This window comes from Williamsia sp. 1138 (assembly GCF_002095435.2).
In the GTDB taxonomy this organism is placed as follows: domain Bacteria; phylum Actinomycetota; class Actinomycetes; order Mycobacteriales; family Mycobacteriaceae; genus Williamsia.
Genome location: NZ_MJEJ02000030.1, coordinates 57,031 through 106,019, shown reverse-complemented (window position 1 = coordinate 106,019; position 48,989 = coordinate 57,031). Strand labels below are relative to the sequence as shown.

Annotated in this window: 46 protein-coding genes, 1 pseudogene and 2 riboswitches (1 of these 49 running past the window's edge); of the genes and pseudogenes, 21 read left to right on the top strand and 26 right to left on the bottom strand. The window is 64.9% G+C overall.

Going from position 1 to position 48,989, the window contains the following annotated elements; translation table 11 throughout:
* Positions 1-14: 14 nt before the first annotated feature.
* Positions 15-1,070, bottom strand: a complete 1,056-nt coding sequence (locus tag BH683_RS05470; protein ID WP_084834247.1) for an IS110 family transposase — start codon at positions 1,068-1,070, stop codon at positions 15-17.
* A gap of 222 nt (positions 1,071-1,292) precedes the next feature.
* Here BH683_RS05470 and BH683_RS05465 point away from each other — a divergent pair.
* The 4 genes and pseudogenes from BH683_RS05465 to BH683_RS05450 form a co-directional block, all read left to right on the top strand.
* Positions 1,293-1,847 (top strand): annotated as a pseudogene (locus BH683_RS05465) (carbon-nitrogen hydrolase family protein); the annotation flags it as partial.
* Entirely contained in the window at positions 1,840-2,163 is a 324-nt protein-coding gene (locus tag BH683_RS05460) for an MSMEG_0570 family nitrogen starvation response protein (protein WP_084835254.1), read from the top strand. The pseudogene BH683_RS05465 and the gene BH683_RS05460, both read left to right, overlap by 8 nt.
* Before the next feature lie 31 nt (positions 2,164-2,194).
* Complete coding sequence (locus BH683_RS05455; RefSeq protein WP_084835253.1) at positions 2,195-3,031, top strand: carbon-nitrogen hydrolase family protein; 837 nt, start codon at positions 2,195-2,197, stop codon at positions 3,029-3,031.
* Positions 3,028-4,119: an MSMEG_0565 family glycosyltransferase gene (locus BH683_RS05450; protein ID WP_084835252.1), complete on the top strand. Its 1,092-nt coding sequence runs from the start codon at positions 3,028-3,030 to the stop codon at positions 4,117-4,119. The genes BH683_RS05455 and BH683_RS05450 overlap by 4 nt, the downstream gene beginning before the upstream one ends.
* 19 nt (positions 4,120-4,138) lie before the next feature.
* Here the strand turns inward: BH683_RS05450 and BH683_RS05445 are convergent, their stop codons facing one another.
* The gene (locus BH683_RS05445; protein WP_084835251.1) at positions 4,139-4,459 is read right to left on the bottom strand and encodes a hypothetical protein; all 321 of its coding nucleotides are present in this window, start codon (positions 4,457-4,459) and stop codon (positions 4,139-4,141) included.
* Between the two features lie 55 nt (positions 4,460-4,514).
* On the bottom strand, positions 4,515-4,961 hold the full coding sequence (locus tag BH683_RS05440) for a GNAT family N-acetyltransferase (RefSeq protein WP_084835250.1): 447 nt from the start codon (positions 4,959-4,961) through the stop codon (positions 4,515-4,517).
* A gap of 190 nt (positions 4,962-5,151) precedes the next feature.
* Between BH683_RS05440 and BH683_RS05435 the strand changes: the two genes are divergently transcribed.
* Entirely contained in the window at positions 5,152-6,756 is a 1,605-nt protein-coding gene (locus BH683_RS05435) for an ATP-binding cassette domain-containing protein (RefSeq protein WP_084835249.1), read from the top strand.
* On the opposite strand, the gene BH683_RS05430 is transcribed toward BH683_RS05435, so the two are convergent.
* A complete protein-coding gene (locus BH683_RS05430; RefSeq protein WP_084835248.1) occupies positions 6,731-7,984 on the bottom strand; it encodes a benzoate/H(+) symporter BenE family transporter in 1,254 nt (417 codons plus the stop codon). The two genes, BH683_RS05435 and BH683_RS05430, sit on opposite strands and share 26 nt — an antisense overlap.
* Positions 7,985-8,046: 62 nt before the next feature.
* Between BH683_RS05430 and BH683_RS05425 the strand changes: the two genes are divergently transcribed.
* On the top strand, positions 8,047-8,742 hold the full coding sequence (locus BH683_RS05425; RefSeq protein ID WP_084835247.1) for a GntR family transcriptional regulator: 696 nt from the start codon (positions 8,047-8,049) through the stop codon (positions 8,740-8,742).
* A gap of 25 nt (positions 8,743-8,767) precedes the next feature.
* Positions 8,768-9,550 carry a DNA-formamidopyrimidine glycosylase family protein gene (locus BH683_RS05420; RefSeq protein ID WP_084835246.1) on the top strand — a complete coding sequence of 261 codons (783 nt, stop codon included), beginning with the start codon at positions 8,768-8,770 and terminating at the stop codon, positions 9,548-9,550.
* Here the strand turns inward: BH683_RS05420 and BH683_RS05415 are convergent.
* On the bottom strand, positions 9,513-10,787 hold the full coding sequence (locus BH683_RS05415; RefSeq protein WP_084835245.1) for an MFS transporter: 1,275 nt from the start codon (positions 10,785-10,787) through the stop codon (positions 9,513-9,515). The genes BH683_RS05420 and BH683_RS05415 overlap by 38 nt on opposite strands.
* 96 nt (positions 10,788-10,883) lie before the next feature.
* On the opposite strand from BH683_RS05415, the gene BH683_RS05410 reads away from it, so the two are divergent.
* The 6 genes from BH683_RS05410 to BH683_RS05385 all read left to right on the top strand — a co-directional run bounded on the left by BH683_RS05410 (position 10,884) and on the right by BH683_RS05385 (position 16,582).
* Positions 10,884-11,456, top strand: coding sequence for a TetR/AcrR family transcriptional regulator (locus tag BH683_RS05410; protein WP_246833203.1), 573 nt, complete (start codon positions 10,884-10,886; stop codon positions 11,454-11,456).
* A 182-nt stretch (positions 11,457-11,638) separates the two neighbouring features.
* Positions 11,639-13,588, top strand: coding sequence for an acyl-CoA thioesterase/bile acid-CoA:amino acid N-acyltransferase family protein (locus BH683_RS05405; RefSeq protein ID WP_084835267.1), 1,950 nt, complete (start codon positions 11,639-11,641; stop codon positions 13,586-13,588).
* 212 nt (positions 13,589-13,800) lie between these two features.
* Positions 13,801-15,426, top strand: a complete 1,626-nt coding sequence (gene groL, locus BH683_RS05400) for a chaperonin GroEL (protein WP_084835243.1) — start codon at positions 13,801-13,803, stop codon at positions 15,424-15,426.
* Positions 15,427-15,650: 224 nt separating this feature from the next.
* Positions 15,651-16,007 (top strand): hypothetical protein, encoded by a 357-nt coding sequence (locus BH683_RS05395; protein ID WP_143695977.1) that lies wholly within the window; start codon positions 15,651-15,653, stop codon positions 16,005-16,007.
* Positions 16,008-16,073: 66 nt separating this feature from the next.
* Positions 16,074-16,325, top strand: a complete 252-nt coding sequence (locus BH683_RS05390; protein ID WP_084835241.1) for a type II toxin-antitoxin system prevent-host-death family antitoxin — start codon at positions 16,074-16,076, stop codon at positions 16,323-16,325.
* Positions 16,322-16,582, top strand: a complete 261-nt coding sequence (locus BH683_RS05385; protein ID WP_084835240.1) for a Txe/YoeB family addiction module toxin — start codon at positions 16,322-16,324, stop codon at positions 16,580-16,582. The genes BH683_RS05390 and BH683_RS05385 overlap by 4 nt, the downstream gene beginning before the upstream one ends.
* 507 nt (positions 16,583-17,089) lie before the next feature.
* Here BH683_RS05385 and BH683_RS05375 read toward each other — a convergent pair.
* Positions 17,090-18,004: a ribokinase gene (locus tag BH683_RS05375; protein ID WP_168186974.1), complete on the bottom strand. Its 915-nt coding sequence runs from the start codon at positions 18,002-18,004 to the stop codon at positions 17,090-17,092.
* 202 nt (positions 18,005-18,206) lie between these two features.
* On the opposite strand from BH683_RS05375, the gene BH683_RS05370 reads away from it, so the two are divergent.
* Genes BH683_RS05370 through BH683_RS05365 form a run of 3 tightly spaced genes read left to right on the top strand, consistent with a single transcriptional unit; the run spans position 18,207 to position 20,008 of the window.
* The gene (locus tag BH683_RS05370) at positions 18,207-18,866 is read left to right on the top strand and encodes a DsbA family oxidoreductase (RefSeq protein ID WP_084835237.1); all 660 of its coding nucleotides are present in this window, start codon (positions 18,207-18,209) and stop codon (positions 18,864-18,866) included.
* The gene (locus BH683_RS29135; RefSeq protein ID WP_281492290.1) at positions 18,859-18,987 is read left to right on the top strand and encodes a hypothetical protein; all 129 of its coding nucleotides are present in this window, start codon (positions 18,859-18,861) and stop codon (positions 18,985-18,987) included. The genes BH683_RS05370 and BH683_RS29135 overlap by 8 nt, the downstream gene beginning before the upstream one ends.
* 49 nt (positions 18,988-19,036) lie before the next feature.
* Positions 19,037-20,008 (top strand): MSMEG_6728 family protein, encoded by a 972-nt coding sequence (locus BH683_RS05365; RefSeq protein WP_210405163.1) that lies wholly within the window; start codon positions 19,037-19,039, stop codon positions 20,006-20,008.
* Here BH683_RS05365 and BH683_RS05360 read toward each other — a convergent pair.
* The 9 genes from BH683_RS05360 to BH683_RS05320 form a co-directional block, all read right to left on the bottom strand.
* Positions 20,005-20,535, bottom strand: a complete 531-nt coding sequence (locus tag BH683_RS05360; RefSeq protein ID WP_084835236.1) for a YbhB/YbcL family Raf kinase inhibitor-like protein — start codon at positions 20,533-20,535, stop codon at positions 20,005-20,007. The two genes, BH683_RS05365 and BH683_RS05360, sit on opposite strands and share 4 nt — an antisense overlap.
* 7 nt (positions 20,536-20,542) lie before the next feature.
* A complete protein-coding gene (groL, locus tag BH683_RS05355) occupies positions 20,543-22,192 on the bottom strand; it encodes a chaperonin GroEL (RefSeq protein WP_084835235.1) in 1,650 nt (549 codons plus the stop codon).
* Between the two features lie 54 nt (positions 22,193-22,246).
* Positions 22,247-23,272 (bottom strand): NAD(P)-dependent alcohol dehydrogenase, encoded by a 1,026-nt coding sequence (locus BH683_RS05350; RefSeq protein ID WP_084835234.1) that lies wholly within the window; start codon positions 23,270-23,272, stop codon positions 22,247-22,249.
* Positions 23,269-24,090: an iron-sulfur cluster assembly protein gene (locus BH683_RS05345; protein WP_210405162.1), complete on the bottom strand. Its 822-nt coding sequence runs from the start codon at positions 24,088-24,090 to the stop codon at positions 23,269-23,271. Before BH683_RS05345 ends, BH683_RS05350 begins: the two co-directional genes overlap by 4 nt.
* A 2-nt stretch (positions 24,091-24,092) precedes the next feature.
* Complete coding sequence (locus BH683_RS05340) at positions 24,093-25,139, bottom strand: amidohydrolase family protein (protein ID WP_084835232.1); 1,047 nt, start codon at positions 25,137-25,139, stop codon at positions 24,093-24,095.
* Between the two features lie 125 nt (positions 25,140-25,264).
* Positions 25,265-25,615, bottom strand: a complete 351-nt coding sequence (mimD, locus tag BH683_RS05335) for a propane 2-monooxygenase effector subunit MimD (protein ID WP_084835231.1) — start codon at positions 25,613-25,615, stop codon at positions 25,265-25,267.
* Entirely contained in the window at positions 25,612-26,748 is a 1,137-nt protein-coding gene (locus BH683_RS05330; RefSeq protein ID WP_084835230.1) for an aromatic/alkene monooxygenase hydroxylase subunit beta, read from the bottom strand. Before BH683_RS05330 ends, mimD begins: the two co-directional genes overlap by 4 nt.
* 28 nt (positions 26,749-26,776) lie before the next feature.
* Entirely contained in the window at positions 26,777-27,844 is a 1,068-nt protein-coding gene (locus BH683_RS05325) for a 2Fe-2S iron-sulfur cluster-binding protein (protein ID WP_084835229.1), read from the bottom strand.
* A 141-nt stretch (positions 27,845-27,985) separates the two neighbouring features.
* On the bottom strand, positions 27,986-29,647 hold the full coding sequence (locus tag BH683_RS05320; RefSeq protein ID WP_084835228.1) for a methane monooxygenase: 1,662 nt from the start codon (positions 29,645-29,647) through the stop codon (positions 27,986-27,988).
* 187 nt (positions 29,648-29,834) lie between these two features.
* Here BH683_RS05320 and BH683_RS05315 point away from each other — a divergent pair, with 187 nt between their 5' ends.
* Entirely contained in the window at positions 29,835-31,601 is a 1,767-nt protein-coding gene (locus BH683_RS05315; RefSeq protein WP_246833202.1) for a GAF domain-containing protein, read from the top strand.
* A gap of 65 nt (positions 31,602-31,666) precedes the next feature.
* On the opposite strand, the gene BH683_RS05310 is transcribed toward BH683_RS05315, so the two are convergent.
* From BH683_RS05310 to BH683_RS05275, 8 genes are read right to left on the bottom strand one after another with little or no spacing between them, the layout of a single operon-like run.
* On the bottom strand, positions 31,667-32,434 hold the full coding sequence (locus tag BH683_RS05310; RefSeq protein WP_084835265.1) for a GNAT family N-acetyltransferase: 768 nt from the start codon (positions 32,432-32,434) through the stop codon (positions 31,667-31,669).
* Positions 32,431-33,603, bottom strand: coding sequence for an LLM class flavin-dependent oxidoreductase (locus BH683_RS05305; protein ID WP_084835227.1), 1,173 nt, complete (start codon positions 33,601-33,603; stop codon positions 32,431-32,433). Before BH683_RS05305 ends, BH683_RS05310 begins: the two co-directional genes overlap by 4 nt.
* Before the next feature lie 10 nt (positions 33,604-33,613).
* Complete coding sequence (locus BH683_RS05300) at positions 33,614-34,504, bottom strand: glutathione S-transferase C-terminal domain-containing protein (RefSeq protein WP_084835226.1); 891 nt, start codon at positions 34,502-34,504, stop codon at positions 33,614-33,616.
* 2 nt (positions 34,505-34,506) lie between these two features.
* On the bottom strand, positions 34,507-35,637 hold the full coding sequence (solA, locus tag BH683_RS05295) for an N-methyl-L-tryptophan oxidase (RefSeq protein ID WP_084835225.1): 1,131 nt from the start codon (positions 35,635-35,637) through the stop codon (positions 34,507-34,509).
* A complete protein-coding gene (locus tag BH683_RS05290) occupies positions 35,634-37,328 on the bottom strand; it encodes an ABC transporter ATP-binding protein (protein WP_084835224.1) in 1,695 nt (564 codons plus the stop codon). The genes solA and BH683_RS05290 overlap by 4 nt, the downstream gene beginning before the upstream one ends.
* Positions 37,328-38,212 carry an ABC transporter permease gene (locus tag BH683_RS05285; protein ID WP_084835223.1) on the bottom strand — a complete coding sequence of 295 codons (885 nt, stop codon included), beginning with the start codon at positions 38,210-38,212 and terminating at the stop codon, positions 37,328-37,330. The genes BH683_RS05290 and BH683_RS05285 overlap by 1 nt, the downstream gene beginning before the upstream one ends.
* A complete protein-coding gene (locus tag BH683_RS05280; RefSeq protein ID WP_084835222.1) occupies positions 38,209-39,222 on the bottom strand; it encodes an ABC transporter permease in 1,014 nt (337 codons plus the stop codon). The genes BH683_RS05285 and BH683_RS05280 overlap by 4 nt, the downstream gene beginning before the upstream one ends.
* Positions 39,219-40,883, bottom strand: coding sequence for an ABC transporter substrate-binding protein (locus BH683_RS05275; protein WP_084835221.1), 1,665 nt, complete (start codon positions 40,881-40,883; stop codon positions 39,219-39,221). Before BH683_RS05275 ends, BH683_RS05280 begins: the two co-directional genes overlap by 4 nt.
* A 153-nt stretch (positions 40,884-41,036) precedes the next feature.
* Positions 41,037-41,155, bottom strand: a riboswitch (SAM riboswitch).
* A 211-nt stretch (positions 41,156-41,366) separates the two neighbouring features.
* Positions 41,367-41,480, top strand: a riboswitch (SAM riboswitch).
* 78 nt (positions 41,481-41,558) lie between these two features.
* Between BH683_RS05275 and BH683_RS05270 the strand changes: the two genes are divergently transcribed.
* Entirely contained in the window at positions 41,559-42,770 is a 1,212-nt protein-coding gene (locus tag BH683_RS05270; RefSeq protein ID WP_084835220.1) for an aminotransferase class V-fold PLP-dependent enzyme, read from the top strand.
* Between the two features lie 52 nt (positions 42,771-42,822).
* Here the strand turns inward: BH683_RS05270 and htpG are convergent, their stop codons facing one another.
* Positions 42,823-44,790 carry a molecular chaperone HtpG gene (gene htpG / locus BH683_RS05265; protein ID WP_084835219.1) on the bottom strand — a complete coding sequence of 656 codons (1,968 nt, stop codon included), beginning with the start codon at positions 44,788-44,790 and terminating at the stop codon, positions 42,823-42,825.
* A gap of 131 nt (positions 44,791-44,921) precedes the next feature.
* On the opposite strand from htpG, the gene BH683_RS05260 reads away from it, so the two are divergent.
* Complete coding sequence (locus BH683_RS05260; protein WP_084835218.1) at positions 44,922-45,593, top strand: DUF4166 domain-containing protein; 672 nt, start codon at positions 44,922-44,924, stop codon at positions 45,591-45,593.
* 28 nt (positions 45,594-45,621) lie between these two features.
* Here the strand turns inward: BH683_RS05260 and BH683_RS05255 are convergent, their stop codons facing one another.
* Together BH683_RS05255 and BH683_RS05250 are read right to left on the bottom strand one after the other, a co-directional pair.
* Positions 45,622-46,971, bottom strand: a complete 1,350-nt coding sequence (locus BH683_RS05255) for an NtaA/DmoA family FMN-dependent monooxygenase (RefSeq protein ID WP_084835217.1) — start codon at positions 46,969-46,971, stop codon at positions 45,622-45,624.
* On the bottom strand, positions 46,968-48,188 hold the full coding sequence (locus BH683_RS05250) for an LLM class flavin-dependent oxidoreductase (RefSeq protein ID WP_084835264.1): 1,221 nt from the start codon (positions 48,186-48,188) through the stop codon (positions 46,968-46,970). Before BH683_RS05250 ends, BH683_RS05255 begins: the two co-directional genes overlap by 4 nt.
* A gap of 186 nt (positions 48,189-48,374) precedes the next feature.
* Between BH683_RS05250 and BH683_RS28590 the strand changes: the two genes are divergently transcribed.
* Together BH683_RS28590 and BH683_RS05245 are read left to right on the top strand one after the other, a co-directional pair.
* A complete protein-coding gene (locus BH683_RS28590) occupies positions 48,375-48,521 on the top strand; it encodes a hypothetical protein (RefSeq protein WP_168186972.1) in 147 nt (48 codons plus the stop codon).
* Positions 48,518-48,989, top strand: partial view of a GNAT family N-acetyltransferase gene (locus tag BH683_RS05245; RefSeq protein ID WP_084835216.1) — the 5' portion only. 32 nt of this gene lie beyond the right edge of the window; only the first 472 of its 504 coding nucleotides appear in the window; its start codon is at positions 48,518-48,520; the stop codon falls past the right edge of the window. Before BH683_RS28590 ends, BH683_RS05245 begins: the two co-directional genes overlap by 4 nt.

The window sequence follows — 48,989 nt, the reverse complement described above, 5'->3', positions numbered from 1 at the left end:
AAGTTGCTCCTATGTCAAGCGGCGGCTTGTTCGGTCGGTGCGGGGTGCGTGTGGGCGTCGGTGGTGAGTCGTTGGTAGACGGTGCGGATGAGTCGTCGTCGCAGGCACCGTAGGGCTGAAGTTTTGGTGTCGTTGGCGGCGAGGCGGTTGCGGTAGTAGGTGTAGCCGTCGGAGTCTTCGAGGCGGATTTGGGTCAGGGCGATGCGGTGCAGTGCGGTATTGAGCTGTCGGTTGCCGTGTCGGGGTAGTCGCACGCGGCCGGCGCTGTTGCCGGACCAGACGGGGATGGGTGCTGTGCCGGCGTAGCTGGCGTAGGCGTCGGCGGAGCGGAAGCGGGAGATGCCGGCGGTTTCGCCGACGATTTTGCCGGCGGTCAGTTCGGCACAGCCGGGCAACTCGAGCAAGGTCGGCACCAGTTGGCGTACTCGCTTGCCGATCTCGGTGGCGAGCTTGTTGATCCGGGCTGTCAGCGAGATGATGTCGTCGAGTTCCGCGCGGGCGATGTCGGCGAGGAGGCTGGTGTGGTTCGCGAGATGGGTGGCGAGTATTTTTTGGTGCTTGTTCATGCTCAGCGACCGGGGTTTGGGAGCGTAGGCGGGATTGATCTCATGGACCCGCCACAGCAGTCGGTTGATTGACGCAGTGCGTTGGGCGACAGCGACTTCCCGGTAGTCGACGAGGAGCCGTAACTCGCGGGATTGGGGGTCGGCGCCAGCGGCGGGCAGGTCCGGTTCGCGTAGTACCGCTCGCGCCACGGCCAGGGCGTCGATGGGATCTGACTTGCCGCGGGTGCGAGCGCTGGAGCGGGCTTGGGCCATCAACTTGGTGGGTACGCGCACCGCGGTCTGGCCGGCGCCGAGCAGGTCGCGCTCGAGGCGGGTCGACATCTGCCGGCAGTCCTCGATACCCCACACCAGATCGCCACCGAACTCGGTGAGTGCCCAGTTGATCGCTGTGTGGTGCCCTTCGGTGGTGGCCGCAGAGGTGAGGTGGCCTAGCTTCTTGCCGACGGAATCGACGGCGACGAATGTGTGAGTGGACTTGTGTACATCGACTCCAACAACAACCATGGTGGTTGCCTCCTGATTCAGAAACAGGGACAGGGACGGTTGGGCCGGCCGGTGGGCAATCCTCAGTTGGGGGCGGTGCCACGCTCCTATCAAGCCACATCGGTCGGTCCATCACACCTGGTGTTGGCACAACTTTTGGAGACCAGACCTCACCCTTTGATGGTGATGCCGGTAGGCCCATCAAGAGCCAAACACCAGGTGATCAGGACCCAACCACCGCCAGAGCGGCAACACAAGAGTCACACTGAGGTCCATCAGCCACTCGGGGAGAATCTCTGCTACACAGCGGGTTCCGGATTCTCGACCTTCGACACACCGGTCGGGCGGATGGGTATGCAGATCTGCTACGACAAGGCCTTTCCCGAAGCCGCCCGCGAACTGGCGCTGGGCGGTGCAGAGATCATCGCCTCGATCTCGGCATGGCCGACCTCGCGCACCAACACCACACCCGACATGGAAGACGATCGCTGGAAGCAGCGGTTCGACATCTACGATCGCGCACGTGCGTTGGAGAACCAGCTGATCTGGGTGTCGTCGAACCAGGCCGGAACATTTGGTTCTCTCCGATTCGTCTGCAGTGCGAAAATCGTGGGTCCAGGCGGGGAGCTTCTGGCAGGCACCGGAATCGAGCCCGGCCTTGCGACCGCAACCATCGATGTCTCCGCCGCACTGGGTGGCGCGCGGGGCAGCGGTATGTACAACCTGCGCGATCGACGGCCGTCGGTGTACGGCAGTGTCACCGCACCCAACACTTTCGAGGAGCTCACCTGTGCCTGAAATGACCTTTACCGTCCAGTGGCCCGATGGTGCTCGGCAGCAATGCTATTCACCGTCTCTGGTCGTGCACGAGCATCTGGAGGTGGGTGCGGAGTACCCGGTTGCAGAGTTCGTGGCCCGGACGACAACCGCGCTGGGCATCGCCAGTGACCGGGTGCGCGCCAAGTTCGGATTTGCGTGCACCTCGGCTGCGGCTCAGCTGGCGGACATCGAGAACGTCGCCGAGCGAATCCCGGAGGGCACGGTGGTGGTGCTGGCCATGACCGGGGCCGAGTTGATCGCTCCGCAGGACACGGGGATCGCGCGTGGCAGATAATGTCGTCCGCTCTTCACTAGTCTGATCAATCATGGCACCCATACGAGTTGCCGCGCTGGCAGCCCATTTCGGCAGGGATGTCGAACGCGCGGTCAACAAGATCGTCGGCATCATCGAGTCTGCGTCTCGCGACGGCATCGACCTGTTGGTGCTTCCCGATGCGTCGCTGGGCGGTTACATCGGGGATCTGCGCGCGCCCGACATCGAACACCTGCCACCGGCCGTCGAGACCGACGGGCCCGAGCTCGCGCGGATCGTCGCCGCGGCCGGACCCATGACGGTCTGCGTCGGTTACACAGAGGCCGCTGCAGGCGAGCGTTACAACACCGCGGTCTGTCTCACCGGCGACGGGATTCTGGGCACCCACCGCAAGGTCCATCAACCTGCGGGTGAATCACTCGCCTACGCTGCCGGCGACGCATTTGCTGCCTTCGACACCCCGGTCGGTCGTATGGGCATGCTGATCGACTACGACAAGACGTTTCCGGAATCGGCCCGCACCCTGGCCCTCGACGGCGCCAGGATCATCGCCGCGCTGTCGGCCTGGCCCGCCAGCGTCACCGATCGGGCGTCACGTCTACCCAACGACCGGCAGTCGCGACTGTTCGACCTCTATGACGCCGCGCGGGCCGCAGAGAACCAGGTGGTCCTCGTCTCGTCGAACCAGACCGGTGTCATGGACAAGCTTCGCTTCCTCGGCCAGGCCAAGGTGGTCGGCCCCGGTGGTGAGGTGCTCGCCAAGACCTGGGCGAAGGGCGGTATGGCGGTGTGCGACATCGACATCGACGCAGAGATCGATCGCGCTCGCCGAGTCCTCCATCATCTGGATGAACGTCGGGTCGACACCTACCGGCAGGAACGGCCATGAGGGTGTCGCTGCTGACCTACTCGACGAAGCCGCGCGGTGGGGTGGTGCACACACTCAATCTCGCCGAGGCGCTCGCCGAACTGGGCGCTGATGTCACGGTGTGGTCGCTGGCGCGCGGCGGAGATCCAGGGTTCTTCCGTGAGGTCGATCCGGCCGTCACCGTGAGGCTCGCACGCTTCGACGATCGCGAAGGCGACACCGTGACCGACCGGATCGTACGTTCCATCGAGGTGCTCGGCAACGAATTCGACCGTGGTGCAGCCGATATCGTCCATGCGCAGGATTGCATCAGTGCGAACGCGGTCGGTCGCTGTATCCGTACCATTCATCATCTCGATCAGTTCACGACGCCCATTCTCGCGTCCTGTCACGAGAAGGCGATCGCCCTGCCCTATGCCCGGATCTGCGTCTCGTCGGCCGTTGCCGACGAGGTCCGCGTCGGATGGGGATTCGAGCCGACCGTCATACCGAACGGGGTGCAGGCAGACAGGTTCGCCGATGCAGCCACCACGGCACCGGATGCGGTTGCCGCACGTGCACGCTGGCAACACCGGCTCGGCAGGTACGTACTCGCGGTCGGTGGCATCGAGCCGCGCAAAGGCAGCGTCGACCTGCTCGAGGCCTATGCACTGATGCGCCGTGACGATCCTGGGCTCGCGCTCGTCTTCGCCGGCGGTGAGACCCTGTTCGACTATCGCGGATATCGGGCCGATTTCGATCGGCGCGCGGCCGAACTGGGGATCGAGCCGATCGTGCTCGGGCAGGTTGACGACAACCAACTGCCCGCCCTGGTGGCCCAGGCCGCAGTCTTCGCGTTCCCGTCCACCAAAGAGGGTTTCGGCCTCGCGGCCATGGAGGCCCTCGCCGCAGGTGTCCCCGTCGTCGCACGAGATCTGCCCGTGCTGCACGAGGTGTTCGGCGACTCCGTCCGCTACGCCCGTACCCCGGAGGATCTGGCCACCGAACTGACCGCCGCGATGGCCACGGATCCGGTGCGGGTGGCCCTCGGGCGAACAGTCTCGGGCGGCCTGACCTGGAGAGCGGCTGCTCGAGCCCACCTGGACTTCTATCGCGAGGTCGGTGCCTGAACGGAGCCCCGGGGCTCGGTCAGTGGAAAGAGAACCGGCGCCGGCGCCTGGCCTTCGTCGGTGCTGCCCCGGTCATCTCCCGGATGTAATCGACCATGTCGACCAGTGCGCGACGATCTTCGTCGTCATCGCCGCCGTCTCTGTCGCCGACAACGATGGACATCGGGGTCCCCGTCCGGATGTCCAGCTCGTCCCAACACAGCGACAACAGGTGCGCGTACAGCCGACGGTGATCGACGACCAGGACGATCTTGGTGTTGTATTCGGCTGTCTTCCATGAGATCTGATCGGCGGTGTCTTGGGTGAGGGCGCCGCCGGCCGCAAAATCCTGCAGGTACATCCGGTCACCTCCGGTGGTTCGCCTCTGGTCGTCATCGTAACCCGCGCGACACGGGTCACAGCTGTTTGGAGAAGAACACCCGGTCGAAGCCGTCGATTGTCGACCGATGCGTTTCGACGAACCCACGCCGCGGATAGAAGGCCAGGTTCTCCGTCATCGCCGCGTTCGTGTAGAGCCGCAGTTCGGCCACCCCGAGTGCCCGGCCGTGTTCGGCGGCGAAGTCGAGCAGGAGCGCCCCGATCCCGAGCCCACGGGCGAGCGTGGGCACCGCGAGATTGTCGAGCAACAGGTGGTCAGGGCCCGGTGTCAGCACGATCGTTCCGACCAGCTGGCCTTCGTCCTCGGCGACCCACACCGCGCCGGTGTCGATGAGCGCCGGATAGTCGGTGTGCATCGGCGCGGGCTCGGTGCCGATCCGGTCGATGTACGGGGCGAAGGCTTCGTCGATCAGGACAGAAACCGCGTGTGCGTCGTCGGGACGTGCGGATCGGATGCTCACCATCGGTTCAGTGTGCCCAAAAAACAGTTGCCCCGGCGTCGGGGAGAGGGCACAATCGCTCGTGCCAGTGTCCCCTGCAGTGAGGCTTGTCGTGAACTCCTCCGGCGTCTTCGCGTCCTGACGCGCCTGATACCACCGCGTACGTCGCGGGATGAGTTGTCGGCGCATTCCGTCACTGCATCCTGGGAGTCACATGCGCCCGTATTCCGAATCATCCATCCTGCTGCGCGACCTCGGCTTTGACTGGCCCGACGGGACCACCGCGCTGCACGGCATCACGGCGACCATCGGGACCGGTCGCACCGGTCTGATCGGCGCCAACGGCGCGGGGAAGTCCACTCTCCTGCGTGTGTTGGCAGGGGAACTCACCCCGACCTCCGGGGCGGTCACCACGATCGGCGACACGGCCTACCTGCCTCAGACCCTCTCGCTACGGGTGGATTGGACTGTTGCCGATCTGCTCGGTGTCCGGGCGCAGCTCGATGCGCTGGCGGCGATCGAATCAGGATCGACCGATGCCGTGCACTACGACGTCATCGGGGACCACTGGGATGTCGACGCGCGGGCGGCGCAGGTGCTGGCCGAGGCGGGTCTGGCGGGAATCACGCTGGACCGCAACGTCGATACGCTCTCGGGTGGTGAGGCGATGCTGGTGGCGATCTCCGGGCTACGGCTGGCCGGCGCTCCGATCTCGCTGCTCGACGAGCCGACCAACAACCTCGATCGCGGCGCGCGGGAGCGGCTCTACACAATGCTCGACCACTGGCCCGGCACTCTCGTGGTCGTATCCCACGACACCGCGTTGCTCGAACTGATGGACACGACCGCAGAACTGCGGGAGGGCGAGCTGGTGGTGTTCGGCGGTCCGCTGACCGCCTATCACGACCACGTCGAGCAGTTGCAGCGTGCGGCTCAGCGGGATCTGCGTGCCGCCGAGCAGGTGCTGAAAACCGAACGGCGACAGCGGATCGAGGCTGAGACGAAGATTGCGCGGAGTACGAAGTCCGGGAAGGCAAAAGCTGAGAATCTACCGAAGATCCTGGTCGGTAAGCGAAAGAACAACGCCGAGGTGTCTGCGGGTCGCACGCGCACCGAGGCCGACGCCAGGATTCGCGATGCGCGCCGAGCGGTCGAGGACGCTGCCGAACTGATCCGGGAGGACAAACAGATCCGGATCAGCCTCCCCGATCCCGATGTGCCGAACAGCAGGCGGCTGGCCGAAATACATTGCGGGGACGACGTCGTGGTGCTCCAAGGGCCGGAGAGAGTTGCACTCACCGGCCCCAACGGCAGTGGGAAGACGACTCTGCTGACAACGCTGTGGCGCCCGGAGCCCCCGGCGGATGGTCCGTATGCCATCGCGCAGACGGACCGAATCGGTTACCTGGCACAGCGTTTGGATGGGCTCGACGACGACGCGAGTGCGCTCGAGAACCTCCGGGCGGCTCTCCCGGCCACCGACCCGCACGAGATCCGTGCCAAATTGGCGCAATTCCTCTTGCGCGGCGCGGCTGTCGACAAGCAGGTCGGCGTCCTCTCCGGGGGCGAGCGCTTCAGGGTGGCGCTCGCCACACTCTTGCTGGCCGCGCCACCTGCACAACTACTCGTCCTCGATGAACCGACGAACAATCTGGACATGGCAAGTGTCGATCAGCTGATCGAGGCGCTGGCCGGGTACAGGGGAGGATTGTTGGTGGTCAGTCATGACGAGCAGTTCTTGCGCAGACTCGACGTCACCAGAGAACTGCACCTCGCGGACGGGCAGCTCACGATCACCGAGGCCCCTCGTCTGTCGTGACCGGGTCTCCTCGATGTGGCGTCTCGGGTCGCCGATCTTCTGGCTCCAGGGGTGTGCGCAGTACGACGTACACGATCAGACCGGCGATCAGGGCCCAGAATGCCGATCCGATCCCGGCCACGGTCACCCCCGCAGCTGCGACCACGAAGGTGAGAACCGCCGCGGTGCGCGACTTCTCGTCCCGCAGGCTCGCCGCAAGTGATCCGGCGAGGGTATCGAGCAGCGCGAGCCCGGCGACGGTCTCGACCAGGCCGGCCGGGGCGACGGCGATGAGGGCGACCACCGTGGCCGAGCTGAAGGCGAGCACCAGATAGACGGGACTCACGGTGAATGCGGCGATCCAGCGGCGTCGGGGATTCGGCTCGGCGGCAGGCGCTGCGGCCAGAGCTGCGCTGATGGCACTGAGGTTGACGGCGTGACCGCCTGCGGGGGCGACCAAGGAGGTCAGGGCCCCGGTGACCAGCATCGAAGGCCGCCACGGGATCCGGTAGCCGAAACTGGACATCACCGCCGTCCCCGGTAAGTTCTGCGACGCCATCGTGACGATGTAGAGGGGCAGCGCGATTCCCACGCAGGCATGCCACGACCACTGGGGGACAACAAGATCCAACCGTGGGATGAGAGAGTCGCCCGTTATGGTCTTGTCGGAGGTCAGCATGACCACAGCGATCACCACGGCTGCGGTTGCGAATGCGGCGGGCACCGCCCACCGCTTTGCGTAGCGGCTCAGCACGAGCCAGACCAGCACCACCGGGGCTATCGCCAGCGGTTCGTCCGCGAACGCGTGAACGGGTTCCAGGCACAGCGGTAGCACGATGCCCGCCAGCATGGCCTGTGCGATCGGGGTCGGAATCGCCTGCACCAGCGCGCCCAGACGGGGCCACAGCCCGGTGGCCAGCACCATCACGCCGACAAGAACGAACGCTCCCACCGCGGCGGGAAACCCCCCATCGGGGGTCGCCGTGCCGGCCAGGAGCGCCGCTCCGGGGGTGGACCAGGCCAGGGTGATCGGCATCCGGTAGCGGAGTGCGAGAAAGGCTATCCCGATCGTCATCGCGAGACAGAGGGCGAAGAGTCCGGAGGCGGCCTCGTCGGCCGACGCGCCGACAGCCCGCAGTCCGGTCAGCACCACCGCGAACGAACTCGTGAAACCGACCAGGGCGGCCACGACGCCGGCGGTGATCGGCTGCGAGAGCGGCACGCGCGGGGATGTCGGATCGGTGGTCACCCGGTCATCGTAAGATAGATTGGATCTTGGATCCAATAAAGCCCGGTCCTGCAGAGGGAGCAATGCCACCGAAGCGTTCGACGCACGTCCTCGACACCCTGGGGCTGCGGCCCACGGCGGTCCATCACGCGCGCACGGTCATCGAAGACACCCTGGCCGACGCGATCCTGGGGGGACACCTCGTCAGCGGCACTCCGCTACGCCAAGCCGAACTGGCGGAGGTCTTCGGGGTGAGTCGGATGCCGGTCCGCGAGGCGCTCCTCGCGCTGTCGGCGCGTGGACTCGTCGACAACGTGCCGCACAAGGGCGCTGTGGTGATCTCTGTGGACGCCGCCGATGTCGTCAACACCTACCGGATCAGGGCGATGCTCGAACCCGAGGCACTAGGGGGCTCGATACCGCTGCTCGGCCCGGGTGATCTCGACCATGCGCGAGAATGCCTGCTCGCCATGGACGGCGAACCCGCTCTGGCGGATCTGGGCCGGCTGAACTCCGAGTTCCATCTCTCGCTGTATCGGCGCCATCCGAATGCCAAGTTGCTGAAACTGATCGCGGCAGAACTCGACGACGAGGAGCGCTACCTGAGGTTCCATCTCGCAGAATTGGGTACCGGTCAATTGGCGCAGGATGAGCACCGGCAAATTCTGGAGCACGCGGTGGCGCGTGAGGTCCAGCAGGCCGTCGCGGTGTTGCGGCAACACATCTCGGCCGCGGCCGACACGATCGAGGCGTACTTTCGGCAGCGATCACCGAACTGAGAACGCGAGGAGCACCGAACCCGTCATGCCAGAAGGCGACACAGTTTTCCAGGCAGCTGCCAGACTGCACCGTGCCCTTGCCGGAAAGACAGTGACGCGATGCGATGTTCGGGTCCCGCGGTATGCCACGGTCGACCTGAGTGGGAAACAGGTCGACGAGGTGATCGCCCGTGGCAAGCACCTGTTGATCCGCGTCGGCGACGTCTCGGTGCACTCGCATCTGAAGATGGAAGGTCGCTGGGACATCTACGAGAAGGGTGAGAAGTGGCGTCGCCCAGGTTTCAAGGCCCGCATCATCCTCGAGACGGCCACCGTACAGGCGGTGGGGTTCGAGCTCGGCAAGTTGGAGATCCTGCGTCGGACCGAAGAGGACAAAGCGGTCGGGCACCTCGGTCCGGATCTGCTCGGACCGGACTGGGACGCAGAGACCGCCGTCGCCAATCTCGGCGCCGACCCGGCCCGTCCGATCGGTCTCGCGCTGCTCGACCAACGCAACCTTGCCGGGATCGGCAACGTCTTTCGCGTCGAGATGTGTTTTCTGCGCCGGACCCATCCCGCAGTGCCCGTCGCCGACGCCGGCGACCTGAGTGAGTGGGTCGCGCTGGCCAAACAGGTTCTGGAGTACAACCGCACGAGGTCGATGCGGGTGACCAACGTCGACAGGCCCGGGGAGCGCACCTGGGTCTACGGCCGCGCGGCGCGGCCCTGTCGTCGGTGCGGAACCACCATCAAGAAGGCGGATTTCGGCACCATCACCGACATGGATCGTGTCATCTACTGGTGCCCGCTGTGTCAGCCGCGGCCGTGACCAGATCGGCAGCGTCCGCCGCGGAATCAGGCGGTGCCGGCCGATCGGTGCGGGCCCGCCAGATCGCTGCACCCGCGGCAAGGATCACCAGGGCCAGCACGAACACGCTGTAGCCGATGGCGGTGGGACGAAGGCCGACGTGGATCACCGCGAATCCGGCGATGACCGCCGGGATGCTGAAACCCGTGTAGCTCACGATGAACAGGGTGGAGAACACCTGGCCACGCGACGCCGGGGCAGTGACGGCGATGAGGGTGGCCATCACCCCGACGAACGTCGCGCCGAATCCGAAACCGGCGACCATCGATCCGATGACGTAGGTCGGCACGTTCGCCGAGATCGTCGCGATCAGGCTCAGGATGAGACCCGTGCCCAGCGTGCTCAGGCCCACCGCCAGTTTGCGATTCGCGCTCCAGCCGGACGCCGTCGCCGAGCCGATGGCACCGAAGCCGAAGAACGAGCCGATGATCAGGCCGGCCACCATGTGATTCTCGATGTCGAGGATCCGGGCAGTGATGGACGAACCCAGCGAAAGGTACAGACCGCCGAGTGACCAGGTGGCGAACATCGCGGGTATCGACGCGATGAACACCCCACGGACAGCGGGCGGCAGGCTCGCGTTCGGGCGCAGCACCTTCCAGAGATGCCGGCGTGAGGTGAAGCCGGTGCGGGGTGAGGTCTCCGGGATGAAGACGATGAAAGCGGCGACGACCACGAACGTCGCGATGAGGATCAGGAACACCAGTTCGCGGGGCATCGGTGCGTACTGGACCAGGGTCCCTGCGCCGATGGCTCCGAGCGCCAAACCTCCGGGTGGTGAGGCTGAACTGGCGATCGAGCCGGCCCGCGGGGTCGGCTGTAGGTCGACGAGCGCCGCGCTCAGGGTTCCCGTGATCGCGCCGGCGGCAACGCCTTGCAACACCCTGGCAGCGATGAGCATCGGCACGCCGTCGGCGAAGGCGAACATCACCATCGACGCCGTCAGCACAGCCAGACCCCCGAAGAGGACCGGCTTGCGACCGACGTGATCGGAGAGCGAACCCACGGTCAGCAGCCCCGCCAGCAACGCGATGACGTAGACCGCGAAGATCACCGTCAAAGTGAAGGACGAAAACCCCCAGAGCTCTTGGTAAACGGGGTACAGGGGTGACGGTGCGGCGGCACCGAACATCATGGCGACCGTGGTGATGGCGATCAGCCGGAAAGCGGCTGATGAACCGAGGGCGGGTCGGTGCATGAAAATCTCCAGACGGTTAAAGCAACAACTTTTGCTTTTGGCGACAGTAACACCGTTCGTGTGCTTAAAGCCACTCGATTTGCAATAATGGATGGCGTGAGCGCACCGACACGTACCGACACCCCCCGCCGCCCCGGCGGACGCAGTGCCCGGGTGCAGTCCGCCGTCTACACGGCGGTCGGTGAACTCGTGAGTGAAGGCTTCCGCGAGACCATGACGATCCCGCAGGTCGCCGAACGGGCCGGTGTGAACCCGACGAGTATCTACCGTCGCTGGGGCGTGATGGAGGCACTCCTGGAAGAGGTGGCTGTCGCCGCGCTGACCAAGGACGAGCCCCTTCCCGACACCGGCACCATCTCCGGTGATCTGCAGGAGTGGGCGACGGTCATCGTCGACGACATCACCCGGCCTCAGCGGACCACGTATCTGCGGGCGATGGTCGGTGCCCGCAAGGAAATCGGCGCGTGCCCGTGCTGGGACACCCGTGAGGGGCAACTGCAGTTGATGATCGACCGGGCGCGGCAGCGTGGTGAAGACGTGCCGTCGGTCCGGCGGGCCCTCGACCACATCGTCGCCCCGCTCTACCACCACGTCGTTTTCGGTCTACCAGCCGATCGCGATTACGCGCATCTACTGGTGGGCGATGTGATGGCGATGGGTGACGACTGAGGTCACGTCCTGGTCGGTTCAGGGAGCCGGCCTTCGCCTCGTGCCCCGAACCCAGGTCTTGCCGAACATCGCGGCTCTGTCCTGACGTCGTAAAGCCCGCTCAGAGGCCACTTTTGCCATACCCTTAGATGCTCCGGGGCGTGGTCGCGTCACATCGGACGGCAGGTGACAAGGGGGCAATCGTGGGATTTGTGATCGGATTCGCTCCGTGGATCGTCTTCTGGGTCCTGGTCGGCAACGCCGGCTTCGTCACCGCGGTTCTGGTGTCGTTCGGACTGACGATCGCCGGGCAGGTGTTCCAGCGCCTGCGGGGTGAACCGTTCCGCACTCTCGAGGTCGGCACGGTCGCGGTCTTCGCAGTGCTGACCATCGCGGCTCTGACGCTCGACGAAAATGTTCTCGAACGCTGGCTGCAACCGTTGAGCAACCTGGGGTTGTTCCTGATCGCACTGACCGGTGTTCTCATCGGCAGGCCGTTCGTGCGCGAGTACGCAGAAGACTCCGTGGACGCACAGACCGCGGCGAGTAGCGGATTCACCTACATCACGACTGCGATGACGTGGATGTGGGTGGCTGCATTCGGCGCGATGACCGTGTTGTCGATGATCCCGCCGATCGTCGACGGAGACGCCACCATCAAGGACGACGGCGACGCGTTGTCGATCATCTGTTACTGGGTCGCACCTTTCACGTTGCTGGGACTGGCCGGATTGGTCTCGTCGGTCTTCCCCAACTGGTTCGACGCCAGGTCGAAGGAGGTCGCCGCCCGAGAAGTGGTCGACGTTCCGGCGCCCGCCGCGCAACCGGCGCCGCAGCCCGACATCGCGACCAGCGGACTCACCATCGTCGCACCCCAGCAAACGCGACATGACGAGTCGTTCGGCCTGCAGGTCACCGGCGCCGATCCGGGTGCGGCTGTCACGGTGACCGCAGGTGGCGTCGACCTCTTCGGAACACCGTGGTCGAGCCGGGCGGAGTTCACCGCGTCGGCCGACGGCGTCGTCGATGTAGGTCTGCAGGCACCCGACCGCGGCGACTGGACCGTCGCAGACGCGGATGCACCGCTGTGGGCGATGAGTCCGGACCCGACCGGCGACAGGGTTCCCGAACTGTTCGTGCCGCCCGTCGGTCCATGGCAGGTGGTCCTCGAGGCCACCTCCGCCGACGGCCTGGTCCGGCGCACCGTGCTGCGATCACCGGAGGCGCCGGGGGTGGCGACCTCCGAACTCGACATCGCCGGTCGGCCCGCGTTGTTGGCGCTACCCGCAGGTGACCCTCCGGCGGCCGGGTGGCCGGCCGTCGCGTGCTTCGGTGGGTCCGAAGGCGGCGTCGACTCCCAGCGCGTCACCATCGCGACCCTGGCGTCCAACGGAGTCGCGGCGTTGGCCTACTCCTGGGTCGATGAGGAATCGCCGGACAATCCTGAGGCGAAGCTGGTCGACATCCCGCTCGAGCGGTTCGGTGCCGCGATCGACGCGCTGGCCCGCACCCCTGGGGTCGACGCGGGGCGACTCACCGCGATGGGGATCTCTCGCGGTGCCGAAGGCCTCACGGCGGCGGCCACCGTCTCGCGGCTCCCGGTCAGCGGTCTCGTACTCGTGAGTCCGAGTTCGGTCTCGTGGCAGGCGATGGGGCCCGACGGCGAGATTCCCGACACCGCGTCGTGGGCCGTCGGTGGCGAGCCGCTGAGCTGGACGCCGCTCCCGACCGGGTCGCTGATGCCGCAGCTGATCAAGAACGCCTGGCGCGTGCACCGCGACATCGCGCACCGCACGCCCAGTCTTCTGCGACTGCATGCCGCGTACACCGCCGGACTCGACGCGGCCGGTCCCACGGCTGCCAGGCTCCCATCCGAACTCATCGACGTCCCCATCCTCTGCATCGCCGGATCCGACGATCAACTCTGGCCGTCGTCGCGGATGGCGACCGAACTTCTGGCGGCCCGTTCGAATCCGGCGGATGAACTCTTGACGCTCGAGGACGCCGGACACCTCATCCGGCTTGCGACCCTGCCCGCGACAGCCCAGTGGACCGGCGGGATCGCGTTCGGCGGCACCGCCTCGGGGCAGGGGCTTGCCCAGCGGGCCGCGGCAACGGCGGTCCTGCGCTTCGCGGTGCGGGTTCCCGTCTGATCAGGCGTTCGTGGTCGAGCCCTGACTCCGGCACAGTCGCCACCTTGCACTCGGCACCTGTGAGTGCTAAAACGGTGGCTGGCACTCGACAACCGTGAGTGCCAGGTTGGAACGGTGAGATCGGTCCTAATGACACGACCGATCGTCCGTCGCGGGCACCGGAACCGACCACCGAACTTCAGTGTCACCCCCTATCGGAGGATCACTTCGTAATGGCCAAGATCATCGCGTTTGACGAAGAGGCCCGTCGCGGCCTCGAGCGGGGCCTCAATGCCCTCGCCGACACCGTAAAGGTGACGTTGGGACCCAAGGGTCGCAACGTCGTGCTCGAAAAGAAGTGGGGCGCCCCCACCATCACGAACGACGGCGTCTCCATCGCCAAGGAGATCGAGCTCGAGGATCCCTACGAGAAGATCGGCGCTGAGCTGGTCAAAGAGGTCGCCAAGAAGACCGACGACGTCGCGGGCGACGGCACCACCACCGCCACCGTTCTCGCTCAGGCCCTGGTTCGCGAAGGCCTGCGCAACGTCGCAGCCGGCGCCAACCCGCTCGGCCTCAAGCGCGGCATCGAGAAGGCCGTCGAGGCTGTCACCGAGTCGCTGCTGAAGTCCGCCAAGGAGATCGACACCAAGGAGCAGATCGCTGCTACCGCCGGTATCTCCGCGGGCGACCCCGCCATCGGTGAGCTCATCGCCGAGGCCATGGACAAGGTCGGCAAAGAAGGCGTCATCACCGTCGAAGAGGCACAGACTTTCGGCCTGAGCCTCGAGCTCACCGAGGGCATGCGTTTCGACAAGGGCTACATCTCCGGCTACTTCGTCACCGACGCAGATCGCCAGGAAGCCGTCCTCGAGGATCCGTACATCCTGCTGGTCTCCGGCAAGGTGTCGACCGTCAAGGACCTGCTGCCGCTGCTGGAGAAGGTCATCCAGGCCGGCAAGCCGCTGCTGATCATCGCCGAGGACGTCGAAGGCGAAGCTCTCTCGACCCTGGTCGTCAACAAGATCCGTGGCACCTTCAAGTCCGTCGCCGTCAAGGCTCCGGGCTTCGGTGACCGCCGCAAGGCCATGCTGGCCGACATCGCCATCCTCTCCGGTGGAGAGGTCATCAGCGAAGAGGTCGGACTGTCCCTCGAGGGCGCCGGCATCGAGCTGCTCGGCACCGCCCGCAAGGTCGTTGTCACCAAGGACGAGACCACCATCGTCGAGGGCGCGGGAGATTCCGACGCCATTGCCGGTCGTGTTGCCCAGATCCGCGCCGAGATCGAGAACAGCGACTCCGACTACGACCGTGAGAAGCTGCAGGAGCGTCTGGCCAAGCTGGCCGGTGGCGTTGCTGTCATCAAGGCGGGCGCTGCAACCGAGGTCGAGCTCAAGGAGCGCAAGCACCGCATCGAAGATGCCGTGCGCAACGCCAAGGCTGCTGTCGAAGAGGGCATCGTCGCCGGTGGCGGCGTGGCTCTGCTGCAGTCCGAGTCGGCCATCGATTCGCTGACCCTGGAAGGCGATGAGGCCACTGGCGCCAACATCGTCCGCGTCGCCCTGGAGGCTCCGGCCAAGCAGATCGCGTTCAACGCCGGCCTCGAGCCCGGTGTTGTCGCCGACAAGGTCCGCAACAGCCCGCTGGGAACCGGCCTCAACGCCGCAACCGGTGTGTACGAGGATCTGCTGGCCCGTGGCATCAACGACCCGGTGAAGGTCACCCGCTCGGCGCTGCAGAACGCAGCCTCGATCGCGGCCCTGTTCCTCACCACCGAGGCCGTCGTCGCCGACAAGCCCGAGAAGAACGCTGCACCGGCCATGCCGGGTGGCGACGAGATGGGCGGCATGGGCTTCTAGTCCACGCACCCCCAGCTCTACCCTTTTCAACTGAGCCCGGTCACCTTTCGGTGGCCGGGCTCAGTGCTGTCCTGCGCGCACACAGGTGCACACGCTCGAGCCAAAATCAGCAGTTGCAACATGTGCTTTTGACTGAAGCGTGTGCATGTGTGGGTCTTTTACCCCCCGCGATCTGAGTAGTTTCCCGCTCCCGCAGGGTGGCGGTGCGGCCATAGTGTCCTGGCATGACCTTCACCCAGCAGCCTGTGAGGCCGCCCCGCACCACCAATCAAGTAGTCGACGTCGTCATGACCGTGGTGCTGCTCGTGGTCCACGGGCTCGCGTTCATGGTCAGCGCCTACATCAGTCTGTTCTTCGCGATGGCCACCGACTCCTGCTACGGCGAGTGCGACACCGCACCGCTGACCGCCGCGTTCGTGGTCACCGACGGCGGAGGGCTGCTGACCCTGGCCCTGGCGATCATCGTCTCGATCGTCCTGCTGGTGCGTCGCTGCCTTGCCTTCTGGGTACCGCTGGTCGGAATCGCGATCCAGATCGCGCTGGTGGTCGCGGGCGCCCACCTCGCAAGCAGCATCATGTGAACTGGCAACGCTGGCGGAGTCCGGGGTTCCGACGTACAATTTTCTGTACGTCGATCGGAGAACGCTATGCGAACCATGACTTACTCAGAGTCCCGCGCCAGGTACGCGGAGACCCTCGACTCGGTCATCAACGACCGTGAAGAGGTCGTGATCACCCGGGCCGGCCATGACCCCGTGGTGATCGTCTCCCTTGACGACTATCAGTCACTCAAAGAGGCAGCCCATCTCTTGCGAAGTCCGGAGAACGCGCGGCGACTGCTCGCGGCGATCGACAATCTCGAGCGCAACGGCGGCAAGGCGCGAGATCTCGTCGAGTGAAGTACATCTGGGACCAGCATGCTTGGGATGACTATCTCTGGTGGCAGATCCAGGATCGAAAGATCGTCAAGCGAATCAACACGTTGATCAAAGACATCGCCCGCAACGGTAACGAAGGAATGGGTAAGCCCGAGCCGCTGAAGCATGGCTTCAGTGGCTACTGGTCCCGCCGGATCACGGATGAGCACCGGCTCGTCTACAAAGTGGTCGACGACGAGATTCGTATCGCCGCGTGTAGATACCACTACGGCCGATGACCGATGATGTGCCCTTATGGCGAACAAACACCCAGGTGGACTCCGCCAGAACAATTCATTTCCGGGTCAGGCGTCTGATTCGAGAGTCACGGTTGTCGAGCTCCACGACGAAGGCATGGGACATCGTGGTGTCCCGAGTGCTGCTGTTGGGGGCGAGAACCCAGTTCCGCATCGCCGGGTACTGCACCGGAAAGCTCCTGAGCTCGTTGATGTTCCGGTGATCTCGGGTCGGAACGAGAATGCGACGACGTGCTTGATCAAGGTCTGCTCCTACCTGGTGACAGCCGGCCCCGGTTGACGGTGTGGTGAGGTCTCGCTCGACGGGTGGTGGGTGATCGCTTCGATGGTGTGGGTGGGCGCGGGCGTCGGCAGCGCCTTCGTCTCGCTCGCTTTTTCGCGGGTGCCCGCGTGGTTGCTGGTCGCGGGCGTACACCTCGGCAGCATCATGTGAGCGCCACGGTCCTGGGAAAAGTTGGTTCCCTTTGGTGTTGAGGCGCCTGGGCCGGGTCAGTCGACGACGCGCTGGGATAGATACCCGCGAGCGCCTTCGAACAATGTCGTCTCCGACGCCGCCGCGACGGCATGCCCCACCGAGTCCTCGATCGGGTGGCCGGCAACGAGATGCGCCGCCAGCGTGCCGACGAAGCAGTCTCCCGCGCCGGTTGTGTCCACAGGTGCTACCGAGGGCGCTGGGACGGCAGTATGCGAATCGCCTTGCACGAACAGCGCCCCCTCCGCACCCAGGGTGACTACCACTATCGAAGGGCCGATGACGCTGCGCGCTTTGTGAACAGTCGACCCGCCGGAGACGAAAGGGCGGGAGACGACGTCGAGCTCAGTCTCGTTGACCACCAGCACGTCGATCGCGTCGAGGAGCGCGGCCGACAATTCGACGGCCGGTGCGGCATTGAGGATCGTGATACCCGTCGATGCCCGCGCGGCCGCAAGAACGGCGTCGATCGGGATCTCGAGTTGCAAGACGACGGCACCGGCGCCCCGCACATCCTGGGCTCGTTCAGCGGTCATCAGGGCATTGGCGCCGGCGGCGACGACGATGGTGTTCTCACCCTCGAAGTCGACCGTGATGAACGCAGTGCCGGTGGGCGCATCCACATTGCGGACGGAAGTTTCGTCTACCCCCGCGTTCCACAACGCGTTCCGTGCACGCGTGGCGTCGTTGTCGTTGCCAACGTTTCCGACCATCACGGTGTCAGCACCCGCGAAGGAGGCCGCGCATGCCTGGTTGGCCCCTTTGCCGCCAATGTCGCGATGTAGTCGAGTGGCGTGGACCGTCTGCCCTGGTCCCGGGAGTCTGTTCACGAACACCGAGGTGTCAGCGTTGATCGACCCGAAGACCACCACCTGGGCATTGTGCCGTTCGGGTCGTGAAGACGGCTCAGGCAACAGGTTCCACCGTTTCATGGTCGGGAGTGCAGGGCCGTCGATGGATGAGTAAGCGGACCTGTGCAGTGGATTGTATAGACTGTGCCAGCCTGTTGTGCTTGCAACGGAGGTGGCGCATGGCGTCAAGAGTGGTCGCCGGTTCAACCGGAGGCAGAGCCTGCGCTGCGCTGATTCTGTGCGATGTCGGAATGTCCGAGGCGATACGTCGGTTGAGTCAAACATGAGCGCTCCCATCACCGTCGACATCTGGTCCGACATCGCCTGCCCGTGGTGCTACATCGGTAAACGGAAGTTCGAGGCGGGACTGGCTGAGTTCGAAGGTCGCGACGACGTCGAGGTGACCTACCACAGCTACGAGCTCGCGCCTGATACTCCGGTGGATTTCGAGGGCTCGGAGATCGACTTCCTGGCCCAGTACAAGGGGTTGCCTGCTGACCAGGTCGAAAAGATGCTCGGCCAGGTCGGCGGGGTCGCGGCGGAGGTGGGTCTCGACTACGACTTCGACAAGCTGCAGCACACCAAGACGCTCAAAGCCCACCAGGTCCTGCACTACGCGAAACAGCAGGGCAAGCAGCTCGAGTACGTCGAGCGACTGTTCAAGGCCTACTTCGAGCAGGGTAGGCACGTCGGTCGCGACGAAGAACTCGCCGACCTCGCTGCCGACGTCGGTCTGGACCGCGATGCAGTTCTCGCTGCCCTTGACTCGGGCGAGTTCGCCGACGCCGTCGCGGCCGACATCGATCAAGCTCGTGCCTACGGCATCTCCGGCGTTCCGTTTTTCGTGGTCAATGGAAAGTACGGGGTATCCGGCGCGCAGGCGGCTGAAGCGTTCACCGGAGTTCTCGAGAAGGTTCGCGCCGAGGAGACCAGTGGTGTCTGAGCCGATCACGCCGTTCGAGATGGTCGGCGACGTCGACGCCGGGGTGTGTGTCGATGGTGTGTGCACGCTGCCCGGCGCCGAGGTCGAGACTTCTGGGACGAATCCGGCGACAGATCGCTAGCCTCTCGCAAGCGACGCATTGATCCTTGCGGATCGGGTAAGCGACTGGCATGCAGACGTTCCTGCCGTATGCCGATTTCGCCCGCTCGGCGGCCGTCCTCGATGTGCCGCGGCTGGGCAAGCAACGCGTGGAGACACTCCAGATTTTGCGCGCGCTCGAGCTGTTCGACTACGGCTGGGGCACTCATCCCGCCGTCCAGATGTGGCGGGGCCACACCCCGGCCCTGGTCTGTTACGGACTGACGTTCGTCGCCGAGTGGACACGGGGAGGTCGCGCCGACACCACGGCCGAGAAGATTGCAGAATTCGCACCAGAGGTGAGCGGTCGCTCGCAGGAAGAACTCGTCGCCGACGGTCTCATGCCACCCTGGTGGGGCGACGAGCGTCTGCACAGCAGCCATCGGTCGGCGCTGGTCCGTAAAGATCCCAACTTCTATCGGCCGGTCTTCGGCGACGATGACGGCGACGTCCCGTACTTCTGGCCTGACCCACCGAGTGCGCCGAGCACGCTTCGCACGGGTGACGGTTCGGTGTGGGTGGTCCGGCCGTCGTCGCCCGAGCAGTTCGCCGAGTTCTTCCGACGAGGGTACGTCGGCTTCGGAACGGAGTCGGGTCTCGACGTCGACGCCTCCTCGGGAGGCGACCTGCGGGTCCTGCTCAAGGAGGCCGGTTCCGGGCGCAGGCCCGGTAAGGACCTGCGCGTGCTCGCCTCCTTCGTCTCCGACCTGGATGTCGGAGATCTGGTGGCCGTTCCGGTGGCGGGGGAGGACCACCTCGAACTCGGATCGATCACCGGACGGTACGAATTCATCAGGCGCTCGAACACGTTGACGCCCCATCGCCGGCGCGTGCGTTGGCAAGGCAGGATCCACAGGAGCGACGTCGAACCTCCTGCGCTGCTACAGAATCCCCGCGCGCTGTTTCCCGTCCCGATCTCTACCTCCGATGATGGGTCCTTTCGGCGAACGAAGTCCCAGGTCGGCACCGCCAGAACGACCCATCATCGGGGGGCGGGGGACTAGCGAGGTGGGGTCCAGCCGTACGCCGTGGTCAGTGTTGCCCGCCCGACCTCATGAATCTCGAGCGCTGCACTCAGTTCGCGGGGGCCCGCATGCCTTGTCAGAGGCAGCCTTCCGACATCGACCGCGTACACCGTGAAGATGAACCTGCCCGGCAGGCCGAGGGCTGCAGGTGCGGGACCGAGGTATCGGGCGAGGCCTAGATCATTGCGTAATTGCTTTGCCACACTGGGTAATCGCTCGCCCACACCATTGCCGGCATCGACGACCAGCGACGTCACGCCTCCGCTGATGTCGGCAACGGCCCAGTAGCACCGGCCGGTGCTGTCGTGCGCGGTGACCGCGTACGACAGCGTTCCGAACGGTGCGCCCGACCACTGCAACGACGGGGACACATCGAGGCCACCACCCTTCAGGAGGCCGGCCCGTTGGGGGGTCCGTAGCCGGCCGCCATCGGCGACCTCGTCGGAGCGCAACCGCAGACGTGGCTGCGCCCGGACGAGAGTCGGAGCGAGGAAATCGGTGGTCATCGCCGTGTCAGTAGATGTTCGAGGGTCGGACCATACCTTCGGCGAGGTCGCCGAATCCGGGAGCCATGATGGCCCCCGGATTGACGAGAACCTCTTCGACGACCAGGGTTTCGGTGGTCAGCAAGAGTGCCGCAATGGACGCCGCACTCTGCAGCGCGGACCGCGTCACCTTCAGCGGATCGATGATCCCGTCGCCGAACATGTCGCCGTAGGTGTCGGTCACGGCATTGAATCCGTGGCCCTCCGGCAACGTCGACACCCGTCGTACCGCTTCATCACCGTCGTAGCCGGCGTTGATGGCGATCCACCGTAGCGGTTCTTCGACTGCACGACGGACGATTTCGCGGCCTTCGGCAGCATCACCGGTCAGCTCGAGCAGGTCCAGCGTCGGCTGCGCCTGGATGAGCGCGGTGCCACCACCGGCGACGATGCCTTCCTCCATGGCGGCGCGGGTGGCCGACAGGGAATCCTCGACGCGGTGCTGCTTCTCCTTCAGTTCCACACCGGTGGCTGCGCCGACGTGGATCATCGCGACCCGGCCCGACAGCCGCGCTATGCGCAGTTGCAGGTTGTCCTGATCGTGCTCGTTCTCGGTGCGGGCGTGTTCCTGCTCGAGCTGATGGATCCGCGCCTTCACTTCCTCCACGTTGCCGCCACCGTCGACCATCGTGGTCGAGTTCTCGGTCACCGTGATCTTCTTCGCCGTACCGAGGTGCTCGAGGCGGACATCCGCGAGGGACAACCCGGAGTCGGAGCTGACCACCCGACCCCCGAGAATGGCTGCGAAATCTTCCAATTCGGCAACGCGGCGGTGGCCGAAGCCTGGAGCACGGACAACCACCGAGCGGAAGGTGTCGTGCATGTTGTTCGTCACGAGCATGCTCAGGGCTGGGCCGTCCATGTTCTCGCACAAGATCAACAGCGGACGCTTGCTGCGCTGCACCTGCTCGAGGACCGGCATCAGAGTCTGGACCGTCGTGATCTTCTGATTGGTGAGCAGCACGTAGGCGTCTTCGAGTTGCGACTCCATGCGATCTTTGTCGGTGACGAAGTACGGCGAGATGTAGCCGTGGTCGAACTCGACTCCGTCGACGTAGGACAATCCCAGTCCGAACTGTGGCCACTCCTCGACACTGACGACGCCGGTCACGCCCACGTGGGTCATGGCAGCGGCGATGATGTCGCCGATGTCGGTGTCGTTGTTGGCCGAGAGCATGGCGACGTGGCGGAGCTGCTCCTCGCCGGTGACCTCGCGTGAACGTTGCTGCAGCAGCGCCACTACCGCGTCCACCGCCTTCTCGATGCCACGCTTGAGCTGCATCGGGTTTGCGCCGTTGTCGACGGCACGGAGACCTTCGCGAACCATGGCCTGGGCCAATACCGTTGCGGTGGTGGTGCCGTCGCCTGCCACCCCGTTGGTCTTCGTCGCGACCTCCTTGACCAGCTGGGCGCCCATGTTGGCGTACGGGTCGCGGAGCTGGATCTCCTTTGCGATGGTGACACCATCATTCGTGATGGTCGGTGCCCCCGTGAGCTTCTCGAGTACCGCATTACGTCCCTTGGGCCCGAGGGTCACTTTCACCGCATCGGCGAGGGCGTTGACGCCCTCTTCCAATCGAGCCCGGGCGTCAGAACCGAACTTCAAATCCTTTGCCATTGTGCACGCACCTTCTTGTGTAGATGAATTGGTAGAGCTGAGATGAAACGGGTTCTACGGAACCAAGATCGCCCTTCCGCGAACGTTTCCCGCATCGAGATCACTCAGGGCCGTGGCGAACTCGGCCAGCGGATAGGTGCTGGTGTGCAGGGACACCTTGCCTTGGGCGGCCAGCACCATGAGTTCGACGAGATCGTTGTAGGAACCGACGAGGTTTCCGATGAAGTTGATCTCGGTGGAGATCACGTCGATGGTCGGTATGGACAGGGTGCCGCCGTATCCGATCACGTAGTAGTTGCCTGCGCGACGGAGCATCCCGACGCCGTCCTCGATGGCGCCGCCTTCCCCGACGAAATCGATGACCGCCTCCGCGCCGTTGCCGTCGGTGAGGTCGAGGACCTGCTGGACCTGCGTGCCGTCGGCCACCACGGTGTGGTGAGCGCCTAGCTCCGAGGCCAACGCCAGGGCGGGTTCGGACCGGTCGACCACGATCATGCGGGCGGCCGACAGTGCGGCGAGTACCTGGACGCCGATGTGTCCGAGACCTCCTGCGCCGATGACCACGGCGGTGTCGCCGGGACGCAGGAATCTGGCCGCCTTGGCCACCGCGTGATAGGCGGTCAGGCCGGCGTCGGCGAGCGCTGCGACGTCGGCCGGCTTGAGTGACGTGTCGAGTTTGACCACTGCACGGGCGTTGGTCTTGAGGTACTCGGCGTAGCCACCGTTGCTGTCGATACCGGGGAATGCCGATGCGACGCAGTGCACATCGTCACCTGCGCGGCAATACCGGCACAGGCCACAGGTCGCGAGCGGATGAAGGATCACCGGGTCGCCGACCTTCACCGACGTCACCGCGCTGCCCACCTCCTCGACCCAGCCGGCGTTCTCGTGCCCGATCGTGTACGGCAGCGTCACCCCGGACTTCCGCTCCCACTGACCTTCGATGATGTGCAGATCGGTACGGCAGACACCGGCACCACCGATCTTGACCACGACATCCAGCGCACCCTCGGCGTGGGGATCGGGGACCTCCACGAGCTCGGGTTTGGTGTCGTAGGCGGACAGTTGCACCGCTCTCATGACTCTCTCCTCAAGGTTGGCATTCCCAGATCGGCGCCACCGAAGGCTCCGATGCCGCTCTGGGTTCCGGGTGACTCGTCGTCTCCATAGCGGGTTTCCAGCAGACCGCGGCAGAAGATGCCGTTGCCTTCGATGCTGACCCGGACGGACTTCGCGAACCGCAGCCTCTTCGGCAGCCTCTCGGCGCTCATCGCCTCGCCGTCGTGCTCGATCATGACCAGCGACATCTCGGTCAACGGCAGCCCGACATCACTCCGTCGCCGCATCAGGGAGTCGGTTTCCAGCCCGGAGGGTAGGTCACCGATCCGCAGCGACGTATAGGCGTCGAACTCGACACCGTCCGCCGCGAGCCGCTTGGTCATCCGGTCCAGCGAGGCCAAATAGGCCTTGCGCTGGAACGTCTGTCGGAGCTCCTCGAGTTCACCGATTGCTTCGGTCGGGAACGAACCGGTGAACCCGGCCCGCGCCGCGACACCGCTGTTGATCTCGTCGGACGCGAAGTGATCCTCCAGACGCACCGAGGTCCGGGCGACTTCGGGCAGCGCGGCCACCGCGTCGTAGGCGTCGGCGACCATGAGGTAGGCGAAGTTCGGAGCACAGAAGTAGGTCGGCAGCCGCAGTCGGATCGACACCTCCGCCCCCTGCTCACCACGGTCGATCTCGACCGTGGTGACGAACTTCAGGTCCGTGATCGGCTCGTCGAGCTCCGGATCCTGCACCGTGCCCAGCGCTTTCCAGACCTTCTCTGCGACAACATGATCACGACCGACGATGGCGCTGGGCCAATCGAGACCCGTCAGATCGCGGGTATTCGTCACCGTCATACCGTGACCGCCTCCGGGCTGCTGCCGACCGGCTTCTCCGCGGGGGCTTCTTCATTGGATTTGATCTGGGCCTCGGCCGGGACGTCGAAGTCGTACAGCTTGGCGGCGTTCAGACCCAGGATCTTCTTCTTGATCTGGGTGTTGAGGGTGCCGTACTCGGACTGCATGTCCTCGGGCATCTGGAAGTCGACGAACTTCTCGATGAGCCAGGCCGGCTTCCAGATGGCGTAGTCGCTGGCGAACGTCAGACGGTCTTCGCCGACCCAGTAGAGCAGTTCGCCGATGATCTGGGCGAAGTAGCGGGGCCGGGTGTGGATGAACGGCATGGCAACCGCCAGGCCGCCGTACACATTCGGCTCCTGCGTGGCGATCCAGCAGAAGTCTTCGAGACGCGGCAGACCCACGTGCTCGACGATGAAGTTGAGGTCTGGGAACGCCGTGGCCACGTCATCGACATCGGCGACGTCGAACGCGTCCCGGTTGAGGGGGTAGATGGTCGGACCCTTGTGGATGTGGACGTTCTTGATCCCCAGCTCCTGGGTCTTCTCCAGGTAGCGGTAGGACCAGTCGTCGGTGAGCTTGTAGCCCTTCGAGTCGCCCTTCCACTCGGCGGTGTAGAGCTTGACGCCCTTGAGGTTCCAGCGCGATGCCAGCTTCTCCAGATCTTCGAGTCCGGCCTCGCCGTTGCGGGGGTCCCAGGCGCCGTTGGTGATCAGCTTCTCCGGGTGTTTCTCGGCAAGCGCGCCGTTGCGCTCGGTGGTGTTGAAACCTTCGATGTAGAAATCGTTGAGGTAGGTGGGCTGGAAGATTCCCTTGTCTACGTAGCCGACCTCGAACAGGTCGTGCATGAGATCCTCTTCGGTGTAGCTACCGAACTTCTCGAGGGTCCACTTCTCCGACTCGGGGGAGAGATTGGAGTGGTAGTCGTAGAAACACCCTGTGAACCCCTTGCCGTAGCGGTTCTTCTGATTGCGCGGACCGCCGTTCCAGAAGTGGATATGGCTGTCGACGATGTAGTAGCTTTCGCCGTCCTTGTTGTACATCGATTACTCCAATACTGGTGGGGGAGCCGGAACATCGAATGCGTCCCGGCAAGGGGTTGTGGGGGAGGGGGGTGCACGCGAGCAGGCATGGGGTTCTGACGATCAGAACCCCATGCCCGCTCGGATCAGTCGACGACTTTGAGATCGAAATCGATGAACTCGGCGGCGTCTTCGGGGTTGGCGAATAGCATGGTCCGGTCATCGAAGTGGACCATCCGCCCGTAGTGGGTGGACATGATCTCCTCGAAGTTCGACTGGTCGAAGTCGGCGCCGAGGGCATCGGTGATCTCGTCGAAATCGAAGGTGAGTACGTTCTTTCCGTCCACCCGGATCATCGACGGGAACTCGGCGATCTCGACACCTTCCTTCTTGCTCATGATCTCGGCGACCACGTAGCCGTTCTGGTTGTTCATCAAGGTGACACCGCACATGTTGGACGAACCGATGTCGGCGCCAAATGTCATCTCGCTGCTCATGCGTCCAGCTCCTTCGATACGGGGATTTTGAGATCGTCGAGGACGGTCCGCAGGCCGGCCTTCGCCGTGTTGAACGAGTCCTGGAAGGGGACGTGTCGTTCCTGTGGCTGCGACCAGATCGGTTGCAGCTCGCGGGCCGCTGCCAGACTGAGCGGGATCCACTTGTCGGACCACTGGCCGAGCAGTTCTCGGTTCGCCTCACCGTGCTCCTCGTCGTTGACGAGCAGTCGCAGGAGCGTCCGGGTGTAGCCGAGATCGCGGTTGTAGTCGTGCTCACCGGATCCGACCAGCGACGGCGTGACGTAGTCACCGTTGCGGGCGGCGATCTGCATCACGAGCAGCGACCGGAAGAGCACACCGACGAGCTGTTCGAAGATGATGTTCGTCGCGAACACCGCCTCAGCCCAATCACCCTCGGCAGTCAGCAGTTCGACGTTCTCTCGGACGCCCTGCCAGACCGGATCGTTATGCCAGACATCTCGGTGCACGGCGCCGTCGAAACCCTCGATGGTGTCGGTCAGGTCCAGGTTGTAGAGCGCCAGATCCTGGGCGAACCGCATCTTGTGTGCGCTGTTCACGCAGATCGCGTTGTTCAGCATGTTCGTCGGTGCCGACCGCTGCGCGGCGGTGAACACGTGCAAGCCCAAGCCGTTCTCGGCGTGCATCCAGGCACCCAGATTGCGCTGGATGAACGTTGCCCAGCTCGGAGTCCAGGATGCGTAGGCATCCGAGAGCTTGGCGTTGGCCAGGTTCTGCTGGACCTGCCGAACCACGTTGGCGTTGTTGCGGTAGATCGTCTGCTCCCACTCCTCGTTGGGATCGCGGAACTGATGCCAGTCAGACGATTTGAGCGCCGTCCAGTCCTTGGGGTAGCCACCCGGGCCGTCGGCGAAGCCGTAGATCCAGCCCTGCGACAGATGCCGCTCGGGGTCTGGCTGGACGTCGAAGGTCACATCCTCGTAGGTGGTGGCACGCATCTTCGCGGGCTTGAAGTAGTTGTAGCTGCGGCTCTTCGAGCTGGGGAAGTCGAGTGCTCCGGCCTCGGCATCGGTGAACTTGGGCTTGGGGAAACTGCGCACCGGTTGACCGGTGGCTGCACCGGTGTCGGGCTTGGGGGCTGCGGGGGCGCTCATTGTTGAACTCACTTTCTGCTGAGGAGATTCAGCTGTCTTGCGGGACTGTGGTGGTGAACTTGTCGAAGTGGACCTGATCGATCGGAACGCCGGCACCATCGAGCAGCGCCATCGCCGCATCGACCATGGGCGGCGGACCGCACAGATAGAACTCGGCCGCATCCAGCCCGGCCTCACGCCGCTCGACCACCTCGGTGACGAACCCGAAATCGCCTGCCACGCCCATGCTTTCCCAATCAGCCGTCGTCTCCTCCGAGAGGCACGGCACAAAGCTGAAGTCCGGCAGCTGGTTGCCGATCTCCTTGATCTCGTGCAGGTAGAACAGATCCTTTGCCGTGCGCGCGCCGTAGTAGAAGTGCACCGGCCTGACCTTGGCGTTACCCGCCGCCTCGAGCTCGGACAGATGCCGCAGCAGTGACAGGATGGGGGACATCCCGGCGCCACCACCGATGCAGATGATGGGTCGCTCGGACGACTCCTTGATGGTGAAGGACCCATACGGACCATTGAGTTCGAGTTCGTGTCCGACCTCGAAGGTTGTCTCCAGCAGTCCTGAGAAGTGCCCACCCGGGTACTTCTTGATGATGAACTCGAGTCGTCCCGCCATGGTCGGCGTGGTCGCCATCGAGAACGATCGGTGGTCTTCGGTGCCCGGGATCATCAGGTCTGCGTACTGCCCGGGCTTGAAATCGAAGGTCGCCGGTTCGAGCAATTCCAGTTTCACGGAGACGATGTCGTGGGTCAGCTCGTCGATACCAGTGATCTTGGTCCGGAGGTGCTGCAGGGGAACGGCATTGCGGAGTTCGTCCTCGTCGAAGTTGATGAGTTCGATCTCGCAGTCGGAGTAGGCGTGGGTCTTGCAGAGCAGGACGTAGCCTTCGTCGCTCTCATAGTCGGCCAAGGCGAAGGTGGAGTAGCGATCCATCTGCACGTCACCTTCGAGCAGGAACGACTTACACGCCGAGCACTGGCCCTCACGGCATCCGTGCATCAACGAAACACCCTGGCGGAATGCGGCGTCGAGAATCGTTTCGTCCTCGTCCACCTCGATCTCGAGGTCGACGGGTTCAAAGCGGACGTTGTGGGTTTCACCCATGGGCCTGTGTTCCTTGCACTGTGCGAATTCGGGGGAATGTGACGGGGTGGAACCCGGGGGCAGCATGGCGCGTGCGACCACACTGCCCCCGAGCCTTGGGGTAGGCGCCCGGACCGGAGGGGTAGATCCTCCGGTGAGGGGTCAGACGCCTACGGTCTGTTTCGCCGGCCGGCCGGCCGGGCCGCCCGCCTTGTACTCGGCGATGTGGGCTTCGCGTTCGGCGTCGGACATCTCGTTCAGGGCCACATTGGGGCTGCCGAACTGGATTCCGCGGACGTCGTCGAGTGTCCACAATTTCTTGGGGTCGTCGAGGTGCAGGTGCGGCTGCGGGATAAGGGTTTTCCCGTCGTCGCGGACGTAGCCGAGATCCTTGATGATGTCGGCGAGGTCGCGGCCGTGATGCAGGGTTTCCCACTCGCGGTCACCGGTGAGCCGGCCCATGTTGGGGGTCGGACGACCCTCGTACTCGGGACGGAACGCCTTGATGTCGGTCCAGGCGCAGGTTTCCGAGCAGTAGGTCCGCCACTGTCCGTCGACCTTCTCGGTGACCATGTCCTCACGGATGAGGGCGGGCACCATGCAGGTCCAGCAACGATGCGGGTACTGGTAGTTGGCCTCGGACTCGAAGGCGATGGGCTTGTTCTTGCCCGGGTACGCCATCCGGTTGTAGTTCTCCCACCACTTGCCGTACTTGTCGTACCAGCCCGGGTATTTGTACTCGAACCATTCGAAGTCCTCGTCGGTCATGGCATCGATGCGCCAGTAGTTGACCGGCCAGCCGGTGGCGAAGAACTGGGCGACCTCGTGCACGTAGCCCTTGTTGACGATCCGGTTCCAGGACTCCTCGACGAGATCGTGCGGGATCTTCAGGCCGTACTTCTCCAACGGGATGAGGTAGGAGCGGTAGTAGTCGTCGTAGATCCACCGGCGCCACATCTCGGCGTAGGAGTCGCGGTCCTTGCGACGGTCTTTGGTGCCGTACTCGATGAAGGTGCCGATCGCGGCGTCGACCACACAGTGGTTGTTCCACCATGCGTACCGCAGGTCTCGTTCGAGCAATACCCGGTTGTCCTCGTCGGCCAGAGCCATCAGCAGGATCGAGTAGCCGTTCGAGATGTGCCGCGACTCATCGGACTGCACCGAGTGGAACACCGTCGGCAGCAGGTAGTCGCCGTTGGCGGCCGCCTCCGAAGGCATCGCGACGAACAGGGTGTTCGTGAACGCCGTCTCGGCGACCACCGTCAGGTAGATGTTGGCTGCGGTGATCGCGTCACCGGTGATGAAGCCCTCGCCGAACTGACGACCGATGGTGCCGGCGTAGTTGTTGGCGAACGCTTTCTCGCTCATGTCGAACCCGGCGGGGTCGATGTAGTGGTTCATGTACAGACGCTTGAGATTCATCTGAATCGTCGAGTGCCTGACCTCGTCGATCATCTGCACGGCCAGCCCGTTGTGGATCTCGGGGTTGGGTACCGCGTCGATGGCCATCGGCATCGCCCGAGCCGCGGAGATCTCGGGGAACGGGATGATCGAGAGGAACAGCTTCTGCCATTCCATCCAGCGCTGCTCGACCTGGCGGAACATGTTGCCGCGGATGGCGCCGTCCATGGCGCCGAAGACGCGGTTGTCCTTCTCCTCCTCCATCGGGAAGTAAGAACGCAGGATCTGTTTCAGCGGATCCTTCTTGGGCGCTTTGTCGAAGGTGTAGTCGGTGCCGAATCTGGTCGCCGGCGTCGCAAAGGTCGGTTCCCAGGACAATTCAGTGATCTTCTTGTGTGCCTTGCTCAGACTCTGTCTGCTCAACGCGATCCTCCTCGTTCAAGCACGCGGGCTGTCGGTAGAGGGAGTTGTCAGCTCCCTGTGATCGATGACACACCGGCTAGGATGGCAAGGCCGTCTCATTGTGAGACTCGTCTCATTTAGAGACGCTCCTACTATGGGCGGAGAGGCCGGACGGTGTCTTTCGGCCATGGAGGCGAGCGTCGGAAACATGACTGATATGTCCAGAAGGCGGCAGGCGCGCGAGGAGTTCTTGACCACGCCGGGATCCGATGCGCTCCCAGTGCGGGCGGCAGTCCTCGATTCCTGGCGACGTTCTGAAGCGCTCCACATCCACGTTGACCGCGTTGAGCTGCCGTTTGTCCGCGAACCAGACCTGGACACGCCGCTGATGAACGCGGCGCAGCCGGTTCTGCGCTCCATCGCCGAGGACATGTCGACCCAGCCGGTCAGCGTCATCCTGACCTCCGCGGAGGGGCTCATCCTGGAGCGCTTCTCGTCCGATGCCGGGATCAATCGAACGCTTGATGACGTCAAATTAGCCCGCGGCTACAGCTACGCCGAGCAGTTCGTCGGGACGAACGGTATCGGGACCGCCATCGAGACGCGGCAACCGACGTACATTCTCGGGAGCGAGCACTACGTCGGAGAGTTGGGAACGCTGGCCTGTGCAGGCGTACCCATCCGGCACCCAGGATCGGGGACGCTGCTCGGGGTACTGGACATGACCTGCCGGGCAGAGCACGCGAACCCGCTGCTGCTGTCACTTGCCAAATCAGCGACCAGGCAGATCGAAAGTCAACTCCTCAGCCAGGCAAACGAGCGTGAAACCGCGCTTTTGACGAGCTACCTCGCGACGGCCCGCCGGTACAGCAGGGGAGTCTTGGCGGTCGCCGGGGAAATGGTGTTGATGAACGCGCACCTGCGGCGCACCCTCGACGCCCGTGACCAGACCGCGCTGCTCGAACATGCCCTGGACATGCAGGCGGTGTCGCACGCGCGGACCATCGTGGTGCAGCTCCCCAGTGGGCGCAGCGCCCGGGTGAGTGTCGCCGATCGCAATGAAGTGCGCTCGGGCGCAGTCAATATCGTCTTCCATGTCACCGTCGAGGACTTTCCCGATTCCGTGGCGGTGCCCTCGCCCGCTCGGGTCGAGAGTGTGCCACTCCCCGCGGGCTTGGTGGGCAACAGTGCCTCGCTACGTCGCAGTTACAGTCAGGTTCGACGCTGTTATGCCGACCGACACTGGGTGCTGGTGGAAGGTGAGTCCGGTACCGGCCGTGGGGCTCTCGTCACCGCCGCCGCTCACCAGGCCGCTCCGGCAACACATCTGCTCACCCTCGGCATTCGCGACTTCGCCGACCACGAACGGTTCCTCGACCTGCTCTCACAGGAACTGGAGTCGAGCGCCGCCTTCAACGTGTTGCTCACCGACATCGACCGGTTGCCCGATCAACTGGTGGATCCGGTGGCACTGCTGTTGCAGTCAGTAGAAGGTACCGGGTGGGTCGCGGCCACCATGAACGGGAACACGGAGCGGCCCGAGATCGATGCGACCCTGCTGCCGTTCTTCTCGCACACGGTCACGTTGCAGGCGCTGCGTCATCGCAGCGAGGACATTGCCGAATTGATTCCGTACCTCATCGAACAGATCAATCCGGGATCGACGGCGCGCCTGACCCCGGCCGCGGCCAGAGCTCTGAGCAAGCACCCGTGGCCCGGGAACGTGGCGCAGCTGCGGCGGATTCTCACCGAGACCCTCACCGTTCGGCGCGGGGGCACCATCGACGTCGACCACCTGCCCGCCGAATGCCGGACGACGATTCGCCGCACTCTGTCGCAGATCGAATCACTCGAACGCGACGCCATCGTTCGGAGTCTCATCGACAACAACGGGAACAAGGCCGATGCTGCTGCTGCCCTTGGCTTGTCGCGCGCGACGATCTACCGGAAGATCAAGGAGTTCGGCATCCACTAACGTCGCCGACCGTGCCGATGACACCGCCGACCGTGCCCTTGTTGCGATCGAGTGGGCCGAAACGCTTACGCCAGAGTTGATTTCGGCACGGTCGGCGACGACAAGGGCACGGTCGGGGGCTGGAAGGGCACGGTCGACGGGGTCCGGACGACGGTGAAGGTGATGTCGGCCCGCAGGACGAACCCGAGGTGTTTGTAGAGTTCGATGGCGTTCGTGTTGGTTGCGGCGGCGTGTAGGAAGGGTGTCTCGCCACGGGCGTAAATGCCATCGGCGACCGCGAGTACCAATCGTGTGGCAAGCCCTTGCCCACGGAACTCGGCATCGGTGCACACCGCGCTGATCTCCGTCCAGCCGGGCGGATGCAGCCGCTCGCCTGCCATCGCGATCAACTTTCCCTCCCGTCGAACACCGAGATACGTTCCCAATCGGTACGTTTCAGGCAGGAACGGGCCGGGCTCGGTGCGAGCGATGAGGGCGAGCATGTCCTGTACGTCGTCGGCTCCGAGCCGGATCGCCTCATCGAAAGGCATCGGCTCGACGGCGGCGGTGGCGATCATCTGGACACCGGGGCCGCTCATCACCACCGTCCACCCCTCCGGCAGGTTGTCGACATCGCGTGGCACAGCGACTTCTTGGCCCGGTCCGACGAGTTGCGCCAATTCGGTCCAGGTGCGCGGATCGTCGATGTCGTTGATTCCGACGAACGGTGCGATCGTGGGGAGGTAGCGGCGTGCACGGTCGGTACCTTCGGTCAGGTGGGCGTGCGCCCCGGTCATGCTCGCCCAGATGGCATTCTCCAGTACTGCGTTGTCAGGCAGTGCTTGTGCGGTCATCGGTCGGCCCACTCCTTGGCGATCAGTTCGTACGAGCGCACGCGCGCGTCGTGGTCGTGGGTGATGGTCGTGATGGAGATCTCGGAAGCGCCGGTCGCATCGCGGAGCTGTTCGAGCTTGTCAGCGACAGTCTTCGGCGAACCGACGAACTGGGTCAGGACACGGTCGCGGACCAGATCGCGATCCTCATCGGTCCAGTCCAGCGCCGCGGCCTCGGCCGGCGTGGGGAACGGGATGGCACCGTCACCCCGGCGGATGCTACGCACCCAGGGTGCGTAACCCCTGGCGAGTTCCTTTGCCTCCTCGTCGGTTTCGGCGATGACCGCGTCGACCGACACCGCGACATACGGTTCGGGCACGTCCGTCGAGGGCTTGAAGGCGGCGCGGTATGCGTCGACGGCGTCGATGACGGTGCTGGGACTGTGGTGATAGCTGGCCACGAACCGCAAACCCTTCGTGCCTGCCACGGTGGCGCTGGATCCGCCGGAAGCGCCGAGAATCCACACCTGGACGTCCGCCCCTTCGCCGGGCGCCGCGTGGGCGGGCAGTCCCTCGGGGCTCACATAGCTCCCGTCGAGCAGAGCGAGGACCGTGGAGATCTGGTCGTCGTAGCTCGGCGCGTACGCGCCGGGTTGCTGCAGGAGATTCAACAGATGTGCGACGGCGTTACTGGAGAACGCGGACGAGATGTCGAACTGTTTGGGAAGCAACAATCCGTTCGGGGTGTAGCTGTCCTCGTCATGGGCCGAGCCGCCGCGGGCGGCGAGATAGCCTTTTCTGGCGCCCTCGGTCACGGACTCCTCGCCGGAATCGACCTTCGGCTCCGGCCGCGAGATCGACCGCCCGATACCGAGATCGAGGCGCCCGGGGTAGAGCGAATTGATGAGTCCGAACTCCTCGACCGTCGCCAGCGGGGAGCGGTGACCGAATTGCACACCGGCCGAACCTAATCGGATGGACGATGTCGACCCGGCGACCAGGGCGATCTCCACCGCGGGCGACGAGCCGATGACGCCGGGGTTCAGATGATGTTCGGCGAACCAGTAGCGGGCGTATCCGAATCGCTCGGCCTGTTGCGCGAGGTCGATGGTGTTCCGCAAGGCGGTGGCGTTGTCCGAGCCGCTCGTGCGCGGCACCAGATCGAGGACGGACAGCGGGATGGGTCCCATGGCTTATCTCCTAGGAATGGTCGACGGACAGTTGCCAGTCGGTGACCACCGATTCGTCTCCGCCGAACGAGGAGAAATCGGTCGTTTTGGTGAACGCGTCGATGGCGTAGAGATCGCGTGCGTAACGCCACAATTCAGCGAACTCGGACAATCGCGGCGCCCCGGTATTCGCGGCTGCCGCGTCATAGCGCACCAACGTCACGAACAGCCGGACATCGGCCAGGGTCACGTCGTCACCGAGGAGAAACCGGCTGCCCTGCAAACGATTGTCGAGTTGTGTGAAGGCTTTCTGGAGAGTTTCCGCCGCGTCTGCTGCTGCCGGACTGTCACTCGTCGCCACATGGGCAGTGCTGTTGACGTCGGCCCGCAGCCAGGTCTCCAGCTCGTCGATCTGCGAACGCAACGCGGCGGGGTACAGCTCGACCCCACCGTTCGCGGCGACGTCGTACTGCGACGAGAGGTCGGCGTCGAGGGTGGCGAAGTCGTTACTGACGACCTTTCCGGTCTCCCGATCCCACAGCGTGGGGACCGAGACGTGGCCGTCGAAGTCCGGCTCGGTGAGGTTGTAGGCCTCGCGGAGCAACGTGAAACCGTTGACGGGGTCGGGCCCGTAGGTCTCCCGGAATGCCCAGCCTCGGGCATCACGCTTGCCATCGACGTAGCTGACGCTGACGGTATCCGACAGCCCGGCCAACTCGATGACCAGCGTGACGCGCTGCGCCCACGGGCAGAACCAGCCCGAGTAGACGTGGTACCGATCAGCGACCGCGGGGTACGGGGTCGAGCCGTCGCCGCTGATCCGGCCGGTGAACCGGTAGATGGGCCGGGTGTCGCCAGGTTCGTGGGAGATCGTGTACTCGCCGTGCGTGGTGGTGTCGGCTGGGGTGGCGTAATTCGGCATGATCAGAGCACCTTTTCTGCAGAATGGCTACGGAACGAGAACAACGTGGGAGCGTCTTTGTCGATGGTGAGGTCGGCGAGCAGTCGGCCGATGGCAGGGACGAACTTGAAGCCGTGTCCGGAGAACCCGGCGGCGACGGCGACCGGTCCCACTCGGTCTATGACGAAGTTCGAGTCGGGTGTGGTTGCGTAGGTGCAGCTGATCGGGGTCGGCGCATCGGCATCGACACCGGGAACCCACTGGCGGACGTAGTCCTGGAGTGCGGCGAACTGGCGTGGCTCGGCGGTGAAGTCGCGGTGGTCGGGGTCGACGACGGGGCCGACGCCGTGGAACCCGACTTTGACGCCTTCGACACCGGACGAGAGGCCGTAGATGCCGCCGAACTCCGGTGCGCCGGGTGCGTCCGGGTCGTGCAAGATGCCGAAACTGGGCCAGTCGGCGGAGGGATCTCGGGGCGCGAAGTGTGCGGGCTGCTCCTGGGTGACGCGGATCGGCGGCAGCGGCGCGATGTCATGGAGTAGTTTCTGTGCCCACGCGCCGGCCGCAACCACCACTCGCCGGGCGCTGTACTCGTGGTCGGCGGTGCGCACGGTGACGGATTCGTCTGCTGTGACCTCGATCGATATCACCTGCGATTCGTGTCGGACCTCGGCGCCGCGAGTGATCGCGGCCTGTTGCAGTGCCGCCACGGCATGGTCGGCGTGCAGTCGCCCACTGTTCGGGTAGTACAACGAGCGGTCCGTAAACGTGATTCCCGGCCACCGCTCCGACGCCTCGGCAGGGTCCATCCACTGGTGGTCTACACCCAGGTCAGCGAGGGTGTCGGCAATTTGAATCAGGTAGGGCGTAAATCCCTGATCGACTCCGCCGGTCACTGTGAGGAGCGGCGACCCCGACTCGCTTTCGAGTTCCGCCCACTGTTGTTCGGCTTCGCGCGCCAACTCGACATAGGTCCGGTCGGCGTAGGACGTCCGGAAGATGCGGGAGCTGCCGTGGGAGGCGCCGTTGGTGTGACCCGGCGTGAATCGCTCGAGCAGCACAGTCTCGACACCGCGGCGGGCAAGGTGCCAGGCGGCCGCGGAGCCCATGGCGCCACCGCCGACGACGATGGTGTCCACGCGGGTGGCGCTCATATGCCCGATCCCACTTTCTCGTTGTCCCGTTGTTTTTCGAGGGTTGGTATGGCTGCGAGTAGGGCCCGGGTGTAGTCGTCGGTGGGGTTGTTGAAGATCTGTTCGACGGAGCCGGTTTCGACGGCTCGGCCCTCTTTCATCACCAGCACGCGGTCGGCGACGTGGTAGATGACGCCGAGGTGGTGCGAGATGAAGACATAGGCGATGGCGAGTTCGGCTTGCAGGTCGGCGAGCAGGTCGAGGATCTGGGCTTGGATGGAGACGTCGAGGGCGGAGACGGGTTCGTCGCAGATGATGATGTCGGGTCGGGTGGCCAGGGCGCGGGCGATGGCGACGCGTTGGCGTTGCCCGCCGGACAGTTGGCGGGGGCGGCGCCCGAGGTAGTCGGCTCCGAGGCCCACGAGTTCGAGTTGTTCGAGGACCCGGGTGCGACGATCGGCGCGGCCGATGCCGCCGGCGGCCAGGAGTGGTTCTTCGACGATGCGGGCGACGGTGTGACGGGGGTCGAAGGAGCTGAGGGGGTCTTGGTAGATCACCTGAATGTTCTGGCGGGTCGCGCGCACTTCTCTGTCCGACAACGATGTCCAGTCTCGGCCCGCGATGTCTACGCTGCCGTCGTCGGGTGTCTCGAGGTGCAGGAGCAGCCGGGCGACGGTGGATTTACCGGATCCGGATTCGCCGACGATGCCGAGGGTTTCGCCGCGGCGGACGGTGAGGCTGACGTTGTCGACGGCGCGCAGTCGCCGATTGCCCGACAGAGCGAAGTGTTTGGTGAGGTTGTCGGCCTGCAGCACAACATCATCGGAGATCGGGGCCCGGGCCAGCGTCTGGACGCCGCCCGTGGAGGACAGGCGAGTGCCGCGGGCGTGGGCGACGGGGATGGCGTCGAGGAGTTGGCGGGTGTAGGCGTGCTTGGGATTGCCCAGGACCTGACGGGTGGGTCCGTGCTCGACGAAGACGCCGTCTTTCATGACGTAGAGGTAGTCCGAGACGCGGGAGACGACGGCGAGGTCGTGGGAGATGAGCAGCAGCGCGGTGCCGTCGTTTCTGCGTTGTTCGAGGAGCTCGAGGATCTGGGCCTGAACGGTGACGTCGAGGGCGGTGGTGGGTTCGTCGGCGATCAACAGAGCGGGGTCGGCAGCGATCGCGGAGGCGATGAGGGCGCGTTGGCGTAGGCCGCCGGAGAGCTGGTGGGGATATTGCGTCGCGCGCAGTTCGGGATCGGGGATGCCGACGGTGGTGAGCAGTTCGATCACTCGGGCGTCGACGTCGCTGCGCCCGACAACCCGGTGCGTGTTGAGTACCTCGCCGACTTCGGCGCCGATGGTGCGCAGTGGGTCGAGGGAGACGAGGGCGTCTTGCAGGACGAACCCGACCTGCTTGCCGCGCAGGGCGCGCCACTGCCGTTCGGAGTATTTTCGGGTGTCGGATCCGCCCACATGCACGCGATCGGCCCGGACCTGAGCGCCCGAGCCGATCAAACCGACCAGACTGCGGGCGGTGACGCTTTTACCCGAGCCCGATTCGCCGACGATCGCGACGGACTGTCCGCGGTCGATCGTGAAGGAGATGCCGTCGACGGCGGAGATGGTGCAGGCGCCGGAGGGGAAGCCGACCCGCAAATTCGCGACCTCGACCAGTGGCGACGCGGAATCGCCGGTCGCGGGAGTGTGTTTGGTGAGGGTGGTCATCACGAGGTCCGTCCGTCGGTGCGTCGCTGCAGGTATTGGCCGACCACGGTGACCGAGAGAACGGTCAGTGTGATGGCGAGGCCGGGGAAGATGGCGGGCCACCAGGCGACGGAGAAGTAGGTGCGGCTGGCCGAGAGCATGCTGCCCCATTCGGCGGTGGGTGGTTGAGGTCCCAGACCCAAAAAGCTGAGAGAGGAACCGATTCCGATGGCCGAGCCGATCCCGATCGTCGCCAGAACCAGGACCGGTCCCAGGGCGTTGGGGACGATGTGGCGGCCGATGATCTTGGCCTGGGTCCAGCCCAGGGCTTTGGCGGCTTCGACGAACACGGCCCCGCGCAGGCGGATCACTTCGCCGCGGACGAGTCGGGCGTAGCTGGGCAGCGTCACGACAGCGACGCCGATGATGGTGGTGAAGGTGCCGGGGCCGCGGGCGGCGACGATCAGGAACACCAGTAGCAGGCCGGGGATGGCCAGGAAGACGTCGAGCAGTCGGGAGACGACCCAGTCGCCGGTGCGGCCGCCGCGGGCGGCGAACACCCCGATCGCGGTGCCGGCCAGGAGCGCGAACACCGTTGCGCTGACGCCGATCAACAGCGACGGCCAGGCGCCGTAGATGATGCGGGCGTAGATGTCGCGACCGTTCTGGTCGGTCCCGAAAAGATGCTCCACGCTCGGTGCCAGGAGCATGTCCAGGGGCTCACCCGCGTTGGGGTCTTTGCCCGTGAACAGCGACGGGAACAGTGCAGCCAGGGTGATGGCGGCGATGAAGATGCCACTGAGGATCACCGAGATGCGCAGACGCCGGATCCGTTGCACCACAGTCTGCCCGGCGGCGAAACGGACGGCCGGTGCGGGGTCGGGCAAGATGTCGGGCGTGGTCATCCGGTCACCTTCTCTGCTGTGGTTGCGGACGAGCTCTGGGTGCGGAGGCGGGGGTCGAGCCAGCCGTACGCTGCGTCGATCAAGGTGTTGACGATGGTGTAGAACGTGGCGGCGATGATCACCACACCGAGAACCAGGGGTAGGTCCTTGCTGGTGACCGCGGCGATGGTCAAGCGGCCCAGTCCTTCTCGAGAGAACACCTGTTCGACCACGACGGCGCCGCTGATCAGGGCGCCGATGATCCACCCCCACAACGTGATCACCGGCATCGCTGCATGCCGCAACACATGGCGCAGCAGCACCGCGGTCTCCCCGACGCCGCGGGAGCGGGCGGTGACGACGAAGGGTTCATCCAGGGTTTTCTCGACCCCGTGCCGCAGGACCTGCGAGAGCAGGGCGGCCGGCGCCGCCGCCAAGGCGATGGAAGGCAGCACCAGCGACGAGACGCCCTGCGAGCCGACCGACGGAAACCAGCCCAATTCGAACGAGAAGATTGTCAGCAGCAAGATGCCGAGCCAGAAGGTCGGGACGGCGACCGTCAGCACCTCGAAGGAGGTGATCGGACCGCGGATCCACCCGGGCCGGTTCGCGGTGGCCAGACCCACCACCAGAGCGACCACCAAGGACAGTATTGCGGCGACGATCACCAATTGCAGTGTCGGCCAGATCTGCCCGCCGATGGCCTCGGTGACCGGCATCCGCAGCGCGTAGGACCGGCCCAAGTCGCCGTGCAGCAGGCGCCACAGATAGTTTCCGTACTGGGTCAGGATCGGGTCGTCGAGCCTGTAGTCGCTGATGATCTGTGCCCGCACCTCGGGTGAGACCTGGGCGGTCCCGATGATCGAGTTGATCGCCGAACCCTTACCGGAGTGGATCACGATGAAGGTGGCAGTGATCGCGCCCCACAACACCAGCAGCGATACGGCCAACCGACGGGCGACCGCCCGACCGAGAGTCCGAGTGCGCGGAATCTCGGTCGGGACAGCCGCCGTTTCGATCACCACTGTCATTGCGTGACCCAGGCGTCATAGAACGTCGGGAACGCCTGTGGCTCGAACTTCACACCCTGCACCTTGTTGCTGCGACCCAGCGCGTAGTTGAAGACGTAGACGGGGAAGACCGCGGCGTCGTCGGCGATCTGCTGCTGTGCGCGGCCGTAGATGGCCGACTGCTTGGCCAGATCGGTTTCGGCGAGTGCTGCCCTCAGATCGGCGTCGACGGTCGGGTTCGAGTATCGCGCAAGGTTTGTGCCGAAAGAATCTCTCGGGATGTTGCTCGAGTCCGAGAGCGTGCGGAGGGCATCGGGTGATGCGCGTTGCCAGCTGATGTCGAGTACGTCGTATTCGTTGGTGTAGAGCGCGGTGTAGTACTCATCGACGGTGATGTTCTTGATCTGGTAATCGGCGCCGAGCTTCTTGGCCGACGATTGCACCTGCTCGAGCAGGGTGTCGCGCTGTTCGCGGGCGTACTCCTTGAGGTACGGGTGCACGACGGTCAGGCGCTTTCCGTTCTTGGTGCGGTATCCCTCGCTGTCACGTCCGGTCCAGCCGGCTTCGTCGAGGAGTTGGTTGGCCTTGTCCTCGTCGTAGGTGTAGGCCGACTCGCTGTCTTTGTTGTATCCGACCGTGGCAGGACTGAGGGTGTTCTTCGCGGGCTGGAAGACACCGAAGTACAGCTTGTCGACGATGGTGTCCCAGTCGATGCCGGCCCGGAAGGCCTCGCGGACCTTGACATCGGAGAACACGCCGGCCTCGGTGTTGGGGTAGTAGTTGTAGTTGCCGCCGGGTGCCTGGGCGGTGTCGACGGTGAAGCCGGGGGTGTCTTTCAGCTGCGAGACGTTGACCGGGGGCACGCTGGCGATCGCGTCGACCTGGTTACTGGTCAGCGCGCCGTAGCGGGAGGAGTCCTCGGGGATCTCCTGGATGCTGATCGCCTGCAGATGGGCCTTGCCGGTGTGGTCGGCATTGCCCGGACCCCAGTTGTACGCGTCGTTCCGGGTGTATTCGATGCCCTGGTTAGGGGTGTAACCATTCTCGCTGACAAACGGGCCGGAGCCGACGATTTTGCTGCACAGTGCATCCGGGCTCTGCGTCAGGGTCGAGGGCGCCTCGATACCGAGATAGGCCGTGGCCAGCGACGGCAGGAACGCAGAGTTCGGCTCGGAGAACGTGACCTCGACGTGTGTCGGGTCGATGACGTTGGTGCCGGTGTAGGTCGCGATGGTGTTGGCGGCGAGCTGTGACTTGGTCGCCGGGTTGACGATGTGGTCGAGGTTGGCCTTGACCGCGTTGCCGTCGAACTTCTCGCCGTTGGAGAAGGTGACGTCGTCGCGCAGGGTGAACGAATAGGTCAGCTGGTCGGGGGAGACGTTCCATTCAGTTGCCAACCACGGGTCCAGGGTGCCGTCCTCGTTCAGCGCGACGAGCGAGTCGACGATCGGCCGGGTGTAGAAGCCGGCGATGTCGGCGGGACTCTGATGGGGATCGATGCAACCGCCGGGCCCCGAGGCGCTGGCGAACCGGAGTGTGCCGCCGTCGACGGGATCGCCGGTGGCGGTGGCGGATTCGCTGCTGTTTCCCGAGCTACAGGCGCTGGCGATGAGTCCGATCGACACGGCAGCGAGGACGGTGGCCTTCGATCGGTGTCTGAAGCGGCCGGGTGGTCGGGACATGGGTGTTCTCCTGAGGTGATGGGTGACTGACGCTGGGGCTACAGGAACCGCTCACAAGCAGGTGTGAGCGGTACAGGGCGAGGCAAACCGACTTCATCGGCCGGGTACGGCTGATCATCGAACTCCCGATATCTCTTCGGGTTCGCATGTGTGAACCCGCGCTTGCTCCATGCCCGTTGCGGACTGGAGCCGTGTCTTTTATCCAGGGCACCCCGCCGCGGTGGAGGGTTGCCGACCAGCCAGCTGGAACTTGGCACTGGTACTCGTTGACACATGGCGGTCGAAGTCCACCAAAGGATTTGGAGTCGACCGCCTGAACAGAAGGGTACGCAGACTCGCCGCAGAATCAGTAGTTCGTAGGCACTTCGAATCTCGGAGAACCTAACCTGGCGCCCGGGTGTCGTCTGAGGCTATGGCGTCCTGGGGAAGGTGTTCACGGGCAGGCACTGGCGTCTACCGAGCCTGTTTGTTAGCATTCGTCTCGGTCACGAGTATCAGCGCACAGCCCCGGCTTGCTGATCGGCAACCCTCCACCGCGGCGGGGTGCTCCGGGTGATGACCTGGCCGGCTGGAACCCTCAGTCGGCAAGCGCGGACCCCCTACGTCCGGTAGTCGCAGATCAGTTCTGCGACCCCTGTGCGTTGTGGTGTCCTCTATCTCGCTGGAGGATTGACGATGAGTACCACCACCGAACTCGAATGTTCGCTGAAAGCCATTGCCGAAGTAGAAGGTTCGGACCTGCGAGCACCGCTGGCAGATGGTTCGACCACCCGCTACATCAACTTCGACTACGCGGCCAGTTCGCCTGCGCTCCGGAGCGCGGTGAGTCGGATCGGCGAGTTGTTGCCCACCTATTCGAGCGTGCACCGGGGCGCCGGATACGCATCTCAGGTCACCACACAGGCATACGAAGACGCCCGGGCGGTGGTGACCGAGTTCGTCGGCGCCGCTGATGACCAGTGCTTGGTCTTCACCAGGAACACCACGGATTCGCTGAACCTGCTGGCCGGCTGCGTACCGGGTCCGGTGGTGGTGCTCGACATCGAACACCATTCGAATCTGTTGCCGTGGAGAGATTGTCACGTTGTCCAGGCTGCGAACAGTATCGAGGAGACCGTCGGACGGGTCGACGCAGAACTCCAGCGCACCGGGGCGGCATTGTTGGCCGTGACAGGCGCGTCCAACGTCACCGGCGAGATTCTGCCGATCCGAGTACTCGCCGATCTGGCCCACACACGGGGAGCGCGGATCGTCGTCGACGGTGCTCAACTGGTCCCGCATCGTCGGGTGTCCCTGGTCGCGGACGGCATCGACTACCTGGCCTTCTCCGGTCACAAGGTCTACGCCCCATTCGGTGCCGGAGTCCTTGTCGGACGACGGGATTGGCTGGACGCTGCCCCGGCGTATCTCGCCGGCGGCGGAGCGGTGCGCAACGTGACCCGCGACGACGTCGAGTGGGCACCGTCGCCTGCTCGGCACGAAGGCGGATCGCCCAACGTGCTCGGCGCAGCAGCGCTGGCGGCCGCATGCGAGGAGATCGCGTCGTTGGGAGACGCTGCAGCGCACCATGAAACGGCGCTAACCGAGCAACTGCGGTGGGGTCTTGCCGCGATCGACGGTGTCGAGGTGCTGAAGATCTTCCACGACATCTCAGACGCCGTCGGTGTCGTCAGCTTCGTCGTCGACGGCCATCGGGCGGTGGATGTGGCGCGGTATCTGTCCACCGAGCACGGCATCGGTGTGCGGGACGGCCGGTTCTGCGCTCATCCGCTGCTGGGCCGACTCGGCCACGACGGCGGAGCAGTTCGGGCCAGTCTTGGCCTGGGCTCGAGTTCTGCCGATATCGACGCGTTGCTGTCTGCGCTCGCGCAGTACGTCACCCGCTGACCAACCGCCGACCGTGCCGAAATGGCCACGGTCGGCGGCTTGCCCGGATCGATCAGCCGGCGGAGACGGTCCTCGTCAGCAGGTTGGCCAGCGTCTTGCTGAAGGCGGCCGGTTGCGTCGGGCTACCACCCTCGGCCAGCAGTGCCGCACCGTAGAGCAACTCTGCGGTCTCCCGGAGCGCAGCATCGTCGCCGCGGTCGGCGAACGCCTTCTGCAACCCCGACGTCAGGGCGTGGTCGGGATTGAGTTCCAGGATGCGCTTACTCTCCGGCATGGGGATCCCGGAGTCGCGATACATCTTCTCGAGTGCCGGTGAAAGGCTCTGTGCCTCACCGACGATGCAGGCCGCGGAGTCGGTCAGCCGCGACGACAGGCGCACCTGGCTGACGTCATCGACGAGCACGCCCGTCAGCCATGTCAGGAGCTCGGCGAACTGCTCGTTGTCTTTCTTCTCGTCGTCTTCCTTGTCGGCCTCGTCGCTGAGGTCGACCTCGCCCTTGGCGACCGACTGCAACGGCTTGCCTTCGAAGTCGGGAATCGACTGGATCCACATCTCGTCGATGGGATCGGTGAGCAGTAGGACTTCGAGACCCTTCGCCTTGAACGCCTCGAGATGCGGGGAGCGCTCGATCTGCTCCCGCGATTCGCCGGTGGCGTAGAAGATCTGGCTCTGGGTGTCCTTCATCCGCTCGACATATTCCGCCAGCGAGGTGGCGGTGTCGGCCGAGTGGGTGGAACTCAGCGAGGTGATGGCCAGCAGCGCGTCGCGGTTGTCGACGTCCTGCAGCAGACCTTCCTTGAGAACGCGCCCGTACTGCGACCACAGGGTGTCGTACTTCTCGCGGTCGTTCGCGCGCAAGTCCTTGATGACCGACAACACCTTCTTGGTGAGTCGCCGCCGGATCGCCTTGATCTGGCGGTCCTGCTGCAGGATCTCGCGGGAGACGTTGAGCGACAGATCCTGTGCGTCGACCAGACCCTTGATGAACCGCAGGTACTCGGGCATCAGCTCTTCGCAGTCGTCCATGATGAACACCCGCTTGACGTACAGCTGCACGCCCGCCTTGTGCTCGCGCATGAACAGATCGAACGGTGCGGTCGACGGGATGAACAGCAGGGCCTGGTACTCGAAAGTGCCTTCGGCCTTCATCGGGATGATCTCGAGCGGGTCATCCCACGCATGGCTGACGTGGCGGTAGAACTCCGCGTACTCCTCGTCGGTGACCTCGGACCGAGGCCGGGTCCACAGGGCCTTCTGCGAGTTCAGCGTCTCGGTGACGTGAGTGGGTGCCGGCTCGGTTTCTTCCGCAGTCTCGGCATCAGCGTCTTCGTCGGCCTCCGGCGCCGGGGGAGCGGGCGGCGCGGGGACGTCCATGCGAATCGGCCACGAGATGAAGTCGGAGTACTTCTTCACCAGCTGACGGATCTGCGAGACCGACGCATAGTCGTGCAGGTCGTCTTCTGCATCCTCGGGCTTGAGGTGCAGCGTGACCGTGGTGCCCTGCGGTGCGTCCGCTACGTCTTCGATCGTGTACGTGCCCTCGCCCGCGGACTCCCAGCGCGTGGCCTGCTCCTCGCCGGCCTTGCGGGTCAGCAGGGTGACCTTGTCGGCGACCATGAACGTCGAGTAGAAGCCGATGCCGAACTGGCCGATCAGCTCCTCCGACGCCGCAGAGTCCTTAGCCTCCTTCAGTTTCTTCCGTACCTCTGCGGTGCCCGACTTCGCGAGCGTGCCGATGAGGTCGACGACCTCGGCGCGGGACATGCCGATGCCGTTGTCGGAGAGGGTGAAGGTCCGGGCCTCAGGGTCGAGTGTGATCTGGATGTGCAGATCGGAGGTGTCCGCCGCGAGGTCCTTGTTGCGGTAGGTCTCCATGCGCAGCTTGTCGAGGGCGTCCGATGAGTTGGACACCAGCTCACGCAGGAAAGAATCCTTGTTCGAGTAAACCGAATGGATCATGAGGTCGAGCAATTGCCGCGTCTCCGCGGCAAACTCCATCTCTTCGACCTGAGCGCTCACGTTGAAGCTCCTTGGGGTGTTGTGCTTGTAGTTGGTGCGTGGAGTTGTTGCGTGCTCCGACCGATCATTTTATGCAGGCGGCTCGTAGTACATTCAGACCTCATGTCTGGTACCCCCATCCGGCGGCAGCCGTGAGCCCGGTCATCCAGAACGTGCTCGGTCGGGAATTCGAGAACCTGCATCCCAATTTGCAATGGCGATATGGGATCGATTCCACCTCTCAACTCTCCCAGGCCTCGCACGGGATCATGGAGTCGGTGTACAGCTCGCCCGTTGTGGCCACCGGTCTGCGTCATTTCGGAAAGCGCAACGCGATGCCGATCAGGACGAGCCGACTCGTTCCTTTCACGATGCACAACTACTGCTACCGGGACGAACTCGGGCGTGAATCGCTGGCGGTCATGCGGTCTCTGAACTACACCAGCGGCGCGCATGGACTCAATTCGCTGCTCGTGGACGGCAAAGAGGGCCTGGTCGACTACTTCGGCGACGGACCGGAACTGCTGTGGCCCATCGAGGCATCGGTGGACCGGCACGGCTCGCTGGTGTTCGAGAGCGGACCGATGCGCCTGCTCGCGGGCCCGAAGATCGGGATGCGCGGGTTCATGGCCGCCCGCATGCAGTACATCGAGGGTTGGGACGAGCAGCACAATCGCTTCCGTGTCGACGCGACCGTCCGCAACCCGGTTCTCGGTGAACTCATCCACTACCGGGGCTGGTTCACGACCCACGACGAGCCGTGCTCCTTGCGGGACATCCCCGACGAGGCCTGGCCGGTCCGCCTGGAGGCGCGCGAGCGTTGAGTTCGGCCCGCGCGCCCCGGTCGGCGCGTCAGACCCCCGACACCACCGACTGGGACAGCCCGAGGTGATCACGCAACGTCTCACCCTCGTACTCGGTGCGGTAGACGCCCTTCTCCTGCAGGAGTGGGACGACCGTGTCCGCGAACTCGTCGAGCCCACCCGGGGTGATGTGCGGGACGAGGATGAATCCGTCGCTGGCATCGGCTTGGACGAAGTCGTTGATCGTGTCGGCCACGGTCTGCGGCGACCCGATGAACGCCTGCCGACCGGTCACCTCGATGATCAGTTCCCTGGTCGTCAGGTTCTCGGCTTCGGCCCGCGCCCGCCACTCTGCCGCGACATCGCGCGGATCGCGATGGATCCGGACGCTGGCCCGGCCCTTGGCGACGGTGTTCTCACCGGGCAGCGGATCGATGGTCGGTAGCGGACCGTCAGGGTCGTGGTCGGACAGATCGCGGTTCCACAACTGCTCGAGGAACTTGATCGCAGTCTGCCCGCTGACCTGCTGAAGCCGGATCTCGTGCGCGCGTTCGGCCGCGTCGGCATCGGTGTCGCCGAGGACGAACGTCGCGGCGGGCAGGATGAGGAGCTCGTCGTGGTCGCGGCCGTAGGTCGCGAGTCTGCCCTTGACGTCCTTGTAGAACGCCTGACCGTCGTCGAGGGTCGAGTGCCGCGAGAAGATGGCGTCGGCCCGCGCGGCTGCGAACTCGCGGCCGTCTTCCGAATCGCCTGCCTGGAAGATGACGGGCCGCCCCTGGGGACTGCGGGGCACGTTGAACTGACCGGAGATGTCGAATTGATCGTCGGCGTGACTGAACGATCCCACGTCGGGCCGGCCCAGAAAGGTTCCTGATTCCTTGTCGGCGACGATGTCGTCGGCCTTCCAGGAGTCCCAGAGTTCGGTTGCGACCTCGAGGAACTTCCTCGCCCTGCCGTAGCGCTCGTCCTTCGGGAGGTAGCCGCCGCGGCGGAAGTTCTCGCCGGTGAACTCGTCCCACGAGGTGACCACATTCCACGCCGCCCGGCCGTCTGTGAGGTGGTCGAGGCTGGCGAACTGGCGGGCCACCTCGTACGGCTCGTTGAAGGTGGAGTTGATGGTGCCCGTCAGGCCCAGCTTGTCCGTGACGGCCGCCAAGGCCGCGAGGATGGTGAACGTGTCCGGGCGCCCGACCACGTCGAGGTCATAGATGACGCCGTTCTGCTCCCGCAGACGCAGGCCCTCTGCCAAGAACAGGAAGTCGAACCGGGCGCGTTCTGCGGTCTTGGCGAAATGGGTGAACGAGTCGAACTCGATGTGGCTGCCCGCGGCCGGATCGCTCCAGACCGTGGTGTTGTTGACCCCGGGGAAATGTGCCGCCAGGTGAACTTGCTTGGTCATCGGTTGATCAGCTCCTGTGCTCCTGCGTAACGGTTGGCGGGCCGGGTGAGGCCGAGGTTCTCGCGCAACGTCGTACCGGCGTACCCGGTACGGAAGAGGCCGCGGCGCTGCAGCTCCGGGACGAGTGCCGACGTGATGGCTCGGAGGTCGTCCGGAATCGCTCCGGGTCGCAGTCGGATGCCGGTGACACCTGCGGCCTCGAGTTCTTCGATCCGGTCGGCCAGACCGGCTGCGGTGCCGACGAAGATCTGGGCGTCACTGGTGTACTCGGCGCCCGCGCGCTCGTCGAGCCGCGACTTGCGACTCGCTGCCTCGGAATCGGACCCGGCGAGGAACACGACGAGATCGGCGAAGACGTGGACGGTGTCGTCGCCGCGGCCCGCCCCTAGCTGCGCATCGCGGATCTTGCCGACGATGGATGTCGCGTCGGCCGGGTCGGTGGGGGTGATGAATCCGAGGTCGGTGGACGCGGCGATCAGTTCGAACGGGATCTGCTGATGGCCCAGCGCGGCGATGATCGGCTGGCCCTGGGGTGGGCGCGGGGTGATCGATGGCCCGCGCACGCTGAAGAAGCGGCCCTCGAAACCGATGTAGTGCAGCTTGTCGCGGTCGACGAATCGCCCGGTGGCCTTGTCGCGAATCTCGGCGTCGTCTTCCCAACTGTCCCAGAGGCGCCGTAGGACCTCGGCGTAGTCGCCGGCTTCCTCGAAGAGGTCGGCGATGAGCGCCTGCGCGGTCGGGCCCGCGAGGTCGGCTCTGTCGAGCCGGGGGAACTCTCGGCGTCCGAGCAGAGCCGCCTCATGCGGCTGCGCCGAGACCTGGAGCCTGACCCCGCCCCGGCCTTTGCTGACGTAATCGAGCGTCGCGATCGCCTTCGACAGGTGGAACGGTTCGGTGTGCGTCACCACGGCTGTCGGGATGATCCCGATGTGTGTGCTCGCCGGCGCGACTCGGGCCGCGATGAGAACGGAATCGAGACGCCCACTGACGAGGTCGGTGCGCGGTTGCAGACCCTCGAGCGTGGCAGACCGCAGCCCGAAGGAATCTTCGATCGTCACGAAGTCGGCGAGACCGCGTTCGGCCTCCGCGACGAGTTCGCCCCAGTAGCGCGGCGAGAGCAAGCGGTCCGGTTCGGCGTTCTGCTCGCGCCACGCGGCGGGATGCCACCCCGCGCCGTCCAGCGCGATCGCCAGATGGACCTGGTCAGATGTCGGCATCATTCATCTCCTGTGGTGTGGTTCGGCGGGGCCGGCGAGAATTCGAACTCCCACCTCAGGCTGACAACGCCCCGTGCGCGGGTGAAGATTCCGCAGCGGCCGGGCTCGGATCAGCGTGAATCTAACCCTCGCCGGGGCGGCAGTTCGGGTGCTCAATGGAGAGAACACTCAACCGGGAGCTGCCGCATGTCACTGTTCACCACGCTGATGTCGGTCGACCATCTGCTGATGGCCGCCGCCGCCGTGCACCCCGAGGCGCCGCCTGCCCTACCGATGATCGAGCGTTGCGGGCACGCCGCGGTAGCCACTCAGGACAGCGACGGTGTGCGATGACACGCGCCGACTCTCTCGTGCTGGTGCGGGTGCGTCCGAATGATGCCCTGGCCAGGACAGTGCTCTCCGAGCTCGCCATCGAATACAGCCACCGCTACGGCGGCACGTCGTGCAACTGGTTTTCGAAGCTGACCAAGCAGTCCGTCGACCGAGACGGGTCCTTTCTGGTGGTGGTGGCAGAAGGTGTCGCGGTCGCCGGAGGCACCTACCGCCCCGTCGATGAACAGACCGTCGAACTGAAGCGGATCTGGACCGCGTCGAAGTTCCGTCGCCAAGGACTCGCGCGGCGGGTGCTCGCCGATCTCGAAGCCGACATCGCGGGCCACGGTTACCGGCGGGTCGTGCTGACGACCGGTCCGCGGCAACCCGAGGCGCACAGCCTCTATCGCGCCGCGGGCTACCGACCGTTGTACGACACGGGCCGCGATGCCGACGAGATCGGCCTCCACCGTTTCGAAAAAGACATCG

What these genes read in the sequence shown, in the direction of transcription:
- BH683_RS05470 (WP_084834247.1), bottom strand. Translation starts at nt 1,070, where the DNA reads ATGGTTGTTGTTGGAGTCGATGTACACAAGTCCACTCACACATTCGTC.
- BH683_RS05455 (WP_084835253.1), top strand. Translation starts at nt 2,195, where the DNA reads ATGGCACCCATACGAGTTGCCGCGCTGGCAGCCCATTTCGGCAGGGAT.
- BH683_RS05450 (WP_084835252.1), top strand. Translation starts at nt 3,028, where the DNA reads ATGAGGGTGTCGCTGCTGACCTACTCGACGAAGCCGCGCGGTGGGGTG.
- BH683_RS05445 (WP_084835251.1), bottom strand. Translation starts at nt 4,459, where the DNA reads ATGTACCTGCAGGATTTTGCGGCCGGCGGCGCCCTCACCCAAGACACC.
- BH683_RS05440 (WP_084835250.1), bottom strand. Translation starts at nt 4,961, where the DNA reads ATGGTGAGCATCCGATCCGCACGTCCCGACGACGCACACGCGGTTTCT.
- BH683_RS05435 (WP_084835249.1), top strand. Translation starts at nt 5,152, where the DNA reads ATGCGCCCGTATTCCGAATCATCCATCCTGCTGCGCGACCTCGGCTTT.
- BH683_RS05425 (WP_084835247.1), top strand. Translation starts at nt 8,047, where the DNA reads ATGCCACCGAAGCGTTCGACGCACGTCCTCGACACCCTGGGGCTGCGG.
- BH683_RS05420 (WP_084835246.1), top strand. Translation starts at nt 8,768, where the DNA reads ATGCCAGAAGGCGACACAGTTTTCCAGGCAGCTGCCAGACTGCACCGT.
- BH683_RS05415 (WP_084835245.1), bottom strand. Translation starts at nt 10,787, where the DNA reads ATGCACCGACCCGCCCTCGGTTCATCAGCCGCTTTCCGGCTGATCGCC.
- groL (WP_084835243.1), top strand. Translation starts at nt 13,801, where the DNA reads ATGGCCAAGATCATCGCGTTTGACGAAGAGGCCCGTCGCGGCCTCGAG.
- BH683_RS05395 (WP_143695977.1), top strand. Translation starts at nt 15,651, where the DNA reads ATGACCTTCACCCAGCAGCCTGTGAGGCCGCCCCGCACCACCAATCAA.
- BH683_RS05390 (WP_084835241.1), top strand. Translation starts at nt 16,074, where the DNA reads ATGCGAACCATGACTTACTCAGAGTCCCGCGCCAGGTACGCGGAGACC.
- BH683_RS05375 (WP_168186974.1), bottom strand. Translation starts at nt 18,004, where the DNA reads ATGAAACGGTGGAACCTGTTGCCTGAGCCGTCTTCACGACCCGAACGG.
- BH683_RS05370 (WP_084835237.1), top strand. Translation starts at nt 18,207, where the DNA reads ATGAGCGCTCCCATCACCGTCGACATCTGGTCCGACATCGCCTGCCCG.
- BH683_RS05365 (WP_210405163.1), top strand. Translation starts at nt 19,037, where the DNA reads ATGCAGACGTTCCTGCCGTATGCCGATTTCGCCCGCTCGGCGGCCGTC.
- BH683_RS05360 (WP_084835236.1), bottom strand. Translation starts at nt 20,535, where the DNA reads ATGACCACCGATTTCCTCGCTCCGACTCTCGTCCGGGCGCAGCCACGT.
- groL (WP_084835235.1), bottom strand. Translation starts at nt 22,192, where the DNA reads ATGGCAAAGGATTTGAAGTTCGGTTCTGACGCCCGGGCTCGATTGGAA.
- BH683_RS05350 (WP_084835234.1), bottom strand. Translation starts at nt 23,272, where the DNA reads ATGAGAGCGGTGCAACTGTCCGCCTACGACACCAAACCCGAGCTCGTG.
- BH683_RS05340 (WP_084835232.1), bottom strand. Translation starts at nt 25,139, where the DNA reads ATGTACAACAAGGACGGCGAAAGCTACTACATCGTCGACAGCCATATC.
- mimD (WP_084835231.1), bottom strand. Translation starts at nt 25,615, where the DNA reads ATGAGCAGCGAGATGACATTTGGCGCCGACATCGGTTCGTCCAACATG.
- BH683_RS05330 (WP_084835230.1), bottom strand. Translation starts at nt 26,748, where the DNA reads ATGAGCGCCCCCGCAGCCCCCAAGCCCGACACCGGTGCAGCCACCGGT.
- BH683_RS05325 (WP_084835229.1), bottom strand. Translation starts at nt 27,844, where the DNA reads ATGGGTGAAACCCACAACGTCCGCTTTGAACCCGTCGACCTCGAGATC.
- BH683_RS05315 (WP_246833202.1), top strand. Translation starts at nt 29,835, where the DNA reads ATGACTGATATGTCCAGAAGGCGGCAGGCGCGCGAGGAGTTCTTGACC.
- BH683_RS05310 (WP_084835265.1), bottom strand. Translation starts at nt 32,434, where the DNA reads ATGACCGCACAAGCACTGCCTGACAACGCAGTACTGGAGAATGCCATC.
- BH683_RS05305 (WP_084835227.1), bottom strand. Translation starts at nt 33,603, where the DNA reads ATGGGACCCATCCCGCTGTCCGTCCTCGATCTGGTGCCGCGCACGAGC.
- BH683_RS05300 (WP_084835226.1), bottom strand. Translation starts at nt 34,504, where the DNA reads ATGCCGAATTACGCCACCCCAGCCGACACCACCACGCACGGCGAGTAC.
- solA (WP_084835225.1), bottom strand. Translation starts at nt 35,637, where the DNA reads ATGAGCGCCACCCGCGTGGACACCATCGTCGTCGGCGGTGGCGCCATG.
- BH683_RS05290 (WP_084835224.1), bottom strand. Translation starts at nt 37,328, where the DNA reads ATGACCACCCTCACCAAACACACTCCCGCGACCGGCGATTCCGCGTCG.
- BH683_RS05285 (WP_084835223.1), bottom strand. Translation starts at nt 38,212, where the DNA reads ATGACCACGCCCGACATCTTGCCCGACCCCGCACCGGCCGTCCGTTTC.
- BH683_RS05280 (WP_084835222.1), bottom strand. Translation starts at nt 39,222, where the DNA reads ATGACAGTGGTGATCGAAACGGCGGCTGTCCCGACCGAGATTCCGCGC.
- BH683_RS05275 (WP_084835221.1), bottom strand. Translation starts at nt 40,883, where the DNA reads ATGTCCCGACCACCCGGCCGCTTCAGACACCGATCGAAGGCCACCGTC.
- BH683_RS05270 (WP_084835220.1), top strand. Translation starts at nt 41,559, where the DNA reads ATGAGTACCACCACCGAACTCGAATGTTCGCTGAAAGCCATTGCCGAA.
- BH683_RS05255 (WP_084835217.1), bottom strand. Translation starts at nt 46,971, where the DNA reads ATGACCAAGCAAGTTCACCTGGCGGCACATTTCCCCGGGGTCAACAAC.
- BH683_RS05250 (WP_084835264.1), bottom strand. Translation starts at nt 48,188, where the DNA reads ATGCCGACATCTGACCAGGTCCATCTGGCGATCGCGCTGGACGGCGCG.
- BH683_RS28590 (WP_168186972.1), top strand. Translation starts at nt 48,375, where the DNA reads ATGTCACTGTTCACCACGCTGATGTCGGTCGACCATCTGCTGATGGCC.